The sequence below is a fragment of the Mesoplasma grammopterae ATCC 49580 genome, assembly GCF_000701525.1.
Taxonomy (GTDB): domain Bacteria; phylum Bacillota_I; class Bacilli_A; order Mycoplasmatales; family Mycoplasmataceae; genus Mesoplasma; species Mesoplasma grammopterae.
In genome coordinates, this window is record NZ_JNJC01000001.1 from 1 (window position 1) to 57,671 (window position 57,671).

At 25.5% G+C, this 57,671-nt stretch carries 50 protein-coding genes, 1 tRNA gene and 1 pseudogene (1 of these 52 running past the window's edge); 4 read left to right on the top strand and 48 right to left on the bottom strand.

Annotation, left to right across the window (positions count from 1 at the left end; genetic code table 4):
- The 6 genes from T314_RS03775 to T314_RS0100030 all read right to left on the bottom strand — a co-directional run.
- On the bottom strand, positions 1 to 1,790 hold a 1,790-nt coding region (locus T314_RS03775; protein WP_036237360.1), incomplete at its 3' end, for a THUMP domain-containing protein.
- 170 nt (positions 1,791 to 1,960) lie between these two features.
- Positions 1,961 to 2,290, bottom strand: coding sequence for a hypothetical protein (locus T314_RS0100010; RefSeq protein WP_029511637.1), 330 nt, complete (start codon positions 2,288 to 2,290; stop codon positions 1,961 to 1,963).
- Positions 2,277 to 4,436, bottom strand: a complete 2,160-nt coding sequence (locus tag T314_RS0100015; protein ID WP_029511638.1) for a hypothetical protein — start codon at positions 4,434 to 4,436, stop codon at positions 2,277 to 2,279. Before T314_RS0100015 ends, T314_RS0100010 begins: the two co-directional genes overlap by 14 nt.
- Before the next feature lie 41 nt (positions 4,437 to 4,477).
- Positions 4,478 to 5,197 (bottom strand): hypothetical protein, encoded by a 720-nt coding sequence (locus T314_RS0100020; RefSeq protein ID WP_029511639.1) that lies wholly within the window; start codon positions 5,195 to 5,197, stop codon positions 4,478 to 4,480.
- 84 nt (positions 5,198 to 5,281) lie between these two features.
- Positions 5,282 to 6,115, bottom strand: a complete 834-nt coding sequence (locus T314_RS0100025) for a hypothetical protein (RefSeq protein ID WP_029511640.1) — start codon at positions 6,113 to 6,115, stop codon at positions 5,282 to 5,284.
- Between the two features lie 2 nt (positions 6,116 to 6,117).
- A complete protein-coding gene (locus tag T314_RS0100030; protein ID WP_029511641.1) occupies positions 6,118 to 6,825 on the bottom strand; it encodes an ATP-binding cassette domain-containing protein in 708 nt (235 codons plus the stop codon).
- A 234-nt stretch (positions 6,826 to 7,059) separates the two neighbouring features.
- Between T314_RS0100030 and T314_RS0100035 the strand changes: the two genes are divergently transcribed.
- Both T314_RS0100035 and T314_RS03970 read left to right on the top strand, forming a co-directional pair.
- Positions 7,060 to 9,354 (top strand): hypothetical protein, encoded by a 2,295-nt coding sequence (locus T314_RS0100035; protein WP_029511642.1) that lies wholly within the window; start codon positions 7,060 to 7,062, stop codon positions 9,352 to 9,354.
- A 169-nt stretch (positions 9,355 to 9,523) separates the two neighbouring features.
- A complete protein-coding gene (locus tag T314_RS03970; RefSeq protein ID WP_156933604.1) occupies positions 9,524 to 9,769 on the top strand; it encodes a hypothetical protein in 246 nt (81 codons plus the stop codon).
- A gap of 444 nt (positions 9,770 to 10,213) precedes the next feature.
- Here the strand turns inward: T314_RS03970 and T314_RS0100045 are convergent, their stop codons facing one another.
- From T314_RS0100045 to T314_RS0100170, 24 genes and pseudogenes are all read right to left on the bottom strand, one after another.
- A complete protein-coding gene (locus T314_RS0100045; protein ID WP_029511644.1) occupies positions 10,214 to 10,432 on the bottom strand; it encodes an ATP-binding cassette domain-containing protein in 219 nt (72 codons plus the stop codon).
- Positions 10,433 to 10,592: 160 nt separating this feature from the next.
- Entirely contained in the window at positions 10,593 to 12,032 is a 1,440-nt protein-coding gene (locus T314_RS0100050; RefSeq protein WP_029511645.1) for a glycoside hydrolase family 1 protein, read from the bottom strand.
- A gap of 1 nt (position 12,033) precedes the next feature.
- Complete coding sequence (locus T314_RS0100055) at positions 12,034 to 13,989, bottom strand: PTS transporter subunit EIIC (RefSeq protein ID WP_029511646.1); 1,956 nt, start codon at positions 13,987 to 13,989, stop codon at positions 12,034 to 12,036.
- An 8-nt stretch (positions 13,990 to 13,997) separates the two neighbouring features.
- Positions 13,998 to 14,855: a PRD domain-containing protein gene (locus T314_RS0100060; RefSeq protein WP_029511647.1), complete on the bottom strand. Its 858-nt coding sequence runs from the start codon at positions 14,853 to 14,855 to the stop codon at positions 13,998 to 14,000.
- Positions 14,856 to 15,016: 161 nt separating this feature from the next.
- On the bottom strand, positions 15,017 to 15,802 hold the full coding sequence (locus T314_RS03855) for a GNAT family N-acetyltransferase (protein ID WP_051612858.1): 786 nt from the start codon (positions 15,800 to 15,802) through the stop codon (positions 15,017 to 15,019).
- Between the two features lie 960 nt (positions 15,803 to 16,762).
- Positions 16,763 to 17,782, bottom strand: a pseudogene (locus T314_RS0100080) (glycosyl hydrolase 53 family protein).
- 60 nt (positions 17,783 to 17,842) lie between these two features.
- Positions 17,843 to 18,010 carry a hypothetical protein gene (locus tag T314_RS03980; protein WP_156933605.1) on the bottom strand — a complete coding sequence of 56 codons (168 nt, stop codon included), beginning with the start codon at positions 18,008 to 18,010 and terminating at the stop codon, positions 17,843 to 17,845.
- Between the two features lie 27 nt (positions 18,011 to 18,037).
- Positions 18,038 to 20,677, bottom strand: a complete 2,640-nt coding sequence (locus tag T314_RS0100090; protein ID WP_029511651.1) for a glycoside hydrolase domain-containing protein — start codon at positions 20,675 to 20,677, stop codon at positions 18,038 to 18,040.
- A gap of 106 nt (positions 20,678 to 20,783) precedes the next feature.
- A complete protein-coding gene (locus tag T314_RS0100095; protein ID WP_029511652.1) occupies positions 20,784 to 20,990 on the bottom strand; it encodes a hypothetical protein in 207 nt (68 codons plus the stop codon).
- Positions 20,991 to 21,255: 265 nt separating this feature from the next.
- On the bottom strand, positions 21,256 to 21,900 hold the full coding sequence (locus tag T314_RS0100100; protein ID WP_029511653.1) for a lipoprotein: 645 nt from the start codon (positions 21,898 to 21,900) through the stop codon (positions 21,256 to 21,258).
- Between the two features lie 164 nt (positions 21,901 to 22,064).
- A complete protein-coding gene (locus tag T314_RS03780; protein WP_167321176.1) occupies positions 22,065 to 22,652 on the bottom strand; it encodes a hypothetical protein in 588 nt (195 codons plus the stop codon).
- 247 nt (positions 22,653 to 22,899) lie between these two features.
- A complete protein-coding gene (locus T314_RS0100110) occupies positions 22,900 to 23,736 on the bottom strand; it encodes a hypothetical protein (RefSeq protein WP_029511655.1) in 837 nt (278 codons plus the stop codon).
- Positions 23,737 to 23,816: 80 nt separating this feature from the next.
- Complete coding sequence (locus T314_RS0100115; RefSeq protein ID WP_029511656.1) at positions 23,817 to 24,584, bottom strand: hypothetical protein; 768 nt, start codon at positions 24,582 to 24,584, stop codon at positions 23,817 to 23,819.
- 144 nt (positions 24,585 to 24,728) lie between these two features.
- On the bottom strand, positions 24,729 to 24,956 hold the full coding sequence (locus T314_RS0100120) for a helix-turn-helix domain-containing protein (RefSeq protein WP_029511657.1): 228 nt from the start codon (positions 24,954 to 24,956) through the stop codon (positions 24,729 to 24,731).
- Positions 24,943 to 26,070 carry an HU family DNA-binding protein gene (locus T314_RS0100125; RefSeq protein WP_029511658.1) on the bottom strand — a complete coding sequence of 376 codons (1,128 nt, stop codon included), beginning with the start codon at positions 26,068 to 26,070 and terminating at the stop codon, positions 24,943 to 24,945. Before T314_RS0100125 ends, T314_RS0100120 begins: the two co-directional genes overlap by 14 nt.
- A 77-nt stretch (positions 26,071 to 26,147) precedes the next feature.
- Positions 26,148 to 26,384, bottom strand: coding sequence for a hypothetical protein (locus T314_RS0100130; protein ID WP_029511659.1), 237 nt, complete (start codon positions 26,382 to 26,384; stop codon positions 26,148 to 26,150).
- A gap of 19 nt (positions 26,385 to 26,403) precedes the next feature.
- Positions 26,404 to 27,993: a hypothetical protein gene (locus T314_RS0100135; protein WP_029511660.1), complete on the bottom strand. Its 1,590-nt coding sequence runs from the start codon at positions 27,991 to 27,993 to the stop codon at positions 26,404 to 26,406.
- Positions 27,994 to 28,021: 28 nt separating this feature from the next.
- Entirely contained in the window at positions 28,022 to 30,028 is a 2,007-nt protein-coding gene (locus T314_RS0100140) for a hypothetical protein (RefSeq protein WP_029511661.1), read from the bottom strand.
- A 41-nt stretch (positions 30,029 to 30,069) separates the two neighbouring features.
- The gene (locus T314_RS04050; protein ID WP_029511662.1) at positions 30,070 to 31,884 is read right to left on the bottom strand and encodes an ABC transporter permease; all 1,815 of its coding nucleotides are present in this window, start codon (positions 31,882 to 31,884) and stop codon (positions 30,070 to 30,072) included.
- A gap of 35 nt (positions 31,885 to 31,919) precedes the next feature.
- Positions 31,920 to 33,791, bottom strand: a complete 1,872-nt coding sequence (locus tag T314_RS0100150; protein ID WP_029511663.1) for a hypothetical protein — start codon at positions 33,789 to 33,791, stop codon at positions 31,920 to 31,922.
- An 11-nt stretch (positions 33,792 to 33,802) separates the two neighbouring features.
- The gene (locus T314_RS03920; protein ID WP_084322408.1) at positions 33,803 to 36,673 is read right to left on the bottom strand and encodes an ATP-binding cassette domain-containing protein; all 2,871 of its coding nucleotides are present in this window, start codon (positions 36,671 to 36,673) and stop codon (positions 33,803 to 33,805) included.
- A 221-nt stretch (positions 36,674 to 36,894) separates the two neighbouring features.
- The gene (hpt, locus tag T314_RS0100160; RefSeq protein WP_029511665.1) at positions 36,895 to 37,464 is read right to left on the bottom strand and encodes a hypoxanthine phosphoribosyltransferase; all 570 of its coding nucleotides are present in this window, start codon (positions 37,462 to 37,464) and stop codon (positions 36,895 to 36,897) included.
- Between the two features lie 75 nt (positions 37,465 to 37,539).
- The gene (gene ruvX / locus T314_RS0100165; protein ID WP_029511666.1) at positions 37,540 to 37,968 is read right to left on the bottom strand and encodes a Holliday junction resolvase RuvX; all 429 of its coding nucleotides are present in this window, start codon (positions 37,966 to 37,968) and stop codon (positions 37,540 to 37,542) included.
- Positions 37,961 to 38,860, bottom strand: coding sequence for a phosphatase PAP2 family protein (locus T314_RS0100170; protein ID WP_029511667.1), 900 nt, complete (start codon positions 38,858 to 38,860; stop codon positions 37,961 to 37,963). Before T314_RS0100170 ends, ruvX begins: the two co-directional genes overlap by 8 nt.
- 73 nt (positions 38,861 to 38,933) lie before the next feature.
- On the opposite strand from T314_RS0100170, the gene T314_RS0100175 reads away from it, so the two are divergent.
- Positions 38,934 to 39,338, top strand: a complete 405-nt coding sequence (locus T314_RS0100175) for a cytidine deaminase family protein (protein WP_051612860.1) — start codon at positions 38,934 to 38,936, stop codon at positions 39,336 to 39,338.
- A gap of 60 nt (positions 39,339 to 39,398) precedes the next feature.
- Here T314_RS0100175 and eno read toward each other — a convergent pair whose 3' ends face one another.
- Positions 39,399 to 40,760, bottom strand: coding sequence for a phosphopyruvate hydratase (gene eno, locus T314_RS0100180; RefSeq protein ID WP_029511669.1), 1,362 nt, complete (start codon positions 40,758 to 40,760; stop codon positions 39,399 to 39,401).
- A gap of 130 nt (positions 40,761 to 40,890) precedes the next feature.
- Here eno and typA point away from each other — a divergent pair, with 130 nt between their 5' ends.
- Positions 40,891 to 42,729: a translational GTPase TypA gene (gene typA / locus T314_RS0100185; RefSeq protein ID WP_029511670.1), complete on the top strand. Its 1,839-nt coding sequence runs from the start codon at positions 40,891 to 40,893 to the stop codon at positions 42,727 to 42,729.
- A gap of 240 nt (positions 42,730 to 42,969) precedes the next feature.
- Here the strand turns inward: typA and T314_RS0100195 are convergent, their stop codons facing one another.
- From T314_RS0100195 to asnS, 17 genes are all read right to left on the bottom strand, one after another.
- Positions 42,970 to 43,692: a hypothetical protein gene (locus T314_RS0100195; RefSeq protein ID WP_029511672.1), complete on the bottom strand. Its 723-nt coding sequence runs from the start codon at positions 43,690 to 43,692 to the stop codon at positions 42,970 to 42,972.
- Complete coding sequence (locus tag T314_RS0100200) at positions 43,680 to 44,201, bottom strand: protein-tyrosine phosphatase family protein (protein WP_029511673.1); 522 nt, start codon at positions 44,199 to 44,201, stop codon at positions 43,680 to 43,682. Before T314_RS0100200 ends, T314_RS0100195 begins: the two co-directional genes overlap by 13 nt.
- A complete protein-coding gene (locus T314_RS0100205) occupies positions 44,201 to 45,823 on the bottom strand; it encodes a PTS transporter subunit EIIC (RefSeq protein WP_029511674.1) in 1,623 nt (540 codons plus the stop codon). Before T314_RS0100205 ends, T314_RS0100200 begins: the two co-directional genes overlap by 1 nt.
- 89 nt (positions 45,824 to 45,912) lie before the next feature.
- Positions 45,913 to 46,728, bottom strand: a complete 816-nt coding sequence (locus tag T314_RS0100210; RefSeq protein ID WP_029511675.1) for a MurR/RpiR family transcriptional regulator — start codon at positions 46,726 to 46,728, stop codon at positions 45,913 to 45,915.
- A gap of 74 nt (positions 46,729 to 46,802) precedes the next feature.
- Positions 46,803 to 47,231 carry an ASCH domain-containing protein gene (locus T314_RS0100215; protein WP_029511676.1) on the bottom strand — a complete coding sequence of 143 codons (429 nt, stop codon included), beginning with the start codon at positions 47,229 to 47,231 and terminating at the stop codon, positions 46,803 to 46,805.
- Positions 47,221 to 47,745 (bottom strand): NUDIX hydrolase, encoded by a 525-nt coding sequence (locus T314_RS0100220; protein ID WP_029511677.1) that lies wholly within the window; start codon positions 47,743 to 47,745, stop codon positions 47,221 to 47,223. The genes T314_RS0100215 and T314_RS0100220 overlap by 11 nt, the downstream gene beginning before the upstream one ends.
- Before the next feature lie 49 nt (positions 47,746 to 47,794).
- The gene (locus tag T314_RS0100225) at positions 47,795 to 48,535 is read right to left on the bottom strand and encodes a hypothetical protein (RefSeq protein ID WP_029511678.1); all 741 of its coding nucleotides are present in this window, start codon (positions 48,533 to 48,535) and stop codon (positions 47,795 to 47,797) included.
- A 115-nt stretch (positions 48,536 to 48,650) separates the two neighbouring features.
- Positions 48,651 to 49,460 (bottom strand): hypothetical protein, encoded by an 810-nt coding sequence (locus T314_RS0100230; RefSeq protein ID WP_029511679.1) that lies wholly within the window; start codon positions 49,458 to 49,460, stop codon positions 48,651 to 48,653.
- A 14-nt stretch (positions 49,461 to 49,474) separates the two neighbouring features.
- Complete coding sequence (gene lepA, locus T314_RS0100235; protein WP_029511680.1) at positions 49,475 to 51,277, bottom strand: translation elongation factor 4; 1,803 nt, start codon at positions 51,275 to 51,277, stop codon at positions 49,475 to 49,477.
- Between the two features lie 17 nt (positions 51,278 to 51,294).
- A complete protein-coding gene (locus tag T314_RS0100240) occupies positions 51,295 to 52,224 on the bottom strand; it encodes an alpha/beta fold hydrolase (protein ID WP_029511681.1) in 930 nt (309 codons plus the stop codon).
- Between the two features lie 3 nt (positions 52,225 to 52,227).
- Entirely contained in the window at positions 52,228 to 52,848 is a 621-nt protein-coding gene (locus T314_RS0100245; protein ID WP_029511682.1) for a ribonuclease H1 domain-containing protein, read from the bottom strand.
- Between the two features lie 25 nt (positions 52,849 to 52,873).
- Positions 52,874 to 54,295 carry a proline--tRNA ligase gene (gene proS / locus T314_RS0100250; protein WP_029511683.1) on the bottom strand — a complete coding sequence of 474 codons (1,422 nt, stop codon included), beginning with the start codon at positions 54,293 to 54,295 and terminating at the stop codon, positions 52,874 to 52,876.
- A gap of 4 nt (positions 54,296 to 54,299) precedes the next feature.
- Complete coding sequence (locus tag T314_RS0100255; protein WP_029511684.1) at positions 54,300 to 54,926, bottom strand: hypothetical protein; 627 nt, start codon at positions 54,924 to 54,926, stop codon at positions 54,300 to 54,302.
- 92 nt (positions 54,927 to 55,018) lie between these two features.
- Positions 55,019 to 55,108: transfer RNA gene (locus T314_RS0100260), tRNA-Ser, on the bottom strand.
- Between the two features lie 50 nt (positions 55,109 to 55,158).
- Positions 55,159 to 55,626 (bottom strand): 23S rRNA (pseudouridine(1915)-N(3))-methyltransferase RlmH, encoded by a 468-nt coding sequence (locus T314_RS0100265; RefSeq protein ID WP_029511685.1) that lies wholly within the window; start codon positions 55,624 to 55,626, stop codon positions 55,159 to 55,161.
- Positions 55,627 to 55,638: 12 nt separating this feature from the next.
- Positions 55,639 to 56,991 (bottom strand): signal recognition particle protein, encoded by a 1,353-nt coding sequence (gene ffh / locus T314_RS0100270; RefSeq protein ID WP_011183377.1) that lies wholly within the window; start codon positions 56,989 to 56,991, stop codon positions 55,639 to 55,641.
- A gap of 92 nt (positions 56,992 to 57,083) precedes the next feature.
- Positions 57,084 to 57,671: the final stretch of an asparagine--tRNA ligase gene (gene asnS / locus T314_RS0100275; RefSeq protein WP_029511686.1), read on the bottom strand. The gene runs 777 nt beyond the window's last position; only the last 588 of its 1,365 coding nucleotides appear in the window; its start codon lies off the right edge, out of view — the gene reads right to left on this strand; the stop codon is at positions 57,084 to 57,086.

Consider the following 57,671-nt stretch of genomic DNA (forward strand, 5'->3'; position numbering starts at 1 on the left):
CCCTCAGCATTTACAACTTCTTTAATCGCATTATTAACTGCATCAGTTGAAACTGTTATATCTGATCCTACTCTAGCTTTTACACTAAAATCATTTTTTCCTTCAATTACATAATTTTCTATAAATGTAACAGTAAATTTAATTGTTTCATCACTTCAGTCTTTTGGTGTTTCTGTTGGATAAATAACACTATCAACACCAGTAATAGCTTCTACTGCATTTGTTATACCTTCTTGAGCTGCTTCAATGGTTGCATATGATTTTCCGTTAACAGCAGCTTCAGCCGCTGCTTGAATATCACTCGCTAAAACTTTATATGATTTTCAAGTATGAGTTAAAATTACACCTCCTGTATAAACAAATTCGTTTTCATCATTAGAATTACCAATAAATTTTCATTCTTTTGTATTATTTACAACATTTGAATTATCATCTTTTAATGCAACAACTTCGGATACTGTAATTTGTCCTTTGCCAAATTTATTATCAACAGTTTTTTGCAATTCATCTAGAGTTCATGTTTTTTCTTCATAAGCGTCATTATTTAAAATTTCTTGTAAACCAGTTTTAATTGTACTTATATTAGCAGTAACTTTATAATCATGAGTAACTTTAAGTTCTCCTTGATATTGTTTGTTGTTTTCTTTTGAGCCTTGACCTGTAATAACAAATTTTTCTGTTTTTTTACCAAGTTCAGAATTATCATAAGTTACAGTAGAATCATCTTCAGTAACAACAAATTCTCCAGAACCATATTTAGTATTTAATGCAGATTGCAATCCATCTTTAGTTCAAGCTTGATTTTTATGTGCTTCATCATTAACAAAACTTGTTAATTCTTGTTTAAATTCATTATTAGTTGATATATCTGTTCTTGACATTAAATTTACAGTAACTTCTACTGTATTAGCTGTTTGTTCTAAAACATAACCAGTTGATAATGTTAAAGTAACTGTGAAGCTTGATTTATCACCTACAACAGATTTATTATATTTAGCAACAGCTTTTTCAATACCTTTAATTCCTGTTGATTCTGCATCTCCTGCAGCTTCTTTATAAGCAAATGCAACTTCAATAGCTGTTTTAGCAGTTTGCTTATCATCAAATTTAGCATGGCTTGCTAAATCATCAACAACAGTTTTTATTTGTTCATTGCTAATTACAGTTTGTTTTGTATATGTATGAGTTAATGCTATTTCACCTTTATACTTTAATGTATTTTGTGGATCTGTTGTTGCATTACCTTTAAATGTAAATTCAGCTTTTTTCTTTGTTTCACCAGTATAGTTATTATCGTCACTATAAATTCCACCAGAAACTGTAATTTCACCAGCTCCATATTCAGCATTTATCTCTGTTTGTAAATCAGTAACAGTTCATTCATCATGAGATTTTTCAAATAGAATGCTTGTTAGTCTTGTTGAAATAGTTGAAATATCTTCAGCTATATTTTCTTTAACTGTATAAGTTTGAGTTAATGATAACTCACCAGTATATTTTTTATTATTTGCTTTAAATATAAATTCAACTGTAGCTACACCTTTTACTTTTGCATAGTCTTTGAATGAAACTGTAATTTCACCTTGACCGATTTCTTCATCTACTTTTTTTTGTAATTCTGATACATCTCATCTAGCATCAGTTTTTGAATTTAAAATTGTTTGCAATTTAGATTGCAAGATTTTAATATCGTTTTGCTTGTTTTTGTCTGCATTAGCAATTGAAACACCTGCTACAACAACGTTTGTTGTTAATGTTACAACTCCTAATAGTGCTAATAATTTTTTCATATAAACCCCCTGTTTAATTAATTTTTTCAATAATTACTATAATTTTAGATTATTCATCCAAAAAATACTCTTAAATGGGGAGAAAATTTTCTATTTTAAGTGTGTTTGCAAAAAAAAAAAAAAAAGTCAAAAACACTTCTTTTTGACCTCTAAATTTTGATCATGTTAAATTACTTGTTTTCTTTGATAAATGTAAAAATTTGTTTTATTTCACCTGACAGATATTCGCAAAATTTACTTAAGAATTTTTCTTCAACACTTTCGATTTTACCATTGAACTCAACAAGCAATTGATCATTTTCTAGATATTTATCAATTTGATCCTTTTCCATGCATTTTATTGACAAGAATACCTCATCAAAAATTTCAATAAATTCATTTTCATTAAAATCTGTTGCACTAATTTTTTTTATTGTTTTATTTTCCCCAAAAGTAAATTCAAAATCTCTTTCTGTTTCTAAAAACTTTGTTGTTAAAAATACATTGTTAATGTTTTCCATAAATTTTTTCCCTTTCAAAGAGAGCTTTCTCTCCACCTTCTAATAAGTCTACAAAAATATTTGTAGAAACATTTTTTTTGCCTTCAGAATTAATTAATTCATCTAAAAAGATGTTTCCAAAATATGATTTATCTTTTTCACCATATGCCCTATAAATTATTTGAGATGGAAAACTCCTTAGTGCTATATTTGCATTATGTGTAGCAACCACAACAATTTTATTATTTTTGACTAAATCATTTATTTTTGAAAGCACAAAATCTGAAATGAATAGATTATCTAATGATTTTTCTGGCTCGTCAAGAATATATACTCTACAATTAGAATCTAATAATAATTTATTTGTTAAAATAAAATTTGATTGTTGACCCGAAGATAATGAATCATTTATAGAACCATCGCTTAAAATAAATTTTTGTTTTAAGCTGTATATTGTTTCAAAAATGTTTTGCTTTTGTTTATCTTTTTCTAAAGATTTTATGTAGTTTTTAAGGTTTTCAATGCAACTTACAATTGATGTTTTATATAACGAATTTTTAATCTCAGTTAAACTTTTAACTAATACTACTTTATTATTTTTTAATTTAGTGAATATTTTCAAACTAACACTCACTTTTTCGTTTATAAAACCTATTATCTTGCTATCTTCAATAACATTATCATCATACTTTAGTAAATTATCAATTTCCTTTTCAATTTCTCAATGTTTTTTGAAAATAGAAAATAAACCAAGATCATTTGGTAAATAATCAATCCCTTTGTTTTCCAAAATTTTTTCTTTATACTGAATTACTAATTGAGAAACAATTTTATTTGAAAATCATTTTAGAATTAATAATTGTTTTTCTTCATTTAATATCTCAATTATTTTATTTGTCGTATTAATAAAATTATTATCTTCAATCTTCTTTTTACCTTCTAATATTTTGAAAATATTTTTAGTTTCATTAATTTTCTCAATATCATTTTTATATTTAATCAAAGTTTTAAATAAAAAGTTTTCATCTAAAATTTCGTTATACATAGGTAAGCTAAGTGCATTCATTTCTTGAATTTTTTTAAACCTTAAATTTTCAACAGGTTTATATTTTTTCAATGCTGACAAGTTATTTTTTAAATTTGAATAATTTACATTTTCGAAAGTTTTTTCAAATGCTTCCGATACTTTTAGGTCGAAAATAGGAATATTATTCTTTTGTAATTTATAAGTTTCATCTTTTAATATTTTTTCGAATTCACTTTTTGTATCACTTCCATTAAAATATTTTATGTTTTCTTCATTATATTTTTCTTCTAATTTTAATTTTATTTGAGACAATATTTCTGATTTGCCAGTACCTCTTGAACCAATTATTAAATTTGAACCGTTATAAATTTTAATTTTTTCACTATTTCAATCTAAGTCAACATCGATTTCATAAACATTCAGTTTATTAAGTTCTTTTTCAATGAAGTCGGGGTTTTTATTAAGGAACAATAAAAGATTGTTAAAATCTTTTATTTCTATTACAATGTTAGGCAATTTACTATAATCAACATTTTTGTGCTTTTTATTATCTGTTCCGTATAAAGAAGGCAAATTACTTTTATTTAACACTTTTGCAGAAGTAAGATTTCTAACCTCAAATGCTATAAAATCATTTTCATTTTTAAGCTGACTAATTTCATTAATTGTTTCTAAATTTAACATGTATTTTTCTTTTTGATAATGTGGAAGCATACAAATTTTATTAAATGATTTAAGTTTTTTAAACAGTTCTGTTATTTCTATTCTGAATTTATCAACATTACAGCCATTTATTATTTCTTTTATTTTTTCGTTAAACAATTCAAGATTTTCATTAGAAACTATAATATTCATATTTGCAGTTATTTCTAGTTTTTCGCTTCTTAAATCGTATACATCAATTTCAATTCCTGGTAATAGTAAACAGTCATAATCATATTTTTTAAATGATTCCTTTAAAAATTTGTAATGTTCCATTGAAAATGTATTATGGTCTGTTATTGCAATTACTTTGACATCGTTTCTTCTCAAATCATCAATTATTGATTCAATATTATTTTTAAAATATTCAAAATCTCTTTCTGTTCCAATTTCACCTGATTTATATTTTTGTATATGGTGATGTAAATCTATTCTCATTTTTGTTCTCCTTAATTTTATAAATACTTTAAATTTATATTTTAAAATACTTCTTTTCGATCATTAATTAAATATACTAATGTTCCTATTCAACTAAAGATATTAATTGATAATACTGATGTAATTATAAATAGAATTTTAATTGCTCTATTTTTAGACAACATTAATCTTCAAGCAAAAATAATGTTTAATAGATTAATTATAGTTAAACTAGTTGCAGCAATTACTATAATTAACATTATTTGATTATAGTCATCAAGATTTAGTTTTTTAATTAAATCTCTTAAGAAATCTAAATTAACATTCTCAGGAATTTTAATTTCACCAAAATCTAAGAATTCGTTAATCATTTTGATAAATTTTTCTTCTGGTAAAACTTGATTAAATAAATCTATTACTTCTTCTGGTTCTAAAGACTGTTCATTAATTGAAATATTTGTAGTATTTAAGTTTTTTATTATTTCATTATAAATCTCTTCAGGATTTGTATTATCTTTAACTGTTTGTATTGCATCATTGATCAATTTCTCTATATTAGTTTTTAAATCTTTTTCTAAATTATCAACTAAAGTTATAAGGTTTTCTTGACGCACATAAATAAAAATTAAGATAGAAATTAAAGAAAACATTATTAGTCCAATAATAATGGTTGAAGAACCAAATAAGTTAAGTAGAATACCGTTCTTTCTATGTATAACTTTTTTATTCAATTTCTTTTCTTCTTTTGAAGGTTCTTGTTTAATTGTTTTATTAACTTTCATATTTTGCTTTCTTTAATTGTTATTTAATTATTTTACTTCTTTTTATTAATAAAAATTATGTTTAAATAAAAAAACTTACTATTTCTAGTAAGTTAATTTACGATTTATTATTGTTCATAATCAAATGAATAAACTAATTAATGCTAGGTTATATGCATATCCTACAAATATTAATCAATTATGTATATTTCATCAAATAATTGATCCAGAAGACACTGAAGGAATAATCGAAATTATTCATGCTATTACAACTTTATCACTATCAGCTAAAATAATAGATCCAAAACTAAATGATAATAACATATACTGAGCTATAAAAAATAAAACCATTACAATTCTTTTTATATAACCTTTAGGTAATGCACCTAATAATACAGACATTAATAAACCTAACATAAAAGCAGATAATAGCTTTAAAAGTAAAGTTGCAAAATATTGTAAATTAATAATTGCTTTAAATGAATTATAATCACTTGCTAATGTTGCTATACCAAATATAATAACACTTAAAATAATAGCAATTAAAGCTTGGATAAGCAACAATATAATATTATAAATTAAAGCATAGTTTTTTATTTCATGTCTTTTTATTCCACTAAGTAAAAAGATACGATTAATCCTTTTATTTATATTGCTATTAAGTGTCATATTTAAACTAGCTATGCTATTTATTAAAAGGATAAATCCAAGACACATCATTACACTTGAAGTTTTAATAAGTGAACCTTCTACACCATTTGTTTTGGTTGCTAAATATGCTAACATACTTAACATTCCAACTGCAGCTAAAGTAAAGAATACTAAAATCATTAATCCAGAATTAGTTCCACTAAAGAAGTTATACTTACAATAAATTAAAAATTTATTTGTAGTTTTAATCTTAGTACTTAAGATTATTTTTTTATTATTTGATCTCATAATTAAAAATTCCCTATTTCAGTAAATTCATAAAATGATTTAAAGCTTTCTCTTAAATTTGATTTATGTTCTTTAATATCTACATCTTTAACAATAGTGTTATCTTTAATAATTAATCCACGATCACAAAATTTTTCAACTTCGTCTAGAATATGACTACAATAAATGATAGTTAAATCTTTTTCTTTTAATTTTTCCATAATTTTTTCAAATAGTTCTACAGCAATCGGATCTAATCCTCTTGTTGGTTCATCAAAAATTAAAATCTCTTTATCTCCTGATATTGCTAAAATAATTTTTAATTTTTGCACCATACCAGATGATAAACTACCAATTAATGAACTGTCATTCAAATCAAATGCTAATACTTTAGCAAACATTTCAATGTTAGTGTTAAATTTTTCACTATTTTCTAATTCTTTAATATAACCTACATACTCAGATACACTTAGTTTTTTAGGAATATCTAAATTAGCTGATATATAGCCAATTTTACTAATATCAAAATTTTTATCTGTTGACTTAATACCATTAATAAGAATTTCACCTTTTTTTGGTAAGTGAAAACCTAATAATAGTTCAATAAAAGTTGTTTTACCAGCTCCATTGGGACCAACTAAACCTATTTGTTCTTTATTAATAATAATATTTACACCTTTTAATCCTTTATTAGATGCAAACATTTTATCTACGTTTTTAAATTCAATCATAAATAATACCTTTAACCTTATTTAGATAGATTATAAAGAAAATATTTTATTATAAGTATCTTTAAGATTTAATTGATTCATTTATAGTATTAAAAAACACTTGAATTTGGAATTTTTCCCAAATTCAAGTGTTTTTTTTTTTTTTTTGTAGAATCATATTTAAGAAAAATAATATTTGCTAATAAAATAGTGAAATTAATTTAATAAAGTAATTGATTAAAAAATGGGGGTTTTATGTCAAAAAGATTATTCATGAGTATTTTAATAATAGTACAAATATTTTTAATTGGATTTATTGCTTTTGTTAGCTTAAATCAAGTTAAGTTGCAAAGAGATGTTTATTTAAATCCAAGTCCATATGCAAAGAAAGTTAATGAAAACCAGATAGCTCCAGTTTACACATTTGCTACAGACGCATACGAGAATTTGTCTTTATATGAACCAAGTGGTGAAAATAATTCATTGAAGGATGCAAAATTTTATGGTGACTTTGATAGTTACAATGGAATTGAAAATAATAAAGACAATCCACAATCTATTGATTTATGAATAAATGATTTTAATACTAGTCAAATAGTGGTTGTAGTAAATGATGATTTTGATGAGCTCCAAGTAAAACTTAATAATGAAGAATTCATTCAATCACAAGGACTAAGAGTAGAATATGGTTTTAATGAATTTATATACGCTAGTGGAAATGGTTCAACAAATTTTTATGGAATTAGAAAACCTCTTTTGGTACCAGAAAAAATAACAAACAATAAAATACTAAATGAAGTATATAGCAAAAGAGTTTATATTATAAATGTTGCTGTTAATTCAAATGACAAAATTACTGATGGAAATGTTAATTTAGATTTTGAAATAACTGGGATTAACAAAACAGATTCTTCAAAAAACTATACAAGTAATTCCTTAATAAAAGTAGATTTATTTCCTATTGATTATAATCCACAAAATGGTGAAGAAAGTAAAATAGATTTTAATCTTTTTAGTTTTCCAGAATGAGCATCAGATTATTATAATAAATCATACGATGATGGTCATCCTTCTAAAATGATTAATAGCAATGGAATTGAAGAAGAAGTGGATCCATTAAATTATAATCAATATATTGAATTTAACTGAAATAAATACTGGGGGCCTCAGTTTGAGTATTTATCTAAAAATATGGGTATGGATTGATTTCAATTAAATGCTGTTGATTCATGAAATATGAATTGAACTTATGAATTAGGTTTTAAACGTGAATATCATAATCCATGAAAAATAAAAAGAAAATCTCTTAACTTTTTAAGTTGAACATATACAGGAGATTTTGATACTTCTAATTCTCAAAATAAAGATATTAAGTTTGATGACATTAAGGAAGGTTTAAAAATTCCTGCTAGTGATTGAGAATCTTTTGATAGGTACTTAAACCTTATGGCTGATGCTGGAATGAAAAGAGGAATGATAAATTCTTTAAACGGCGCATGAGGAACTCAAGGTAAAAGTATTGATATTTATAATACAAAAACTGAAGAATATTTTAAAGTTCCTTCATCAATTATTGATTCTAATGGTTCAAAAGATGCTGAAGGAAGAAAATATAGTAACTGATGATTTGAACAACTAAAAAATCATATGGATACAGAACCTGATTGAGCAGATAAAATAGATTTATATTACTACTTAGATGAAAAAGATTCATGACAAACAACTGAAACAAATGATTGGCTCTATGAAATTGATCCAAAAAAAGATTATTTACATTTTGCAGTTAGTGATTGAGAACGTGATATCGATTATAAAAAGATGGAAAAATATGATCATGCAGATTATGTATGAGTTTATATGCTTGATATTTATAATCAAAAAAATAAAAACTTTAGCGAATTTACAAAAAGAAGAAACAGCAAAGGTTTACATACTGGACAATATTCTTTGGATGCTGATAATACATTTAATTTAGCCAGAGCCGAGCCAGGAATCTTAGGTTATACTCAAGCTGCATTGTATAAACAAGATTCTCCTAATTTCATGAAGTATTCACTTACAGGTTGAGAAGATGGGATAAGTTCTTGATCTTCAGATTTTAATGATTATGATTTTGTTAATATGACTTATATTTCAGGAGATACTGTTTGGGCATATCCAAAATATAATAATGAAACTTCTGAAGGCAAACAATCAATTATGAATGATGAGAAAATAGAATTTAACCCTTCAACCAGATTAGAGCAATTAGCAGTTGGCACAAAAAATATGCAAAAAATTGATTACTTAATTAATAAAAATGCTTTGTCTAAAGAAATAATTAATTCTAATGTTTATAGTGGATTAAAACTAACTAAAAAATTGAGTAGAACAAAATTTGATTTGAATTTTACAGATACTTCAATACCTTCACCTACAAATACAAATTCATTTGTAAAAAAATATTTAAAAGCTGGTAAAGGGCCTGATGAAATAGAAGCTTATAAAGTTATCATTAATAATTTAAAACAAGCAACAAGAAGTTATTATATAGCAAAGGGGAAAAAGTAATATGGTTGAATGATATCTAGTAGACTTAGAAATTTTAGGTTATATTGCAATTACTTTCTTTTCTCTGACTTTATTTTGACTGTCAATAAATTATTTTTCATTACTTTTTAAAAACGAAAAAAAGATTTCATTAACCTGATTTATTCTAAATATTTTTTTGAGCTTGTTAATGATATTTTTATTAATTCTTTGATTTATTAGTCTTTACGCTCCTGAGATAATAATTAATTATGACATAAGTAATGAAAAAGGATTAATTTTCTTTGCAACAGTTACTGTTACTTTTTTAATTGTTTCATTCTTATATTTTATTTATGTAATAATTTGCTCAAACTTATTCGGATCATGAATGAATCAAGATAAAGAAATTATAAAATTTGCAAAGAAAAAACCTAGTAATAAAAAAAGAGTTTAAACAAACAAAAAATTCAAGATTAATAAACTGGGGGGAAAAAATAAATCTATAGGTTAAATAATTAACTAACGCTAGCAAAGGCTGGCGTTTTTCAATTTAAAACTTTCTGTATTCTATAATTATTGTATCAATTTATATATCAATGTATATGTTTACAAATTCCCTTTAACCTCATTTTTTGATTATTTATTCTATTTAAGTATTCACCTTTTAAACAACTAAAGAAATATTAGCTTCTCTTTTATCTAAAGAATTTCCATTCTACTCATAGATATTCGTGAGTTCATTTCTTTTACTTTTTTAGTAATTTCATAAGAAGAATATTAAAAGCCCTAATCCAGAATTAGTTCCACTAAAGAAGTTGTACTTACAATAAAATCAAAAATTTATTTGTAGTTTTAATCTTAGTACTTAAGATTATTTTTTTATTATTTGATCTCATAATTAAAAATCCCCTATTTCAGTAAATTCATAAAATGATTTAAAGCTTTCTCTTAAATTTGATTTATGTTCTTTAATATCTACATCTTTAACAATAGTGTTATCTTTAATAATTAATCCACGATCACAAAATTTTTCAACTTCATCTAGAATATGACTACAATAAATTATAGTTAAATCTTTTTCTTTTAACCTATGTTCAGCGTTATGATTTCCTAACAATAATAATTATTTACATCTTTTAATCTTTTATTAGATGCAAAGATTTTATCTACGTTTTTAAATTCAATCATAATAATACCTTTAACCTTATTTAGATAGATTATAACTAGTATTAATAAAAAAAGAGTATTAATACTCTTTTAAAAATTATATTTAGTATTTAATTTATGATTTTTGTTTCCATAAATTTTTTAAATCATTTATAAGATTCTTTAGGATATCTGTTTCCTGTTCCTTTTCCTCAATCATCATAATCTACATACACAATTCCATATCGTTTTGAGAATTCTCCGGTCCCAGCAGATACTAAGTCAATAGGAGCTCACATTGTATATCCAAAAACATTAACACCGTCATCAATACATTCTTGTATTGCTTTAAAATGATTCTTCATATAATCAATTCTGTATTCATCATTAATTATTTCATTATTTTTTTGAGTTTCAATCATACCTAATCCATTTTCGGAAATAAATAAAGGTACATTATATTTATCTCAAATATTGTTTAAAGTGTATTTTAAACCTTCTGGATCAATTTGTCATCCTCACTCGTTTGACTTAAGATACGGATTCTTAACTCCCCCTAAAAGGTTTCCTCCTGTTTGTTCTCCACTGGTTATTGATACAACACGTGACATGTAATAACTGAATGAAATAAAACTTATTGGGTTATTTTTTATTATATTCATGTCATTATCATCTATTTGAACATTTATATTTTTGTCTTTTCAATATTTTTTAATAAAATTTGGATATTCTCCTTTTACCATGACATCTAAATATTGATCTTGACCAAGTTGTTTATCCTTGTATCAAGCTGTGATATTTTCAGGATTACAATCAATTGGATATGCAGTTAAAATCGCCAACATACATCCCACTTGAATATTAGGTGCTATTTTTTTTGCGAGTTCAATTGTCTTTGCTTGAGCTAAGAATTGATTATGCAATGCTTGAGTTCTTCTTTCAGCAGGATTTTCATATTCATCTTCAAAAATTCCTGCTGTTTTTCAACCAAAATACGAAGTAAAATTAATTTCATTAAAAGGCAATCAAAATTTTACATCATCTTTAAACTCATTAAATAAAACTTCAGCATATTTTAAAAACAGATCTATTCATTTTTTATTAGTTCAATCGCCATATTTAAGAATGGTTGGAATAGGAAAGTCAAAGTGAGTCATTGTAACCATAACTTCCATATTATATTTTCTGCATTCCTTAATTACATTTCTATAAAAATCCAAACCTTTTTGATTAGGTTCATTTTCATCACCATTTGGGAAAATTCTTGCTCATGCAATAGAAAGGCGGAAAATATTCATTCCACTTTCAGCAAGTAATCTAATATCTTCTTTATATCTATTATAAAAATCATTTCCTTGTCTTTTTGGATAATATCCTTTTTTATCCGACATAATGAAGTGTAATTCATCTCTTGAAATAGATTTATGTCTTAGTTTTTTTCTGTCAAGATTTGGATCATAATCCATTAATTCAGCAGTTGTTAAAGTTTTTCCGTCTTTGTTATATGCACCTTCAACTTGACTAGCTGAGCATGCTCCTCCTCATAAAAAATTTTCTTTAGTAAATTTCATATTACACCTCTTTTACAATACTTACCATTTTTATATTTTTTCTAGCATAGGCTTCATCAAATTCTTTTAAAATTTTATGATTATCAGGCTTGTCCAAAATAATTAAGTAGAATCTTTTATCTAATTTATTTTTTTTGTATTCTTTTAAATCTATTTTAAATAGAGTTTCATTTAATTCAACTTCTTGACCTTTTTTAACCAAAATATCAACTTTTAAATTTTCTGCACTCATTCCGATAATAACTTTAACATTTTTATTAGTATCTTTTAAAATTATTGAAGAATTTTCTGTATCAACTAATTCTATTTTTCCTTTAAAAGGTGCGTTAATATTTTCTTGATTTATATTAACTGCAAAACCTTTTTTATCACTAAATGCTTTTACTGTTGGATTGTTAATTTCATCTAATGTTAAAATTTTACCCTTTGCAAAAGTTTTAATTCTTAAACCATCTTTATAAGCTTCTTTCAATATTTTATTTTTACCTTTATTATTTTTTAAAGCAATTCTGTAAGCTTTAATATATTTTAAAATTTGGTATTTTCTTATTCCATTATATAAATTTTTGTTTTCTTGTTTGTATTCGTCTATGCCAAATAAAATTGTTAGTGACATTGACATACCTAAAGAAACAAATGTTAAGCATATAATAACTATAAATTTTCAAATTGGTTGATCAGGACTAAAGAATCCTGCAATTGTTAATCAACTTGGTGAAGCAAATGCGTATGAATAAAGTTTTAGTCCTGCTGCTAATCCACCCATTGTAGCGCTTGTTAAAATGGCAGCTACAAAAGAAAGTTTATGTTTAAGCATTACACCATATAATGCTGGTTCAGTAACACCAAAGAAACCTGAAATTGTTGCAGCTGTGGCAATTTGTTTTTCTTCACGTTTCTTTATTAAGAATGTTGCACCTAATGCAGCACCTGCTAGTGCATAGTTTGTTAATAAATGTATTGGAAGTAAGAAGTCTCTCGCTTCAGGAGATGCTAAGTTAGAAAGTATAACTGGGAAGAAAGCATAATGCATCCCAAATATAACTGTGAACGGTCTTAAAGCTCCATATATCATTCCTGCCAATCATGGTTCTCATGAAAATAATATTTCAATAAATTTAGCTAATCCTAAACCAATATAATTACCAATTGGACCAAATACAATTAACATTAAAGGAATCATTATAAATAAAGCTATACAAGGTAATAAAACAAATTTTATTATTTTTGGTAAAACTTTATCTAATCCTTTTTCAACAAAGTATAAAAATAAAACCATTAATATACTTGGGAAAACGGCTCCTGCATAACTTAAAGCTGGTATTTGCATACCTAATAAATATAAGTAATTTGTTGTTCCTTTATCAGGAGATATATTTTGAATTATTGTTGGTGAAATAAGTACACCAGCAACAACTAACGCTAAATAAATATTAACATTGAATTTTTTAGCAGCAGTTATTGCAAGAAGCAAAGGTAAAACTGCCATTGCAGATCCACCTATCAAGTTTAATACTTGAGCATTTTGTCCGGTTACCAGATTTGTACTTGTAAATATTGCAAGAATACCCTGAACAATTCCAGCACCACTAATAACCCCAAGTATAGGTGTAAATAATGATGCTATAACATCTATTATGCTATTCATGTTAAATTTAAATTTAACATTATTTTTTGTTTCAAATTCAGGTTTTACTGATTCTGAAACAATATCAAGTTGTTTGCTTACTTCTTTGTAAACATCTGCAACTTCTTTACCAATGATCATTTGATATTGTCCAGCTTGTTTTTTAATGCCTAATTGTCCTGGCATTTTTTTTAATTGTTCCATATTTATTTTAGATTCATCATATACTGTGAATCTAAGTCTAGTAAAGCAATGATAAGCCTTACTAATATTTTCTTTTCCACCCATGTATTCAATAACATCGGATGCAAAATTTTTATACTTTGACATATTTCCTCCTATTTGGAGTGATTACTTATTTTTGCTACATGTATCGCTAAATAAAATTCATCATTTGTTGTTATCTTATGATTAAATTTGAATTGAATATAGTTTTTTATTTCTTGCACACATTTTGTTATTTCGGGGTATTTATTGCTAAGATCATTTAATGAGTCTTTGAAATCATGCAAATTATTATCAAACATATCATTAGCATTATTTTCATATAAATTATGTGTAATGAATTGTCTTAAATGTGAAATTAATCTTGCGAAATCAAATTCATTTTTCTTGTTTTTTTCAATTCCCAAATTATATTTAATAATACGCATAACAGCATCAATTAATTCAGTCATTAAAATTACTTTTGATGAATCATGGCCTAATTCAGCGTCAATTAAATGAATAGCTATAAAAGCTGCTTCTTCCTCATTTAATTCAACATTAAATTCATCGTTAATCATTTTGACTGATTCAATACCAATTTTATATTCCTCTTTATACAAATTTTTAATTTCCCAAAAAAGATTATTAATAATTGGAATATTATTTTGATATCTTTCAATTGCAAATTGACAATGTGAAATTAAATTGTAATATATTTCACTCTTAAATTTTTTGTTCAATTCTTTTTCAGCATTTTGTATTATTTTTGAAACTACATCAATATATTGATGCGAGACATTAGTAAATAAATTGGAAATATTATCTAAGTTTACTTCACCCTCAATAAATATTTTCTCACATATTTTTGTATCAATTGCATCACCAATTTTACGCTGAAAACCCAATCCTTTACCGATTGCTATTATTATTGATTTGTCATCATTTTCACAAATTATTGCATTATTATTAAGTATTTTAACAAGTATCATGTTGTACCTTTCAAACGTATAAGTAGCTAAAAATTTTAAAAGTATTCACTCTTTTGGTTTTGCCTTATGAAAAGTAACAATCCTTAATTTTATTTTAGCAAAAAAATATTTAAAAAGATAAATTTTTAAAAATAAAAGACTGAATATAACTCAGTCCAATTTTATTTCTTATAAAAAACTTCCATATAAGTATCAATTAGTTTAAAACCTAGTTTTTCATAAACTGGAGTTCCGTCCTCTGTACCAAATAATAATACTTCAGATTTTCCTATTTGTTTTGCATAAGATATTAAGTGAAACATTATCATCTTTGCATACCCTTTTCCTCTAGCTTCAACTAAAACTGAAATATCATCAATAACGGCATGTTGATCATCAAAGTAAATATTACCTGTTCCAACAAATTTATTATTTTGATCTTTAACTAAAATCATATGATTAACTTTATTTTCTAAGTTATATTCATGTATTGGTAAGTATTTGTCTAATACAATAGTTTCCAAATCAAATGTATTCTCAATAATATCAGTAAATGCTTTAACTTCATTTTGATTTTCTACTACTTTAATATTAGGATTACTTAAACTATCTTTAATTTCTCAGTTTTCTGTTTTTAAAACCATTGCTTGATATACATGCAATAATTCAAAATTATTCTTAATTAACACTTCATGATTTTCATTATGTTCATTATTAGAGAAGTTAATTCAAGTCATTGCATTTTGTTCTTTTATAATTTCTTTAATTTGGTTATTGTCTAATTTTAATAAATCATTTGAAACAACTGTTAAGTTATTTCTTTGATCTTTAGTTATTATACATACATGATCAGTTTCTCATTTAAAGTTTTGTTTTATGTATTCTTCAATTGGATTAGCATAATATTTAGCGAAGTTATTAATCAAATCATTCGCATGTGCATTATGCATTTTAAATTTCTTTTTCATAATATTCTCCTTACATAAATATTATACTCTATAGTTTGTTTTTAAAAAAGTAAGAACTTAGGCTCTTACTTTTATTTATTAAATTACATTCACATCAACTTTTATTGCAAAGCTATCAAAATTTTTTCAATTTTCTAAACCATATAAATCAAAAATTAATTTGTTTTGTAAAAACTAAACTAATTCATACTTGCCTTTATTAAAGTTGTTTTTCAATTTTGAGAATTTTTATTCAAATAGTTATAATCTATCTTTTTATTATTGAATATATTAGTTTTATTATCTTTTAATATATTTGTATTAAAGTATCTATTAAAATTATTTTTAGTGTCTCAAAAAGCTAAATCATTATCTCCATTAATTCCCATTCAACTATAATTATCATTTTTTGGAAATTCTGATTTTATTTATTTATTTATACATTAATTCCTCTAAAACTTCATTGTCTAATTCTTTTAATATTTATTTTAATCAATTTTGATCGATGCTACTTATTTCAACAGTTCCATCATGTATCTACGTATTCTCTTCAAAATCATATATAGTGAAATTTATTTCCTTTTTAAAAGGTTGATAAACTACATTTTTTTCAGAGTCTGAAATAGTCAAACCACCTGACTTTTTATCTGAATTTATTTTTACACCTCTATTTTTATTTGATTTTCAAATAATTCTGGATTCTATTTAAAAACATTGAGTATATGTCATTATCATTACGCTTATTAATGCTTATATTTAAAGCTTCATTATCAATTCAATTATCTATATTTTATGCTTTATTGAAATTATTAATTCTTTGATTTTGATAAAAATAATCTTTTTTGCTTGTAATATAAGTGTTTTATTTGTTAATTCTTTCCAACTTATAAAATCATTTTGTTTATTTATTCTTTCAAATTCTTTTATCATTTTTAAAACAGGTAATGGTTTAGCTTCTTTTGTGAAAAAACCACTATTTCATTATGTATTACCTGTCATAAATAATTTTTGATTTTGTTGGTTATTAGATTCACAATAAACTATGCCTTCTTTTGTTGTTCAACTAATTTTACCATTTGTTAATAATCAGGCTGGTTCTCATCAATAAATTCCAGTTTGATAATTAGGTGATGCCTTTGAAGCTGCTTCCATCATTGAATTTATCATTGTTATTTGAGTCGCTGAAACAGGCACTTCAGAATACTCATTTTTCTCATGCTGCGAATTTTCAAGATCTCCTGAAAGATTCGTTTCATTCATTGTAAACATATTTGATGTTTCAGATACAGATGAGTTCAATCCATATTCTTTTTTGATCATAGTAATAATATCAAATAAATGTTCAGATCCTTGTCATCATTCAAGATAGCTAGTTATACCAATTTCATCAACATAATTTATTAAATTATTTTTCAATAAATACTCATTAAGAACACTTTTCCACTTAGATAATGCTACTATTCCATCAAGATGTAAAACCTTAATAATATTCTTTTCATTTTGATGAGCTAAATTAAATTTGTCAATAGCTTGAAATCCACCTTTCATTATATTAGAAGTATACATATAATTTTTTCGAGTTTTACTTTCATTTTTCGAATCTCAAAAACTAATTCTTGTAGCTTCATTATCAACTTGAATTCTAAACGGCATTATTTCAGTTTCATTATAAAATTTTTCTATAGATGAATATGCATAATCATGAACCAAGTCAGTTAATTGTTCTTCGTTTTTACCCATTCATTCTTTTGCAAGTCATTGTCTTGCGGGATCTGCTCAAAATTCAGACTAGTGAAAATCTAGCATTACATTATTGATTCCGTATTTTTATGCTTAATTTGATATTTAAATATCGGTTTGAATATCATTGTGACTTCCACCATAACTATTTCCGTATTCATCATATGAATCATTTCAAACTCTAAGTCTTATAGAATTAATACCTTTGTTTGCAAGTATTTCAAAAAGATTTTTTTGTTCACCATCATAATCATAAAATATTTACTTATCTTGTTCAGATAAATCATAATATGTTTTAAATTTTCCTTCATCAAAGGTGCTTTACTCAATAACTTCAGCATATGAAGAAATATCCACGCCTTTAATGAATGAATCGCTTGTTACAATTATATTTTCAATTGACTTTCATTTGCTATCACAAGAAACTGCAATCATAGATAAAAAAGGAGAAAATATAATGATACCTGCTTGACGACATTTTCTGATCATTATTTTTTCTCTTTTTTAATATTTTTTCTAATAAGAATTTATAAATTCTTTAATTTTAAAAAGTTGAACATAAACACTATCTTTTTTACTTTCAAAACTTTTCATTGAAATTTGATCATTTAATGAGTTTGTTCATTTATATTCAATATTTGATTTTATGTCATTATTTCATTTAATATAATTTTTTATTTTTAATGAATCCGACTCTGATATTTCTCCGCTTTGTTCAAGAGTCATTAATTTTCAAACCATTTTTATTCCGCTTTGAATATTCAATAATCTTAAACTATCGTAAATATTTTCTGAATCACCAGGATAAATTAATGAACCATCTGCTGGTTCATGAGGATTACCAATAATATAACCATCTAATGAAATATCATTTGTATAAAAACCATCTAATTGAAATCTGTCAAAACCATTAGTTCCATATTTATATGCCATTAAAGTAGACCAAGCTAAATCTCCCGGTACAGATGATAAATATCCACCTGGAAAGTTTTGTCATGAAGAATAAAATCTTGTGTTTTTTCTTTGTTCATGACGTTTTTCAACCAGACTTCTAAAATTATCTACATCTTGTTGTGTGCCCTTTTCATAGTTAAAAATATATTCTCTTTGCTGAAGAGTTATTTCATCATACGGACTAAATTTATCTTCTAGTTCTTTTGTATCATAGTAATTATCTACCTTAAATTGTCAACCAATATAAGCATGTGTTTTAATTAAATTTTCTTTGTCATATTTTTTCAAAATTTCAATTACTTGTTCGTTAATTTCTTGTTTAGTTTCATCAAATGAATAATAAAGATCGATATTTGAATAAGCATCATAGTATTTTGATGTTGGTGTGTTTTTTATGTAATTAATGTGCTCAATTAAGTTTTTGGTAAGTAAAGGTATTATAGTATCTCTAAATTGGTTTCAATCTTCAGATGTATTTCCATTGCTATCAATAAATTTATTTTTGTAAGTTACATTTGCTAAAACTTTTTGATCAACTGTATTACCATCGCTATTATTAATTGATTCATCATTTGTTTTGTAATAAAAATTAAAAGGATTAGCATTTCTGGCCACAATTGGCATGAATATTTTTTTGTAACCACTTTCATTTAAAAAATTCATATATTCATCGAAAATATCAAAGTTTATTTCTCAAGTAAGATCATTTTCAAAAACATCTGATAATTTATTTTTATCCATATCGCCTCAAAAATCCTCAACATTTTTTGCTGTATTATTAGTTGCTATATACTTTAAATAACTAAGACCAAAATTTGGTGTATATCCATATTTTGCATTATTCTCGCTTTGCAATTTAGTAAATTCTTTACCATATTTATTATTTAAACTTCTATTTTCATTTTCGTTATCTTCCTTAACCATAAAATCATGTAATGTATTTTTAGGATTATTTAGCCTTGAGTAGTTTTTTTCTGGATTTGAAAGTACTGATGTTACTGAATCTGATTTAAAAGTTGGTTTTTCATATACTGATTTGTTATATTTGTTTGTGTATTCAGCGTAAGAAGAAATTGTTGGATTATTGAAATAAATTTGAATTTTGTCTGTCGTGTTAACTTGTCCATTTATTTTATTAGCTGCCTTATTAGAAACAAAGTATGAATCAGATTGTATTAACAAGCTTACATGTTTATTATTTGGATCTTTTCTAAAAATTTGACCTAAATTAGCTTCATCTTGTCATCTTATAATTTTTGTGTCTGAAGGTAAACTTGGATTAAAACATTTTATTATTTCTAATATTTCTTTTTCAGAATTAAAATATAAATTTTCATATTCTTTTTCACTTAAAACAATATTCTTTTTAGTTACAACCTTATCAAATTGTTTTAATACAAATTTTTGAGATGACGTAGGAAATGCCATTGAATCTGAACTAATTGAATTTATTTCACTATTTTTTCTATCTATAGTTCTTTCAATTACATCTACTTGTTGATTAAAATAAATACTTTGTTCATGCCCGTTTGCATTAAAAATTAATTTGAAATTTATATTTCTTGTCCCTATTTTTGATTGATTATTTGTTTTAATAGTTATCATAATTGGTTGAAAATCAAACTTTATAGAATCTAGTTCATCAGTTGCTATTTCATCATAATTATATAAAATAGCTTTGGGAGATGCAGGATTATATTTATTATTAACTGTATTTTTTGCTTTAATTGGTTTAACGAAGTTTGCGCTAACTTCCAAATCATCCATATCATTTAAAACTTCTATTTTTAAATCTGTTATCTCATCTTCATTATTTTCTTTAAATAATACAAGTTGTGAAGATTGTGTATCATTTTTTCATAATTTTAATTCTTTTTGATTTACAGGCGTTCTTTTTACGTTTTCTAGATCACCATTAAATTTAACTACTTCATTTTCTAAAGTATTTCCAATATCTTCACCATCAACAAGGTATGTTGCATAATTAAACTCAGGTTTTCCAAAAAAATAATCAATATATTCATTATTTGATGCACTTTTAGTTTTAAATTTATTTTTAGGACCATACTGGTAATTATTTTCTCAAAACTTTTCTTTTTGGTTATTCTTATCCTCTATATTTTTTACACCACAAGAAACCATGTAAAAAAGTGGTGTTACAGTTAAAATTGATATTGTTAAAATGTTTATTATTTTTTTCATTTCTTTTCCTCTTCATAATTTCTACAAATTATACAATAAATTTTTTAAAATTTTAAAAATGATTATTTATATTAAAAATAAATATATTAAAAAACAAATTAGACTGCTACCAAAAAAAGTAACTATTAAATAAGATATTAGGGAATGCTACTTGATCATATCTATTACATTTAGCACACATTGTATATGCTATTAATATTAACACTCCTGAAAGTACTCAAATGAATATAACTGAACTTATACCTAAAACTAAGTGTGATCTTTCAATACCATTAATTAATTCATCTCTAGCTTTTCTTGTTGCAAAAGTCATTGGTACAATTTAACATGCACTAATAGCACAAAGAAATAGATTGCTCCTAATATAGGTTCGTGTCGCTAATCCAACTAAAATTAAATTGTCAAAGCTAGTCAATTAAAACCAATCGCTGCATTATAAAAACGTATCTTTTCGTTCATTTTATTTTACTTTTATTTAAACACTTATTAAATTATAAAAAACTTTATGTAAAATACATAAAGTTTTTTAAATTTATTAAATTGTGAATTAGTAAATCAAATTTTATTAGTTATTGTGCTTATTCTGTTCCAGTTTTTGCAATTGTTAAAACTACATTAGTACCTTTAACTTTTGTTGAACCTTCAACAACAGCTATTGTGATTGTTCCATCAGTTGTTTCTTCAGCAGGAACAATTTCAATAGTTACATCAGTTGACAATACTAATATAGCGTCACCTTCTAATTCAAAGTGAGTATTTAATGCTGCTAAAACATTTTCTTTTGTTGTTTCATTAGAAACTTCTAATTTTAAAGCTTCAGCTGTTAATCCAGTAATATCTTTTCTAGTATCTTCTGGTGGTGTCACTTCACCTTCGGCTTTAATAGCTCCTTCAATATCAAAAGTTGTTTTGTCTAATTTGTATCCATCCTTTGCAACTGCAGTAACAGTTACATTAGTTTTTGAATCAACTTTAAGTGCTGCTGTTAAAGATTTAATTCCTTTCAAAGTTTCATCTTTAGTGTCTTTTAATTTAGCAGTTAATGCTGTGTTAACTGCATCTAAATCTTTTAAATCTTTGATGTCAGTTCCTACTGCTTTTTCAACGTTAGCAATTGTAATTGCTTTGTCCCCTGGATCTGTAGGATTGCTACATGAAACAGCAACTGAAGCTCCTGTTGCTGTTAAACCAACAGCTCCTAATATTGATAATAATTTTTTCATTATTTATCCCCTTTTCTTATTAAATATTAAAAGCAAGAAAAATCTCACCTTGTTAAAATTATAAAACTAAAAATTCTAAATTTGTGAGTTTGGAATAAAAAAAAAAAAAAAAAGCAAAATTTTGGAAAAAATTCTCAAAATTTTGCTTTTTTTACTCTTTTTGGCTAAATTATTGATAAAACAAAACGTTTATATTTAATACTTTGAATTAAGTTATTATTATAAACTAATCATAAATGTTGCAATGAAAATCAAACAAAGAAGGTTATTATTAAATACAATACATATAATCAAACTGAATTACCTATAAATAAGTTTTGAAAGTCTACAAATGGGTAAGGATATCAACCAGTTACTCCCCCGTTTTGTAAATATAACTCACCTCTAATATATACATATGCTAAATAACTTGCTGCATAGATAAATACAATGTAGATATCTCATTTCTTATAAAAGTTATATTCATATCTTTCATTGCCCATACTGAATTGGTAAATAATAAATAATAATATAGGACAAATTAAATGCGTTACTATGGTACAAATTATTTGATTAGTGCCATAGTTAGCTATACTATCTTCACCAGACTTAACATAATATACTACACCCATTCAAAATATTAAGAACACTAACATATTTAAATTCATAATAACCATTCTAAAACGATCAGTTATTATTCCATGTTTTTCTTTTTTATCAAAATTAATAACATAGATAATTAATCAAACTATTGTCATAATATTGACTTGCACTGAAAAAAAGCTCATTAAAATATCATAATTTGTAAATGCATTTTTACTATATCAATATTCAACAAAGCTTGAAAGGTAAAATCCTCAGCATAAAAAACCTATAAATAGTAAACAAGCTATTAAATGATAATATCAAATTCAATTTTTATAATATGGTTTTGTTTTCATACTATGATTTAAGCATAAAAAAGCAAAAGACTATAGAAAGTCTTTTGAATTTATTATTAAAGTTAAATAAATTTTGCTTTTAAACATTTATAGTTGTATTAAAGTAATATTTAAGCATTACACTACCTTGATAATATTCATCATTATCATCAACATTTATAATTACAAGGAAAAGATTTGATTCTATTTCTTCTTTATAAATAACAAATAATCTATTTATAAGTTGTGGTACTAATTTATAAACACTTTCTAGGATTCCTTCATCAGTATTTTCTTCAACTTGAATAAAACTTCCTTCTTCTATTAAAGAATTAATTTCAATTTGAAATTTTGGTATTTCCTCTTCTTTGTAAATAGTTACGTTGATAATAATATTGCCTTGATATATTGGATCTTTATCGTATACAGATAAATTTCATTCTAATTGAGTTAATCTTTCAAGTTTCAAATTAGTAGAAATTAATTCGGGATAAATTTCTTTAATTTTGTTTAATATATTTAATTCATTTAGTTCACTATTTTTATCTAATATAATGTTTTTGTCTAAAAATATATCAATCAAATCCTTTTTAACTGATGGGGGCTTTGGCATCTCTTCATTTTTAATTAAACTAAATTCTTTGAAACCTTCAAAATACAAGTCATTATCATCAACATGGACTTCTCACTCTGGTTCAAAGTAAACTAGTTTTAATTTACAGTCTTTTAATTTTGGATATGCTACTTTTATTGCGTTTAAAATATTATCTTTATTTGTTTCCATTCAATAAGGTATCTCAATATAGTTTTCAGTAAATATAGTTTTTATATCAGTTTTTACAATTATTGGTTTCTCTTTTGTGTCACAACTAATTACTATTGTTGATGTACACATTGTTAAAGTTGAACATGCTAATAAATTAAGTATTTTTTTCATAAGCTTTCCTTTGCGGGGTGTTACCCTCAACTTCATTTTATGACTTAAAAATAAATAAAAAATGGTTTTAAACCATTTTATTAAATATATAATTCTATAATACATTCCCCATAATAAAATACTTCATTTGAATCTATAATAATTGATCAATGAGATTTGTCTAATTTGATGGCTGACATTTTAATATTATTTAATTCTGGGTAATTATTTCTAATTAACTTTAAAACTAATATCTCGTGTGTGTTTAAAGTTGTTACTTTAAATTCTTTTTGCTTTATAACTTCTTGTATATCTTTAACAATAAAAACTTTTAATATTAAATAACCATCATAATTTTCATCACTTGTTTTAGCTAATATTTTTCAAGTATTATTATTTTTCTCACAAATTAAATTAGCATTTTCTAAAATAGGGTTACTCTTTTTAAAATTGAAAATTATTGTATCTGGATTTTCTTCTGCTAATTTTAAATAAATGTTTGGATCAAAGATATTTATATTAATTTTCTGTTTTATTTCTATTTGTACAGAACCAATGTAAATATTCTCATTTAAACTAGTTAAGAAATATTCTTCATTTTTTATTACAGTTAATTCATTTCAATCTATTTTAATTTCTTTATTTAAAAAAAATAACTTTTCTAATATTAATTTTTCATTGAACTCTTCATCACTTGATAATACAACTTTTGTTATTAAATCTAAAGACTTTAAGTCTATTGGCGTATTATTAATTTCTGGTTGTTCAATATCATTTTTATCATAATCATTAGTCGTGCAAGCAACCAAACTACTAATTGCAATTGTTGAAAGACTAATTCCTGTTATAAATAGTAATAATTTTTTCATAATTTCATTCCTTTATACTTTCTAATTGTTATTAAGTATTAGAAAAGCAAAAAAACAATTAATATAATAATTTTTATTTCAATTAAAAAAGAATCTTACTTGCATGTAAGATTCCTAAAATATAATTTATTTTCTAAGTACAAATTAAGTCTTTAATAATTCTTGAGGTGTTGTTTCAAGTCCCTCAATAAGTTTTTGTAAAATTTTAATTGTTATATTTCTTCTTCCTCTTTCAAAATCAGAAATATAATTTTTTGAAATGCCACATCTAAAGCCTAATTCTTCTTGAGTTAAACCTTTGTGCGATCTAATCTTTCTTAGATTAGTTGCAATAATCAAAATTAAATCTTCTTCTCCATTATATTTTTTCATTATTTAAACTTTCTCTTAAACCTTTTAATGACTTAAATTTGATTGTTTTACGTGATGGTACCATTTTTAATTTGCCAGTTTTCATATCTTTCATTGTTGTTTCATTAACAAAAACTGTTGAAAACTTAGCAAAATTATTAATTTTAATTTCTGAACCTTCATTAACTAAATTATTTTCCATCAATTCAAATAAACTATCAACAATTTTTTTAATTTTAACTTTTGTCAATTTATTTTTATTATTTGAAAAAATTGAATTAACCAAATCATTTTTTGTAACCTTATTTTTTCTTATCACGGGCTTTTTTTGATTTTTTTTACCCGCCTCAACAATATCAATATTTTCTGATTGTTTTTTTTCATTAATTTGATTTTTATTTTCAGTAATTTTAATTGTTGTATCTGTTGAAACATCTTTAAAATTAAGATATTGATATTCAACTTTTCTTAATTCGTTACCTATTTTTTTCATAAATAAAATTAATTCTTTTTTAGTCATTTCTTCCAAAATTACATCATCAACTTTAATGTTGTTTAAAATAGCGTAATTTCTAATTTTATAAGCATTTTTAACTAACTCACTTAAATTTTCTTTGATTAAAACTGATCCGTCTGTTTTTGCTCTTTGTTGTAACAAAGTCAAATCGTAATCGTTTTCATTATTAATTTCTTCAAAAAATGTTTTATCTTCCTCAAAATGAGGATATAAATCAATATCAGGATTTTCAACTTCTAAAACTATTTCAGTTTCAACTTTTTTATTTTTTATTGAAGCTTCAACATCTTTTTTTGGTTTATATGATTTTTTGTTTTTAAATTTAATAATTAGAACAATTCAAGTAAGTACTAAAATAGGTAAAACTATTAGCAAAATAATATTAGATATATAATCAATTAAATTTGGCAAACTTAAATCTGTTGGGGGAATTAATCCAATAGTTTTGAATACATTTAAAATATCCATATTATTTACTAATGCATTTACTATTTTCATTAAAAAGAAAATAACTATTGTAATTAATACAGAAAATTCCAAGCTTACTTTAATTACATTATTTTTTGATTTTTTTAAAAAATTATTTTTTTGCTTTATATTTTTTTCTTGTTTTTCCATTAGTATCCTTTCTTAATATAAAACCCTTCTTTTGTTTAAAGAAGGGTTCAAAGTTATTTTTGATAAACCATTGCTTATTATAAATTTATTCGATTTATAATATCTTCTAAATCATTAATCAATTTATTTAATTGTGAGTTAATCATTTCAGCATCTGATATAGAAATTCTAAATTCACCTAATTTAAGTAAATTTTTATTAGAACTAACTTCATTAATTAAATTTTTACTTAATTCTTTTTTAAATTTAATTAGATCTTCTAAATTAGTTTCTACATCATGACCACTAAAAAATTTTTTAATTTGTTCTGTCATAATCTTTTATCTTTCTATTTTAATCAACTACAGCAATTTGTTGAAGTAGAACGTTTAATGTTCTATTTGCAGCTTTATATTTATCATTACTGTCTTTTGTTAAAAATACTGCGTAATAACTTATATTTTGAGTATTTTTAATAGTTGTTCTAGTCAATGCGTTACTTGTAGAAACAAACTCGTCTAATGTTTTAGTTTGTCCTAAAACGCTTTCAATATTATTATTTAAGTTTTCTTGAGTTTTATCAAAGAATAAAACTTCATCAACTTTGAATAAATTTTCACTTGCATCAGAACCATAGTTAAATGCAGTTGTATTTGTAAAGTATTCAGTATTAACAAATTTACTTATTTTTTCATCTTTATCATCACCAGTAAAAATATCTAGACTTTCAACAAATTGTTTTTGTTGAGCTTTATCATCTTCTTGGTTTCATTCATAAGTAATTTGTTGATTTGATAAATATTCCTTTTGAATTTTACTTGCATTAACACTTGTATCAAATTGAATAAATTGTGGTTCAATATATTTTTCATCTTTACTTGTCAAGACATGTCATTTTAAAGGATTTGATTGTATTTTTAAAATTTCAATTTCTGTTTTTATTTTATATTGTTCACTTTCAATTACTTCTTTTGAAAATTCATAACCAACATTTGCTTTTAAGTTGACAATAACTTGATTTGTTCAATAAATTGAATCAATATTTGCTCCATTTTCAGTTATTACTGAATTAGTAACACTTTCAATTGCAATTTGATCATTTGCTAGAATTTCTTTTTGTTGAGTTAAAAGCTTATCTTTAAAATCATTATAATCGCTAAAATTTTCAGTTTTAATTCAATTATTAATTGATTCTATTGTTTCAGTTATAACAGTATCTTCTATAATAACTGGATCTACAATTGTTCCCTCACATGTAAATTCCTTATCTTTCTCAGCAACATCATCATCAAATTGATAGTATTCAGAATCATTATTTTTAATTCCAATTGTTCCACTTATTTTAAATTTTGTAAGTTTTGGTATTGATGAATCAGTTGGTTGATTTGAATCAAGAATTGTGACTTTAACAGTTTTAAAAACTAAGCCTTCAGCTGGAGTACCCGGAATATTTGCATTTGGTACAAATGTATTTTTAACAGTATTTTCACTTTTAAAATAAATTTTATCTAAGAAATTTTGTAATCCTATTATAGTTGTGGTTAATTCTTCTTTAGTTATTTTTTTCTTAGGTGCTGGTTTGTTTCCACCAAAATTATAAATTAAAGTTATTGAACCTGTATATTTGTAACCATTTTTTGAATTACCATTACCATTAAATAAAATGCTTTGTTGTTTATTGGTAATTGTTCCTTCTTTTATTTCATCGCTAGCTTTCACACTAATTCCACCAGCTACATCGACTTTTTGATTAACTAGTTCTGCTTCCAGATCATCATTAGTTCAAGGTTCTTGATCATCTTTTTTACTATGTAATATTGTAGTCAAAAATCTTTCAATTGAATCAATTTTTTGTTTTTCTACTTTACTAGAACATGAGACAGCAATTGTTGATGCTGAACTTGTAACTACTAAAGATGATAGCACTAATAATAATTTTTTCATTTTCAGCTTCCTCTCCTATTTTTGATTATTAAACTCTTTCAATAAATGTGTATCTACCTAATGAACTAAAGTCAAATTCTGAGTCTTCTCCAAAAGTAACATCAAATAAGTTTGAAGAAATTCCAAATTTTAGTGCTGAGTTACGTGTTGTTTGCATTGCTAACCCTTTCATTAAAGGAGTTCCATTGTTTCCAGTATAATTGCTATCTTGTATATATGCACTTCTGTATTTTCTAAATCCAGTTTTACCAGCATCTGAATATGTAAAGTTCATGTATGTAACACCTGACATTTTTGCAATTAAGTTTTGCTCCTTAATTTGTTGAGCTTCAATTCCTGTGTTTAAGCTTAATGCATTTGCGAAATTACTTGAATTAATTTGTCCATTAACTGCTCCAGTTTCTTTTAAGTAATCTCAAATATTGAAATCAGTTCCGTCTTCTTTTTTAACACCTGTTTCACCTGACATTTTAAATTTATTATTTAATTGTTGACGTGATGCATTTGGTGATGTTCAAATGTCACTTTCTTGTATTCCGTAGAATGTTTGGAACACATTTGAGATTTGCTCAATTCCTTTATAATAAGAGTTAAAGATTTTTGATTGAGTTGAATCTGTTGTTTCAGATACAGCTGTTGCAGTGTTATCAATTGCAATTGAATATGTGAAACCAACGTCACTTAATCTTTGTGTGTAACCATTATTTAATGAAATAGTTAATCCTTTAATTGTCATTGTTTCACTTGAAATTGACATAGCTAATAGATCATCTACTTTTTCATCTTTTTCAACATTTGTTGATTTTTCTGTTCTTTTTGTATATTCACTTACAATTTTTGAATTATATTCGCTTAATGAATTTTTTCATTGTCCATCAATCGCTTCATATAAAGTTTCATCTCCAGCTACTTTTTTACCTTCTAATTGAATGCTTCCAGTAGTTTTTATTTTACCAAAGAATGTATTTCAAGCTGTTCAATCATTATAACCATAATTTATGTTAATTTTACCTGTATTATCAAAATGGTTTGTTTGTTCATGTCTAATGATATCGTTTTCATTATAATAACTAACTTTAATAGCACTTACAACAGGTGACCCATTTGTAAAGTATTTATTTTTTACAGTAGATGTCATTGTTTTAGCTAAGTTTTCATTATATTTATTAATTGCTGATTTATACACATCTGTATTAGCAGTTAATAAATCTTGTGTTGTTAAACTTGGTTCTAATGCTTTTAATGTTGCAAAGTCAACATAAACATTTGAATTTGCCTCTTTCAACATATCACCAGCTAATTCATTACTAATTTTGTTAATTGAAGCAATAATTTCGCCATTATCTGAAACAGTAATAACAATTGTTCCTTTTACAGCTTTTGTAACTGTTGCTTGTTCAGCATCTTTATATCTATAAGTTGAAGAGAAATTTAAATCAATACTTGAAATAAATCCTTCTCCGTCGTTACCAGTAGCACCATAAGTCATTTCAGCATCTTCATAATCAAATTTAAGATCATCAATTCATTTTGAACCGAAACCTCCGATTAAAACACTGTATGTTGAAGTACTGATAGCATTTCTTAAATCAGCCATTGCTTTAGCTGGGCTTAATAGTGATTCAACATTTGATGTTAAATCTTTTTGTTGGTCAGATGTTAAAACATCATAAAACTTAACTGCTTGGTCATCTGCGTATGTTGAAATTTTAGATTTTGTTTCACCGCTACCTGTACCAGCTGATGCTTGATCATAAATTGATTTTAAATTATCTTTTTGAAAGAAAATTAAACCATTTTTTGATGCTTCTGTATCTAATAATGTTGATCTTGTTGCCATTGGAGTTGAAACAATTGTTGAAAATTTAGATTGAACTTCAGATTCAAATTGTTTAATTAATTGTCTTATTGCTTCTTTTTCCTTTTCATTTGGATCAATTGTGGGGTCTGTAGTGCCATTCGAACATGAAATAACAGCCATTGATGAAGTACCAACTACAGCGAATGATGATAATATTAATAATAATTTTTTCATTTTTGTATTTTTTCCTTTTTTTCATTTTTTTTAAAATTTTTTTAGAAATCAAATTTTCTAAATTTATATAAAGCAATTGAAAAACTCAATGTGCTTATTCCAAATAAAATAACCAAATAATATCAAGGTTTAACATAATTTGATGTAGTATTTTTTTCAATCATATTAGTAGAAGTAAGTTTTATATCATACTCTGGATATCCTAAAAATAAATTTTTTTGATCTTCTAGATAAATCTTTGAAAAAGAATTTGGAGAAAATCAAATATCATTATTGTAGAATCCTAAGTTTTTGGTATATACCATTCACAACCCACTATACAAGTTGAAATAGGATAGGCCACGCATCATGCTTCTGCCTTTAGTATAACTATTTCAGTCTCCTGAAGTTTTAGATACCGCATTTGAAGACATAATTATGTAATTACTTGAATATTTAATAAAATATTCTTCAATGACTCTAGCTGAGTACATTAAATTAAAGTTTAATTGTTTTTTAACTAAATTATTTGCATTTGTAAATCTAAATCCATCATTTCGGATTCCCGCAACTGAATATTCGTAAAATGAAACAATATCTTGTTTTTTCAAAGCGTAAGTAACTTTATTTTCTTTTATTTCTTCCTTAGTTGGATCAAGCTTTTCTAAATAACTTGTCTGAATCCCTGAATCTAAAAATAAGAAATCATAAAATAAATCATATTTTTCAAATTGAAGATCATTGCTAAAATATTTGTTAATTTCATTTGTAAAACTTCTAAATTCTATTAGAGTTTTTTTTGCATTTTGATCTACTGTTTTAATAATTAATTCATCTAATTGTTCGTTTGTTATAAAAGTGTCTTTTAAGGTTATTTGAATATTAAATTTATCATTAATTTTTCAAGTATCTGGAACAGATGCATCTCTAAGGGGTTTTGAGAATAAATCTAAATTTGTTTCTGTTATAACAACTGGATTAGCATTTATAAGTCCTAAATCTTTTCACATTTGCGTTCTATAATTTATATTTTTTGTGTTATGAAATTGATCAGTCACCATTTCTTTTGAAAGAAAATAGTTGTAAACGTATTTGGATAAATGGGGATATTTAATATTTCCTTCGTTCACATGATCATATAAACTGTACGCGTCATATATATCGTTTAATTGAAAAATATCACCGCTTGTAAATTGTACATAATAACTTTTTTCATTTGCCTTTATAAAAGACATGGGGATATTTGCTATAAATGATAATGCCAGTAATAATGTACAAATAATTGTAGTAGTTTGCAACGTAAATATAAAAATTAAGAACGTAATAAAGTTAATTAAAAAGAATGTTGCAAGTAAACAATATATAACATACATCGATGTCATTCTAAGTATAAATATGTCATAATGAAACAATGTAAATGATGCATAAAATATATTAATAATAATAAAACTCATTAAAATATTTACAGCACAAATTAAAATAATTAATAAATATTGAGCTATAAAAAACTTTGTTCTGCTTACTTGATTAGTTAAAACAATATATGTTGTTTTATCTTCAAAATTCTTACTAAAGAAAAATTGAATCATTCTTAAAATAAATACAAACATTAAACAACAAACAAAAAATAATATATAAAAGTTGAATATTACAACTTGGGAACTTCCAGATTTTACAAAAGCTAATATAATCCCAACTAAAATGGAAATAATAATAGTTGCTAAATTTAAAATATAAAATAACTTTTCTTTTAATAAACTTTTAAAACTAAATTTCATTAATTTAACAAAAGGAATTCTCCTATATTTAATAAGCTTTTCTTTTATAAAATTTTGCAAAGGTTTTGTTTTCTTTTTTTCATAATTTTCTTCTACCATAGTACCTTCACCTCCTTTCAATGTAAATCAATAAATTAAATAGATTCAATTAGTATCCTTTCGAATCAATAAAATTTTTCTGATTTAATTACAAAATTTAGGTTTAAAAATGATAAATTAAAATCGACTGAAAGGTTACTTGATCCTTCTTTAAATTTTTTAAAAATAAGTTGATTATTATTCATTTCAATTATTGGAATATTTTGTAACTCTTCATTATTGTTAAACTGAAAATGAAATGTTGAAGTATTGGTTTTATTTAAAAAACTTTGACGTTCTGATTCTGCAGAATAAGTTAGGTTTTTATTATTTAGTAAACTTAGCTGAGCATTTACATCTGAAATACTTTTGTCAGTTGTAGTTGCTGCTCTAGATTGCAAAATATTTGAATTTTTCATACTGATTAATTGTTGATTGTCTGACAAAGACATTCATGTTGTTTTAGTTGTTCCATAATTTTCTTGAAAAACTTGTAGCGCACTTATTGTATTTTGATAAATTGCTTTAAAAATTGGGTCCTGATTAGGTAAAACTATTTTAGTTTTAACTATTTCATTTTCATTATTTAAATAACTGTCGTTAAAGTTATTAGCTGACACTCCTACATAATATGAAATTGGGCTAATTGGGTGATAATAATTAAATTCATCAAAATATAAACAAAAGTTATCTAAAGTAATTTCTCCGTAATTAACAAGTGAATCCGAAGCAATATCAAGTTCATTATTAGCTTTGCTTTGAAAATCACTTACTCATGTTTTATACTCTTTACTTAAATATGCATAAATATCTTGATTTCCTTTTACGAATTTATTTTCTAAGACAATTGTGTCGTCTGTTATTAGTTCACTAAATACTGTTTTGAATAAATTTATGTTGTTTGTATTAATTGTTGAAACTGTATCATCAATAATTAATTCGTTAGACCCATATTTATTTTGACGTGGATTGAAATTATCAATTTTATTAATAGACTTAAAATTCTTAAATCTATTTTCATCTTTAAAAGTAAAAACATAACTTTGTATAGGTTTACTTGAATTAGTATTATGCTCAAAAATGTAAGTTAATAAACTTTTTTCAAATTTATCAAATTTAAATATATTTTCAAAATCATTTTTTGATAAATTAAATAATCTTGAATAATCATTTATTCTAAGATCATAAGCATCAAATCAAGCTCACTCAAACTTATTTTTAATAAGGTTTTCTCTCAGTTCACTCGTTGTAAACTTTAAATTTTCAATTATGTCATTTTGATCAGAAATCGTTATTACTATATCTTCATGGTAATTATTTTTAATTATATTTTTATTAATGTCAGTGTACTGATAAGTGAAAACTAAACTTAAATTGACATTTGCTATATATTTTTTGTTTTCCTTATCAAAATCTAAATATCCAAAATCTATGTTACTAAAATCATAAGATAATCCTTCAAATCATTTTTGATCTTCATTTTTAAATTCCAAAATACTTGAATAAAAATCAAATTCAGGTTTCATTGAATCTAAAATTGATTCTTCTAATTTACTACTTTTTGTAATTTTATTTAAATCATTAGTTAGAGCATCTTTTTCTCTTTGAGATAAAAGTTCATAATTTGAATTTATATTTTGATTTTGTTTACGCAAATTTATTTCTTGTAAATTAGACTGAGTAAAAAAATCAAGATTTTTATTTTGCTGCATTGTTTGATCAATATAAATAATTTCATTTTGTTGTTTAGCTAATGCATCATGAAATTTTTTTTCAACTTCTTGCTCAAAAGATTCACCAAGAACAAAGTAGTTATAGATTGGTTTGTATTCTTGTTTATAATCTTTTGGCTTTTGACCACAAGCAGTAGTTACTAAACCAAAACCTAGAATAAATGTAGAGGCAATTGGTAATATTTTTTTTAACATTTTAGGAGGATTTATTTGTTAAACTTTTGCATTAGCAATACTTCATTTAATTTATTTTTTTCTTCTTGGATTTCACGTCTAATTCTTTCAAGTTCTAAAACATTTTCACGTTGTTTCATTTCATTGTCAAATTTTGCTAGCTTTTGATTCATTTCTTTTTCAAATGCCATTTCTTTTCTTAACTGTTCAAAATATTCCTTTTCTTTATTTAAATCAGCTTTAATTTTTTCCAATTCCTGATCTTTTAATAAAATTGAATTTTGTTGATTTCACATTGGCTGTTCCATATTATTTGTAAAATTATTTCAACCTTGTTGAACATTTGCATATCTTTTAATATTTTGCTGCTCATTCATTTCGTATTTTAATTTCTCTAATTCTTCTTTTAATTTTAAGATTTCAAAATCTGATTCTTTAATACTTGTTGAGTCTTCATTAATTAAATTAGCTTTTGTAGCTATATTGTTTTGAATTGCATTAATTTCACTATATTGGCTCTCTAATTGTTTTTGTCTTGATTGAGTTGAAATATTTTCGGCTTCAATTTTAGCTAATACTGCACTTTGTGTCTCTTTAAATCTTTTTAATTCTTCTTCAAGTTCCGCTTTTGATTGATTAACTTCATTTGATTCGATTTGAAATTGTGATATAAATTCTTTTAATTCGGAAATACTATTTTTAATTGAATCTTTTTCGGCAAGAGCTGTCTTATTAAATTCATCATGATATTCTTTGAATTCTTTAATTTTTGCTAAATATTCATTTTTTGATTCTTGAACAATTTGTGTTTCTGCGCTAATGTTTTCAACATATGATTTTAAATCTATAAGTTTACTTGTAAATTCAGCTTTAATTGAATCAATTTCTTCATATTCTGTAATTGTTGCTACAGCAATGTCTTCTTGTAATTTTTTCAATTCATCAAGTTTTATATTTAATTCAAGTTTTTTCATTTCAACTTCTTCTTGCTCTAAATCAACTTCAATCAAGAATTTTTCTCTGCTTTGTTTTAAAGCAGATAGATCTTTATCTAATGCATCTCTGGAATTATTAATTTCATCATTCTCAATTTCAATTTGAGTTAAATAACTTTTAAAATCTTTAATTTCTTCTTGAATGATTTCTCTTTGAACAGCAACCAAGTCTTTGAATTGATTTTCAAATTCTTTAAACTCATCTATTTTTGATTCAATTTCAGAAGTTAATGAATTTTCAGATTCAATCTTAACTTTTTCAATGTAAATTTTTAAATCTTCAAGTTTATTCGAGAATTCAGTTTTCACTAGATTAATTTGCTCATACTCATTTGCTGAAATAGAAGCAATTTCATCTTGTAATGCCTTCAATTCATCAATTTTGATTTGTAAATCAGTTTTTTTAAATTCTAAATTTTCAGTTTCAACTTCTGTTTGCTGTAAAAGTACTTTTAAGTTGCTTGCTTCATCATCAAATGTTGTTTTTACTTGATGAATGATTTCTGATTCCAATTTAATTTTTGCAAAGTAGTCTTTTAAGTCATCAATGTTTAAATCAATTTCATTTTTTTGTTCAGTAACAATTTTATTTATCTCTAATTTTAAATTTTTAAGTTCTTGCACTTTATCAAAAAAGTCATTTTTAATTGTATTAATTTCTGTTGCTGTTAAAACGTCATCGCTTACATAACTCAGATCTTTTAAAACTAATGCTTCATGAGTTTCAGTTGATGATTCAGATAAATTTTCACTTATTAATAAAAGATCACTTGATAAACCAACTTTGATTTCATCTTCTTTTAAATTTAAAATGTTTTTATATTTATCTTCTATTTTGTTTAAGAAGTCTAATGCTTTGTCTAAATCTATTGACTTATTTGAACTATCAATTACAAATTCTTTTAAAGGCTCATATTTTGGTTTATGGGGTTTTTCTTTATCTTCTAATGCTTTTGTAATTGCATCCATATTAATAGCTTGTGCTATAACATCTTTTGGTTGTAAATGATTTTTTTCTAAAATAGCTAAAGCATCATTAAATGCTTGATACTCATTTAAGCCAACAACTAATGAGTTAGTACTTAAGTCAAAACTAAATGTCAAAATATTATGTTGATTTAAAAGTTTTTCAACCTCTGCTAGCACAACGTCTTTCTCAAATGAAATGTTTATTTTTTTGTATAAGTTTAATTCAGATTTTGATCCAGAAAATAATAATTTACCTTTTTCTAAAATTACAAAATTTTCAATTGTATTATAAACTTCATCAATGTTGTGAACAGTTAATATTATTGTGCTATTAAATTCTTCTTTAAATTCTTTTAGTATTTTATAAGACTGCCCTCTTCATTTAGAGTCTAAGTTTGCACCTGGCTCATCTAAAATAAGAATTTCAGGTTCTTTAATAAAACATAAGATTAAATTCATACGATTTTTCATTCCTCATGAAAATTCATTAAGAGATTTATCTTTAGATGTTCATAAGTCAAATTTTTTTAATCAATATTCAATTCTTGATTTCACTAATGTTTTATCTAAACCCATAACATTACACATATTGTATAAAAAGTCATAAGCTGTAATTGAATATAATGAAAAATCCATTTGAGAATAAAACCCTACATTAGAGTTATTTTCAATTGAACTACTTTTTTTACGTTCTTTACCATTAATATAGATATTTCCATCATAATTCAAAGTAGCTCCAAGTAATGAATTTAAAAATACACTCTTACCTGATCCACTACTTCCAAGTAATGCTGTAACTTTTCCTTTTTCTATATTAAAAGAAAATGGGCCTATATTTATGTCCTTAAATTTTTTATGAAAATGGTCTACCATCACAGCATTATTAGAATTAAAATTTTCTAAAATAACACGTTTTGACTTTAAAATATTTTTTTCCATTTCGTTTCTCCTATATCATTTAAATAATTTGTTTGATTTGATTTTTAAGTTTCACTTTTCAAACCATGAGTTAATTGTCACAAAAAAAAAAAAAAAACAAGTCTTTCATGAATTTTGTTAAAAAAACACTTAAATCTTAATCAGCCAATAAGTTTAAAAAAACAAAAAAGAAAGCATTTATGCTTTCTTTAATATTATTTATATATAGTTTAATAAATATTTTATCATTTTCAATCAGCTAATTTGTCAGTATCACAAACAGCTACATAAGGTAAGTTTCTTAATTTTTCTTGATAGTCTAAACCATAACCTATTACAAAGTATTTTGCAATTGAGAAACATGTTCAATCTGGTTCAATATCTACTTTGCGTTCAGTTGGTTTATCTAACATAGTTAAAATTTTAACTGATTTAGCACCTTTGTTTAATAAGTAGTTTTGTACAAATTCTAATGTTAAACCAGATTCAACAATATCTTCAACTATTAATATATTGCGATCTTTAACAGACATATTAACATCTAAGTTAATTTTGGGTTCTCCTGAACTTTTTGTTCCACCCAAATATGAACTTACAACCATAAAATCCATATCAATTAAAAAGTCAAAATTCATACAAAATGTTTGATAAAAAGGAATACACCCTTTTAATAATCCTATAACCAATAATGATTGGTCTTCTTTATCATTTTGTTCATAAAATGCTTTAATTTCTTTTGCTACTTCAATTGTTCTTTCTTTTATTTGTTCTTCAGTAAATAATACGTTTTTTACTAACGGGTGTAATTTCATTGTGCTCCTTTGTTTAATTTTTATAATATAAAAATAATACCTATTATTAATTTCTTAATCAATAGGTATTAACAATTATTTCTTAATTTTTTCTAAATATGTTTCTAAAATCAACTGTGCAGCTAGTGTATCTTTATTTTCTTTTTGTTTTTGACGAGATAACCCAGCTTCGATCATAATTGATTTAGCCATTTTAGTAGTTCTTCTTTCATCTATTCTAATTATTTGTTCTTCTTTAATTTCTGGATTATAAACCATAAATCCTTCAATAAAATAATCAACCATTTCAGCTCTTTCACCAATTGTTCCATTCATGTTTTTAGGATAACCAAAAACAAATGTATCAAAAGATTTATCTTTTATAAATTCAGTTAATAAACTAACTCCTTCTTCAAAGTTTCATTCTTCAAATTTTAAGTTAATTTCTTTCTTTGCTACGTTACCTGTTGAAGAAGCTAAACCTATTGTTTTACTCCCAACATCAAGTCCTAGAATATTACTCATAATCTCCTCCAAGCTTTTTATTTAGCATTTTTAAAAAGACATTTTCGAATACTAAAAATCAAGTAAAAGCCATAATACATGCAAATGTAATATCTGTTAAAAAGTGTTTTGCTAAAACCATTCTCGAACTACCTACTAAAGCTGCAAATAAGAAAGCAATAGCTAATACACCATAATAATATAATGTATCTTTATTAAATAATAAAGCTACACCCAAAAATGTTATAGCGCTTGTTGTGTGACCAGATGGGAAAGATTTATTTTTACCAAATCCAAAAGCATAAGTTATATTTCATCATTCTCTATATTCATAAGTACCATTAATAACTGAACTTATTGGTCTTGGTCTTGAAAAAATATTTTTTAATAATTCTGTTGTTAGTGAAATTGTAATTATATATACAATTACTAAACCTGCTTTTAATAAAAAATTTCTTTGTTCTACAAAAGTTGGGTTTAATTTATAAAATACATTTGTTGCTATAAACAATGAAACAAAAACTAAACTATTAAAAATATCTACACTAAGTTCGTGAATGTGTTTTTCTTCTTTTGAGATTAATGGAGCAAATAAATAAATAATAGTACCGGCATATATTAATGTGTAATAAATAGTTTTAAACATGAATAAATGTAAAGCTCAGTCTTTTTTCATTCTTGTTAAGTAAATAAATATACCAACAATACAAAAATTGACTGGTATTAAGAATGTAAGTTGTCCGAATTTATCAAAAGCATATCCAAATCAAGAATTTTCTTTATAAATATTTTCAGCTATTTGAGCATCTAAAAAAGTTCCCACCATAAAAATGGTAAACAATACTATTCCTATTGATAAAAAAACATATAAGTATGGTTTTTTAAATTTTTCTTTGTCTATAAGTAGTTTCATACAATTAATTATACTTAAATTATTTCTTTTTTAATTTAAGTAATGTTAAAATATAAATCCAAGAGGTATTTATATGAATTATGATAAATTATTAGAAATTGTTAAAAAAGAAGTTTATGCAAGAAAATTTGAGTCTGATAAAGTGACAGCAGGTGCTGTTGCATCAGTATTAGTAACAAAAGATAATAATATTTACACAGGTGTTTGTGTTGTTATGGATTGTGCTTTAGGAACATGCGCTGAAAGATCTGCTGCTTTTCAAATGATTAAGAATAATGAAACTGAAATTAAAACAATTTTAACTATAGGTAGAAATGGATATATTTATCCTCCATGTGGTGCATGCTTAGAATTGATTAAGTTAATAAATCCTAATAACAAAAATACGCAATTTTATATTTCAAAAAATCAAACATTAAATTTAAATCAGTTAATGATTAAAAACTGACAAGATAAAGAAAAAATGGAAAAATATTAATTCCATTTTTTTAATATAAAAAAACTAAGCTTAAAGCTTAGTTTGAATAATTATTTAAAATTATTTATTAATTTTTAAGTTATAAAATGTTGCATATCCATCGTAGATTGCATCTTCACCTAATTGGTCTTCGATTTGTAATAATCTGTTGTATTTTGCAATTCTATCTGAACGTGACATTGATCCTGTTTTGATTTGACCTGCGTTAAATGCTACAGCTAAGTCAGCGATTGTTGCGTCTTCTGTTTCTCCTGAACGGTGTGAAACAACTGCAGTTCAACCAGCTTTTTGAGTCATAGTAATAGCTTCAACAGTTTCTGATAAAGTTCCAATTTGGTTTAATTTAATTAAAGTTGAGTTAGCAGCATCTTTGCTGATTCCTTCTTTAATAAATCTTGGGTTTGTTGTAAATAAGTCATCTCCAACGATTTGAACTCTGTCTCCAATTTTTTCAGTTAATTGAACGAATCCATCTCAGTCTTTTTCACTTAATCCATCTTCGATTGAAATAATTGGGTAGTTGTTTACTAATTTTTCTAAGTAAACAATCATTTCTTCTGTAGTGAATGCTCATTCTTGACCAGTAACTTTTTCAATTTTTTTGAAGTGGTATTTTTTGTCTTCAAAGTATAATTCTGATGAAGCACAGTCCATTGCGATCATGATTCCATCTTTACCAACTTTGTAACCAGCTTTTGTAATAGCTTCAACTAATAAGTCTAATGCAATTTCAGCAGGTGTTTTAGCTTTAAATGAAGCTAAGTCTTGTTTAGCATATGCTCATGAGAAGTGAGGTGCAAATCCACCTTCGTCTCCAACAGCAGTAATATCACCTTTATCATGTAATAATGATTTTAATGCTTGGAAAGTTTCTGATGATCATCTTAATGCTTCTTTAAATGTTGGTGCTCCAACTGGCATAATCATGAATTCTTGGAAATCGATTGCTGAATCAGCATGTTCTCCACCATTAATAACATTTAACATTGGAACAGGTAAACGTTTTGCTTGAACTCCACCAATGTATCTGTATAAAGGAACTTCTAATTCACTTGCTGCTGCGTGAGCTGCAGCTAATGAAACAGCTAACATACCGTTTGCTCCTAATTTTTTCTTAAATTCAGTTCCGTCTAATTTAATCATTACTCTGTCTAAACCTAATTGGTCTTGAACATCGTGTCCAATTAAAGCTGGTGCAATTTTATCGTTTACATTGGCAACTGCTTTTAAAACACCTTTACCGCTGTAACGTGCTTTATCTCCATCTCTTAGTTCTAAAGCTTCGTTTTCTCCAGTTGATGCTCCTGATGGTGCTTTAGCAATTCCATAACCACCAAATTCAGTTCATAATTCAACTTCAACAGTTGGAGTTCCACGTGAGTCTAATACTTCACGTGCAATAATTTTCTCAATTCTTGACATATAATTTCCTCTCTTTATTTAAATTATGTATTTAACTCCTATATTATATTCTCTTTTTAAAAAAAATTAAATAGAAATTATCTCTTAAAATGTGATATCATTTAAAAGTTATATAAAAAAGGAGAAATAAATGTCAAATCAAAAAATTATTAACATTGCGGTTATTGCTCACGTTGATGCAGGTAAATCAACATTGGTTGATGCACTTTTAAAACAAGGTGGAGCTTTTAGAGATAACCAAGAAGTTGTAGAACAAATCATGGATTCAAACGATCAAGAAAGAGAACGTGGGATTACCATCTATTCAAAAAACTGTGCTATTGAGTACAAAGGAACAAAAATTAACATCGTGGATACTCCAGGTCACGCCGACTTCTCAAGTGAAGTTGAACGTATTATGAAAACTGTTGATACTGTTATTTTATTAGTTGACTCAAGTGAAGGACCAATGCCTCAAACACGTTTTGTTTTATCTAAAGCATTAGAATTAGGATTGAACCCAATCTTAATGATTAATAAAATTGATAAAAAAGATCAAAGAGCTGAAGAAGTTGTTGAAGAAGTATTAGAGTTATTCATGGAATTAGATGCAACTGATGAACAATTAGAATTTAAAACATTATATGGTATTGCTCGTGAAGGAATTGCTCAATTAAACTTAAGTGATCAAGGAGTTAATCTTTCACCAATGTTTGATACTATTATTGAACAAGTTGGAACATACCCAATTGAATTAGCTGAAAAACCATTAAAAATGCAAGTTAGTTCATTAGCTTATGATTCATTTATTGGAAGATTAGGAATTGGAAGAATCTTTGAAGGTAAAATTGCTGAAGGTCAAACAGTTAGTGTTGTTAAAAATGATGGTGAAGTTAAACAAGCCAAAATTTCTAAATTAACAGTTTACCAAGGATTAAGCAAAGTTGCTGTTAAAGAAGCATTTGCTGGAGATATTATTACATTCGCTGGTATTGAACATATTTCAATTGGAGATACTATTAATGAATTAAACAATATTAATCCAATGGAACCAATTACAATTGAAGAACCTACAATGAGTATGAACTTCTTAGTTAACACTTCTCCTTTTGCTGGTAAAGTTGGTAAATTTGTTACTTCAAGAAACATTAAAGAACGTTTAGAAAAAGAATTAGAAGTAAACGTTGGTTTAAAAGTTGAACCATTAGATAACCCAACTATTGAAGGATTCAAAGTTTTAGGACGTGGAGAACTTCACTTATCTGTTTTAATTGAACAAATGAGAAGAGAAGGTTTTGAATTAGCTATTTCTAAACCTGAGGTAATTTTTAGAAAAGGTGATAATGGAACATTATTAGAGCCTATGGAAAGAGTTATCTTAAACATTCCTACTGAATATTCAGGAACTGTTATTAATAAATTAAACCAACGTAAAGGTTTAATGACAGATATGGATTCTGATGGAGTTAGAGATAAAATTGTTTACAACATCCCATTAAGAGCTTTAATTGGATTTAGAAGTGAATTTACTAATGATACTCATGGTGAAGGAATAATGGTTAGAAGTTCAAATGGATTTGAACCATACAAAGGTGAAATTGAATCACGTAAAAACGGAGTTCTTATTTCAATGGCTTCAGGTAAAACACTACCTTACGCTTTAAATAACTTAGAAGAACGTGGAATTTTATTTGTAGGACCTCAAATTGAAGTTTATGATGGAATGATCGTTGGACAACACTCAAGAGATAATGACTTAGAAGTTAACCCAACTACTGGTAAAAAGTTAACTAACACTCGTGCTAGTGGTAGTGATGACTCAGTTAAATTAACTCCACCTAAATTAATGACTCTAGAAGAAGCATTAGAATACATCGAATGAGATGAATTAGTTGAAGTTACACCAGATGATATTCGTTTAAGAAAAAGATGATTATCAAATACTGAAAGACGTCAACACAGAAACGATAATAAAAAAGTTTTTGATTAAAATAAAAATGAACTCAAGATTCTGAGTTCATTTTTTTATGTCTACATAATAGGGCTAATAACACCAAACAGTAACACCATTATACCTGCTGCAAAAAATATAATGCAAAGCATACTTGAAAAATATGCCTTAAAATTTTTTGAAGTGTGAAAGTTTTTACTATATTTTTTCTTATGAAAAATATATCTACCTATTGCTAATGCAAATAATACTATTGATATTATTGAACTGATTATAACGCTAACTAACAAAACTAAATACCTCCTTAAATTTTTTATCATACTTTATGTTTTGAGAATTATGGGTTAAGTTTTTTATGTCTGAAAATATTTCATTAAATATATTTTTAAATATATCTATGCTTTCAATCTTTATTGTTTGATCTTTTCCATCATCATATGATCTGCAGATAACTTCATTAATATAATTATTTTTATTTAATTCACAAATTAATTCTAATGTTTTTTTTGTATTAAGGGTTGCATTATGATTTAAGTAAAAAATACTGTTTATTGCATTTTGTATATAAAGCATACCTTTTTTAATAGTGTTTACTTTGTTTTTTATATTATCAAAAACAACAATTTCATCGTTTCTTAATTCGACATAATAATTATTATCATCAGATATTTCTTTCAAAAAATCTAATTCATCAATTTTGTTAAACTCAATTAACTCATTTGCATTATATCTATCAACAAATTTATATTCATTTATTTCATTATCATCTAATATTTTTTTTAACCTTATATTAAAGTCTTTAATTGAATTAATTTTTCTATTCTCTATGCAATTTATAGCAATTACATTAATAGGTTTACTCATTTCCTCAATTGCAGATTGTCCATAATTAATCATTTCCTCAGAAGTTAAGTCACGCAATACAATAGATTTTTCTGATTTGATTATTTTTTTATTTTCTCAAATATTTATTAAGTTTCAATCAATATCTATATAATGCATTTTTCTAATTCCTCTCAACTTTTTTCAGCTAAAGTTTTTATTTCTCTGAAAGGATAATTCTCTTTTAAAAAACTAAAAACTCCATAATTAACTTTCATGTAAGGATATATTTTAGAAACATAAAATTTAATTGCTTCTTCAAATTTTAAATTATTATCAATATCATTATTAATAACTAAAAATATAAATATTGTTGAAGCACTTCTACTTACGCCTAATTGACAATGAGTATAAATTATTTCATCTTTTTTCTTTTCATTCAAATACTTTATTGCTGGGGCAAAAAGAGAGTTACTAAAATCTGATGGATCATGAGAATCTAATATGTTTATACCCATCTTATTTTCAGTCATTACAAAATTTTTATTTTGATATATTATTTTTTCTTGTTGATTGTTCAAAATATTAAAATAAATATTACTCATTTTTAATTCTTTATCAGCATTTATACTATTTTTTGAAAATTGATCCCCCAAAAAAATTTTTTCTTTTATTTTTTCTATAGGCATTAGTTTTCAACTCCTAATTTTTCTCTTACAATTGTTGCAATATTTGTAACACGTGGGCCATATATTATTTGAATTTGTTCTCCAACTTCAGCATAACCATATGGACTTGTTTTATCAACTATTGATTTATCAAATTTTGTTTTATCATGTAGTGTAACTCTTAATCTTGTTATGCAATTTGCCATAACTTTGATATTGTTTTTTCCACCACAACCTTCAATTATGTTATTGATAAATTCATCATCATATTCTTCTTTTTTACCTTTTGCTGCTTTTTTATATTTTGCAACAATTTTTTCTTGTTTATTTTCAGCTAAGGCTTTACCAATAATTGCAACTTCACCATCTCTTCCTGGTGTTTTGTAATCCTTTTTCTGAATCAAGAAATAGAAACTAAAGAAGTATACAGCTCCCATGATTGGACCAACAATAAATAATCCTCAAACATTTTGAATATTATTTCAGTTCAATGCATCTACAGCTAATCATGTAATTAATCCACTTCCTCTAGTTGAAACCTGAGCAAAGTTTAATAGGTACATTGTCATATATGTTATTCCTGTAAAGATAACGTGTAAAACATATAATAATGGTGCTGTAAATAAGAATGTGAATTCAATTGGTTCTGTTGTTCCTGCTAGAAGTGAAGCTAATAATGCTGATATAATTGCACCACCAGCAACTTTTCTATTCTCTTTTGGAATACAGAAGTACATAGCTAATGATGCACCTGTTAAGCTAAAGATATTTGTTGGGAAAGTTCCGTTAACAATTCATGTGTCTTTAGCATATATAAATTCACCAAAACCTAATTTGGCAATAGCTATGTTATAAATACCTTCAATTTTTTCACCAGTTGGAGAAATTCAAGTAGCACCAACTGAAGTATAGTATAAGAAATAATTAATTACTTGGTGTAAACCAAATGGAATTAATGCTCTATTTGCCATTCCATATAGTAATGGTGCGCCTGCTCCCATGTACTGTCATGAATCACCAATTGCTTTTAAACCTTGTGATATGTATATTCACAATATACCTAATGGCATACCGACAACTCAAGCAACTAATGTAGAAGCTACTGGTGAAAATCTTGGTCCACCAAAGAATGATAAGAATTCTGGGAATTTTAGTTTATATGTTTTTTTATGAATATAAAATCCTAATAGACCAGCAACCATTCCCCCAAACGCACTATATTGGAATGATACAACTCCAAATCTTGTTATTAAACCATATTCTTTTGCGTCTTTAAGCATTTCTGGATAAACAACTTGAAGCATTAAGTTTGCTGCAAAGTGCAAGGCTGCATAAGCCATTAATCCAGATAAAGCAGCAGAAACTTTTTCTGATTTTGCTAAACCAGCAGCTAATCCAATGGCAACTAAAAAGTCTATGTTTGAAATTGCAATCATACCTATATTTTTAATAGCATCAAATGCAATCTTAACTCCACCTTCATAAGTTCCGGCTTGTGTTGCTATAGCTTGACCAGCGTATCCAATACTACCTATTAAAGCCAACAAAGGGATAACAGTAACTGGAACTAATATAGCTCTACCAAAACTCTCTAAAGATGCTCTAAACCTAGAAAGTGAAGTTTTAAAATTTATTTTTTTCATATTTTACCTCCTCAAAATTAATTATATTTTTAATTTTGACCGCAAAATATTTTCATTTTTTATATTTTTAACAAAAAAAGTAAATTTTGTTAAATTAAGTTTTTTGTTTGTATTTTCTCTTGAAATTTAATTTTCTCTAAATCTGCATTATTTATAATAGATAGTATTAAAAGAACTACTATGTATTGAATTTTATATTTTTCCATAAATGGATTAGCCCTATTGTCATTTAAAAAGAAATTATTTTCATTTCCATGCAAATGGTAATCAACTTCTACATCAGAATTAAAAATTGGTGAAGATGTTATTGCTAAAATCATTCTTGGATTTCTATTTTTTATTAAATTTAAATATCTATTAATTTTACTGTTTCTACCTGATATAGAAATTGCTAAGACAACAGAATCTGCTACATCATATGCTTTACTATCATATGGCGAAGAAAAAATATCCACATTGAATCCCATTTCTAAAAGTTGAAAAAACATAAAGTCAATAAGTGTTTTGGTTTTACCTGTACAAAACAAAATTATTTTTTGACTTTTGACTATTTCTTTTGCTATGAGTTCTATTGCGTTATTATCTATAAAATTTTTGACTTGAGAAAAACTAGTAATTATTTTATTTTCAAATTCTTCAATTAATAAATTTGAGTATTCATTAGACTCATTTTTAAAATAATTATAAGTTTTATCTAAACTTTCTCTCAACTGTTTTAAACCACCAATTTGAAGTTTGATTAAAGTCTTTGTTACAACAGATTCTTTGACGTTAGCTTTTTTTGCTATGACCTTAACTGAAAAATCTCTGTAGTCAGCTAAATTATCAAATATAAAATCACACACTTTTCCCTCTTGAGGAGATAAGAATTGTCTATTTTGATTTATTTTTTCTATGATATTCATTTTTTTACCTCATTTTTATATTAACTTAAAAAATAAATTAGCTTAATAATTAATTAGGATATATTTTTTAACTTTTAATTTTTTAAAAAGTTTTCGTATTCATTTTTTACATAATTGTAGTTTTGTGGGGCATTAAAATTATAATTATCTTTTAATTCTTTATAAGGTATATAATTTTCAAATTCCTTAAATTCAGATATTGTTAATACAAAACAACCACCTCTATGACTTATTCATTCTTTCATTATTTGGTATGCTGCTTTTTTATCTTTTAATTGATTAGAATAAAATGTGCAAGCTTCATCTTTACTCATTCATTTAACATCTTTTATCTTAATGTAACCATAAATCCCGGCTTTACTTTTTGCTATGTATAAATAAAGTTTGTCATTAATATTTAATTCTGGCATTTTGAATCTATATTCGTATTTTTTCTTTCCACTTTTAATTAAATCAAAATACTCTTTTTTCATTGATAAAATTAAATCCATATTATTTATCAAACTTATATGAACCTCGTTCATCTTTCAATAAAAACATCAAATCAATAATTTCGAAATGAAATGGCAAAAATTCACCAGTTTTAATCATATCAATTATTTCTTGTTTTGTTGCTCATTTTACTTCTTCAACTTCTTCTTTTTGTAAAATTAGTTTTTCAATTTCTACTTCTTTTTTAATTAAATAAAAATCATCAAATCCTTCAGTAAAATTAATTGTAAATGATGGTCTGATATTTGAAAAATCTATTTCCAATCCTAACTCTTCTTTTGCTTCTCTTGCTGCTGTTGATTGGCTATTTTCACCAGTTGAAACAGAACCACTAACTGATGGTGTTCACATTCCAGTTCAATACTTTCTTTCCTTAGAAACTTTTTGAATTAACATTTCTTCTTTATTATTAAAAATTCCAATAGTTATTTTTCTTCTATAAAAACCTTTTGGAGGTTTAGTCCCTCTTATCATTGTTTGATCAGTTTTATTACCTAATATGTCATATAAATCTAAAATTTCCATACGCGCCCCTTTAATTAATAAAATGATAACAAAAAATATCCCTATTGGGTTATCTTACAAACTTATATTTAATACTTATTTTATTGTTTAATTTTATAGATGTAAAGTTTACTAGTGAACTAACAAAGTAAAATAATGCAATGAAAGAAATCATTCCAGGTAATCATAAATAAACGGGTTGATCTGTTGGGTCCAATTGTGAATATGGAAATGGTGTAAATCAATCAGCTTTATCAGAAAATTTAACAATCATTAATCCTCTAATAGAAATGAAAAATATATAAGCAAAAGGAATAACACAATTTATTCAAGCTTTTTTCTTCATAAATTCGTTTGATATTAAAGTTGACTCTCTTTCTCTTAAAATATAATAACCAATTACTACAAAAGGCAAAATTCAATGTTCAAGAACTGACTTTAATACTTTATATCATGTACTAAAACCAACTATACCATCTCTAGCAGCGATAAAAGTAAATGTATAAATTAAAAACACAACTATTTGATATGATACAACCATTGTCATTACATTATCAGATTCTGCTCAAGCTATTTTCTTACTATTCTTTCTAAAATAATTTAATACAGCAGCTATTCCTCAAAAAGATGTTATTAATGTAGTTCAAACTGAAAAGTATATAACTTGATTAATAATTGATTCATCAAAAGTAAGCGCACCACCAGATCCTGGGTCAGCTTGAATAACAGACATAAGTAAATCAATACCTACACAAAAGATAGGTACTATTGCAATAAAAAGTAAAAATGTTAATTTTATTCTATTCTTCATATATTTCCTTAATTTAACAAGGCCAAAAAAGCCTACAAGTTAAATTGTATTGTTTTTTTTTTTTTTTTTTTAAAGCATGTAAAAAAACAGACAAATTTTAAGAATTTGTCTGTTTTTAATCTTCTTCGTTCATGATTTTGAATGTTTCAATTTCTTTATATCTATCTAAAATATTCATTCTGTAGAAATTATCAGGTAAACCTTTTTGTTCTACATATTGATATTCAATATGTTCTTTTAATAAAATTAATCTATCAAAAATTATTTCAAATTTAATTAATAAAGCTATGAAATCATTTGAACTTTCAATCATTTCATCGGTTAAATCAATTGATAAATCATCAAAGCCATCAATTGTTGTAGTTAGATAATCAAGCAATTGATAAGCTACATCTAGCTTATCTTCTCTTGATTCATAACTGTTAAATCTTTTTACTAATTCAAGTAGATCTCTTCAACAATATTTAAATTCATCTGGAACTTCAGTGTTTCTGACTATTGTAATTAATTCTTCATAGTATTTTTCTGATAATTCTAAAAATGCTTTATTAATCGCCACATCAATTCCGCTTTCATCAACTGCGTTAAATGAATGTTGACTAATTTCGTTAAAAGCATTTACATAATCTGAAGCTATATTGTATAATCCATCAATTCTTAAATGAAAAACACCACTAATGAAGGATTTAATATATTCATCAGTTTTGCAAACTTCTTCGTTTTCTAAAAAACCAGGTAAGTTATCAATAGCAAGTTTTTCTTCATTTTCTTTAATAAAATTATGATAATCTTGAGAATCTAATCATTTTTCATGTAATTGAATAACTTCATCAAAAATAATGTTATTTTCTGATGTGTTAATTTGTATATATCAATCATCATTAATAAATTGCATTAATCAATCATCATATTTGAATTTTGTCATGTTATTAAACCTTTCTAATCATCAAGTTTTAATACTGCAATGAATGCTTCTTGTGGTACTTCAACACTTCCGATTTCTTTCATTTTCTTTTTACCTTCTTTTTGTTTATTAAGAAGTTTTTTACGTCTTGATTTATCAGCTGCATGAAGTTTTCAAGTTACATCTTTACGATATGCTTTAATTGTTTCACGAGCTAAAACTTTATTCCCAATAGTTGCTTGAACAGGAACCTCAAAGTTTTGACGAGGAATTAATTCTTTAAGTTTTTTAGTTAAAGCAGCCCCTCTTTGATATGCAAAGTGTTTATTTACTATCATTGAGAATGCATCAACCATGTCTCCATTTAATAAAATATCCATTTTAACTAATTGAGATTCTTGATACCCAATCATTTCATATTCAAATGAAGCATACCCTTTTGAAATAGATTTTAATTTATTGAAGAAATCAAAAATAATTTCAGCTAATGGCATGTCATAAACTAACATCATACGATTATCATCAACAACTTGTAAGTCCTTATAAGTTCCTAGTTTGTTTTGACATAAACTCATTAAATCACCAACTGATTCTTTTGGTGTCATGATTTTTACATTAACAAATGGTTCTTCCATAAACTTGATCTTTTGTGGATCAGGTAACTTTGCAGGGTTATCAATTTCAATCATTGTTCCATCAGTTAAATGAATTTTATAAATTACAGATGGTGCTGTTGCGATTAAGTTTAGATTGTATTCTCTTTCCAATCTTTCTTGTACAACTTCCATGTGTAATAAACCTAAGAAACCAACTCTAAAACCAAAACCTAATGCTTGTGAAGTTTCTGGTTCGTAAACTAATGATGAATCTGATAATTCCATTTTTTCCAAAGCTTCTTTAAAATCTTGATATTGATTTGTATCAATTGGATAGATACCACAATAAACCATTGGTTTTAGTTTTTTATATCCATCAAGAGGATGTAAAGCTGAATTAGTAACTGTTGTTATAGTATCTCCAACATTAATGTCTTTAATAGTTTTAATTGAAGCAGCTACTCATCCTACTTCTCCAGCACTTAATTGATCTTTTTTAACTATCTTAGGATTTTTAACTCCTAATTCTGTAACTTCATAACTGCTGCCATTTGCCATAAGTTTAATTCTATCTCCAACTTTAATAGAACCTTCTCTTACTCTAATTGACATAACAACACCTAAATATTTGTCATAGTAACTATCAAAAATTAAAGCTCTTAGTGGTTTTGCATCGTCTGCATCATATGGTGCTGGTATTTTATCAACAATAGCTTCTAAAACATCTTCTACGTTTAAACCTGTTTTAGCACTAATTAATGGAGCATCACTACAATCAATTCCAATTGTATTTTCAATTTCTTCTTTTACTCTTTCTGGATCTGCACTTGGTAAATCAACTTTGTTAATAACAGGGATAATTTCTAAATTATTTTCAATGGCTAAATAAACGTTAGCAAGTGTTTGTGCTTCAATACCTTGAGTTGCATCAACAACAAGTATTGCTCCTTCACAAGCTGCTAAACTTCTTGATACTTCATATGCAAAGTCAACATGACCAGGAGTATCAATTAAGTGGAAAGTATATTCTTGCCCATCTTTTGCTTTGTAATACAGTTGAACAGAGTTTAGTTTAATTGTGATTCCACGTTCTCTCTCAATATCCATTGAATCAAGAAGTTGTTCTTGCATTTCACGTTTTGTTACAGTATTAGTTAACTCTAAAATACGGTCAGCCAAAGTTGACTTACCGTGATCAATATGAGCAATAATACTAAAATTCCTAATTTTTGATTTATCCATGTTTTCTCTTTCTACAATTAATAATTTTCTTTGTATTTATCAATGAATTTTACAATATCATCAATAACAACTTCGTTAACTTCTTCTTCTAATAATTTATTTTTTAAGTTTTGATAAATTTTAAAGTCAGTATCTAAACCTAACTTTGTAAATCTATAAAATAGCTTTTGTGAATCTTTACCCATTTTTGTATAGTTATCTAATCCACCACTTTGAATTAATATTGGTAAGTCTTTAGTTATAAATTCATTATTTGAATTTTTAGAAATGAAATTATTACCAACAGCAATATCTTTAAAAGCTGACCAACTAAGTTTTAAATTACATAAAGGATCATTATTATATTTCTCTACAAATTTTCAATCACTTGATAATCATTGGTTATCAAATTTTAATAATTGATTATGTCTCTTATTCATTCTCTTTGCTCTAATGTTATTAAGGAATTTTGCATCATTTCTTACATTAAAAATCATTTGATTCAAATTCATATATTTTAAAAATATATTTGAAATGTAATAATTGTAATCACGTGTATTAATTAGAATTAGTCCAGCCATTTCTTCTGAGTATTTAATTGAGAACGCTCTAGCTAAATTTCCACCTAATCCTTGCCCCATTACAAAAATGGGTAAGTCTGAATGGTATCTTTTAATTCATGTATTTATATTTTTGACATCTTCAACTAATTTACTTCAACCTTGTTTTTTATCAAAAATAATATTTGAACCATCAGTTTCATCTCTACTTTCACCAATTCCTCTTAAATCAGTTCCCACAACTAAAATGTTATGTTCTTTCATGATTTTGGCAAATTTATCATACATTTCCATATGTTCATCAAAGTTAGGTACAACTTGAATAACGGCAATAGGTTTTTTAGAAGTTTTTCATTCAAAATTAATTAATTCTTTTCCATCAATCATTTGTAATTGAAATTTTCTCATGTTTTAAACCTCCTTAACGTATTCTTCAAATGTTGCATTAGCTGCCAATTGATCAGCTAAATCATTGTAATAATCATTACTATGACCTTTTACTCAAATAAATTCTATTTCTACTTTTGTTCTGATTTGATCAACATATTTAATATATTCATTACCTTCATCAGATTTTGCTTTTCATTCATGGTTTGCTCACTTAGCAATGCCTTCATAATCATGATATAAATATAATTTCTTAATGTTATTAGCATATGCGAATAACATCACCCTTTTTGCTCCTTGTAGTTCTCCACTTACATTTCACATTGACTTTAATTCATCATCACGATATCTTTTTGAAAAATGAAACTCTTTATTTTGTCACATTACAACTGCACCATATGAATAAGTATTATTGTCTTTAATAAAACTACCATCACTATATGCAACTGCAGCATTTTCTTCTATTTTGATTATTTGTTTAGGTTTAGATAATGTTTGTGCGCCCTTAATAAAGGCTTCAGCATCTGCTTTGCTTGAAAAAGATTTATAAATAGCATTAGTATATCCTTCAACTTGAGTTTTGCATTCTTCTCAAGTTTCATATACGCCAATATTTCTTCCTTGTTTAACAGCGTAATATTTCATTTCTAAACCTCCTTGCTTCTATTAATTAATAAGCTCTTGCAAAATAAACTTTTAATGTTGTATCTTTGTTACAGTTAAAACATTTTTCAGTTTTGTTATCTTGTTCAAATGGAATACAACGTGAATTTGTAGATGTTTGTTTTTTAACATCATCTTCACATTCAATTTCACCACAGAATGGAACTAATACAAAACCTTGGTTTTGAGCTAGTATGTTTTTGTATTCTTCAATTGAGTTAGCCTTTGAAGTTCTTTCTTCACGGTTTTTTAAAGCCTTAGCATATAAATTAGCATCATATTCATTGATCATTTGATCTACTGTGTTTGTAACTTCATTTACATTAACTTGAATTTTTTCTCTTGTATCTCTTCTTGAAATAGTTACTTGATTATTTTGTAAATCTCTTGGTCCTATTTCTATTCTTAAAGGAATCCCTTTGATTTCAGCTTCACTTATTTTAAATCCAAATGATTTATCTGTTTTATCAATGTCAACACGATATTTATTTTTTAATGCTTCTTTAATATCTTCTGTTACCTTAATAACTTCATCAGTCTCTTTTATTTGAATTAATCTAACTTGAACTGGTGAAACCATTGATGGAAGTACTAAACCATTGTCATCAGAGTGAGTCATAATAATAGCACCAATTAATCTTGTTGAAACTCCTCAACTTGTTGAATAAGCATGCTCTAATTTACCTTCTTTATTTTGGAATTTAATTTCATATGGTTTAGAGAAGTTATCTGCAAAGTAATGAGATGTACCACATTGTAATGCCTGACCATCATGCATTAATGATTCAATAGTATATGTTGAATCAGCTCCTGCAAATTTTTCTTTTTCAGTTTTCTTACCTGGGATTACAGGTAACAATAATGCATTTTGAGCAAACTCAGTATATGTGTCTAATATTTTTAAAGTTAAATCAGAAGCTTCTTTTCTTTCTGAATGCACAGTGTGTCCTTCTTGTCATAAGAATTCACTTGTTCTTAAAAATGGTCTAGTTGTTTTTTCTCAACGCATTACATTAGTTCATTGGTTAAAGATTAAAGGTAAGTCACGATATGATTTAACTTCATTTTTGAAAAAATTTGCCATCAACACTTCACTAGTTGGTCTAATGAATAATGGTTCAGGTAATAAAGTATCTCCAACTCTTGTTACAGTTGCTATCTCAGGTGAAAAACCTTCAATGTGGTCTTTTTCTTTTTGAAATAATGATTGTGGAATTAATAATGGGAAGTAAACATTTTGTACTTCAAGTTCTTTGAATTTTGCATCCAAGTATTTTTGAATTAATTCTCAAATTGCATAACCATATGGTCTAAAGATAATTGTTCCTTTAACTGGACCATAGCTTGCTAATTTAGCATTAATAACTGTATCAGTATATCATTGTGAAAAATCAATATCTCTTGGTGTTATTTTCTCTAATTGTTTCATTCTATTACTCTCCTATTTTTACTAAGCCATCATGACTTAAATATAATTTTATTTCTAATCCTAATTCCTTGATAATGTTATTAGCATAGCTATAATATTGTTCGTTTCTTATCAATATTCATTTGATTGTGTCAAAGTGAATTGTTTCAATAATGTTAATCATTCCAAATGATCTATCAAAGATTCAATCCTTTGTAGTTGTTTTTGCTAGTTTTTCAGGATCAATTCCAATAACACAAAACTTACTTGTATCAATTGTTGCATCTGCTGATCATTTTCAAAAGTGTGCTCTTGATGAAATGTCAAAGTCTAAGTTACTTGAATCTTGTTTTTGGTTATAACCTCAAACATGATATGATTCATCTTTATTTAAAACTATTTCTTGGGTTGGTTGTATTCCATTTTTTAAAATATAACCAATGTTTCTAACATCAGTATAAAATAAAAAACTTTTAATTCCTCTTTTTTTAATTAAGTCTAGAACAATCTCTTTTTCAGAACCGGCATTAACAAATAATGATTTAAAAAAGTTATCTAATTCATTCTCATTTAAAATGTCATCTTTATCAGCTCTTCAAAACAAAAGTTTTTCTTTTCACGAGCTTTTAGTTCTTTTTTCTTTTGATTTCACTATACCACCCCAGACTATATAATATTATATAATTTTTTAACTATTTTTGATATAAAAAAGCCACCTATTAAAGGTAGCTTTGTTGTTTTTACTGGCGGGTTAAAAGAGACTCGAACTCTTGCGCCGGAAACCGACCTAACACCTTAGCAGGGTGTCCTCTTCACCAACTTGAGTATTAACCCAATAATTACACTTAATTATTATAACAATTAAGTGTGACATATTCAAAAAATTATTTATGATATTTTTCATTATTCATTATTTTAAATGCACGATATATTTGTTCAGCTAAAATAATTCTAAATAATTGATGTGGTAATGTAATGTTACCAAAAGAAACTTTTTTATAATTTTGTTGTAAAAATTTATCACTAAAACCATCACTTGGCCCTATTACAAAAACAATTTTTGCTTGCTTTAAATTTTTATTATTTTCAATGATTGACATAAACTCTTCTGTTGAATAATTTTTAGAACTTACATCCATACAAATTATTTCATGATCAGAAAATGTTTTTAATTTATCCATTAATAAATCTGAATTAATGTTTTTATTTACTACATCTTCTTTTTGGTATTCTTCTTTAAGTTCAATAACTTGTAAATTAGCATACTTTGATATTCTATTTGCATATTCATTAAATGAATCAATAAAGAATTTCTTATCTAATTTACCAAAACAAACTATTTTGATATTCATGATGAGATTTGATTAAAAACCAAATCCTCCTTTACCCATTCCAGGCATTCCTGGCATACGTCCGCTTTTCATCATTTTAGCCATTTCAAGAACTTGTTTTTTACCTTTTTCAAATGAGTTAATTAACTCATTTAATTCTTTTTCTGTACGACCTGAACCACTAATAATTCTATTTTTTCTCGTAAGTGATTTTAACAGTTTAGGTTCTCTTCTTTCTTTTAATGTCATTGAGTCCATTAAAATTGAGAATACAACTAATTTTCTTTGTGCATCTGAAATTTGATTATCTGATATTTTAGCATTTGGCATCATTTTCATAATTCCGCCAATGTTACCCATTTTAGAGACTTGAACTAATTGGTTTCTTAAATCTTCTAAATCAAATTGTCCCATGAACATACGTTTCATAGTTTTTTGCATTGAACGTTCATCAATATTATCAACAACTTTTTCAAAAAGAGTTTCAATATCTCCCATTCCAAGAATTCTATCAGCCATTCTTTTTGGATAGAACGGAGCAAGAGCTGAAACCCCTTCTCCTTCACCAATAAATTTAATTGGTAATTTAGTCATGTATCTAATTGATAATGTAGCTCCCCCACGAGCATCACCGTCTAATTTAGTTACAATAACCCCTGTTAATTTTAATTGATTGTTAAATTCATTAGTTACATTGATAATTTCTTGACCGATCATTCCATCAACAACTAATAAAGTTTCATTTGGTGAGGTAATCTTTCTTAAGTCATTTAATTCATTCATTAAATCTTTATCAATTTGTAAACGACCTGCTGTATCTAAAATAACAACATCATGTCCATTTTTTTCAGCAAATTCTAATGCTTGCTTAGCAGTTTTTAAAGGTGATTGTTTTCCTTGTTCAAAAACTGGTATGTTATTTTTATTTCCTAATTCAACCAATTGGTCAATGGCCCCTGGTCTATAAATATCTAAACCAACTAGTAAAGGCTTTTTAGCTTCTTTTTTTGCTAAATAGTGAGCTAGTTTAGATGATGAAGTAGTTTTCCCTGATCCTTGTAACCCAACCATCATAACAACAGAAGGTTTTTTAGAAAGATTTAAAGGTGCTTTTTCAGTTCCTAAAATATCAATTAATTCTTCATGAACAATTTTCAACATTTGTTGGTGTGAAGTAACACCTTCTTGAATATATTCACCAACTGTTTTTTCTTTTATTTTACTTATTAATTCTTTGACAACTTCAACGTTAACGTCAGCTTCTAATAAAGCTAAGCGTATCTCACGAAGTGTTTCTTGAATGTTTTCATCAGTCAATGTAGATTTTTTGATATTTTTCTCCATTGATTTTTTCATTCGTTTAGTTAAAAAATCTCCAAATGCCATATTCATACCTCCAGTTTTAATCTTTATTTATTATACCAAACTTAATATTCAAAATAAAAATGCCGTAAGGCATTTTTGAATATATTTATATATTAATACAATAATGTTTTAGGCGTTCTTGGGAATGGAATAACATCTCTAATGTTTGAAGCACCTGTAATGTACATAATTAATCTTTCAAACCCTAAACCAAATCCAGCAGATTTGTAGAATCCATATTTTCTTAATCCAATGTATCAGTCTAATTCTTCAGGATTAATTCCATAGAACTCACATCTTTCAAGAATCTTATCTAAGTTAGCTTCACGTTCACTTCCACCACATAATTCACCAATTCCTGGAACTAGTAAGTCTACAGCTGCAACTGTTTTACCATCATCATTTTGTTTCATATAAAATGATTTAATATCTTTTGGATAGTTAATAACAAATGTTGGGCATTTGTTAACTTCTTCACAAATAAATCTTTCGTGTTCTGTACCTAAATCTAAACCAAAATGAATATTGTTTTCTTCAAATTTATGTCCGTTATCAATAGCATTTTGTAATGTTTTTAAAACTTCTTCATAAGTATTAACTTTGAATTCAGCATTAACAATTCCTGTTATTTTATCAATTAAACCAGGTTCTAATTGTTCTTGTAAAAATTCTAATTCAGTCATGTTTTTTTCTAAAACATA